Origin of the sequence: Microbacterium sp. ProA8, assembly GCF_039905635.1 — a bacterium.
Lineage (GTDB): Bacteria > Actinomycetota > Actinomycetes > Actinomycetales > Microbacteriaceae > Microbacterium > Microbacterium chionoecetis.
Map to the genome: position 1 here is coordinate 2054793 of NZ_CP157000.1, position 57671 is coordinate 2112463.

The following is a 57671-nucleotide window of genomic DNA, read 5'->3' on the forward strand; positions in this document are numbered from 1 at the left end:
GATGTGCTGGATCTTGGCCAGCTCGTCGTTGTCGATCACCGGGAAGTCGAGCGTCACGACGCGCGTGTGCTCGGCGCCCCATTCGAGCAGGTTGCGCTCCGGACCGAGGCCCAGGCCGAGGGACGTGACGACCTCTTCGCGGATCGAGTCCAGCGGCGGGTTCGTGACCTGCGCGAACTGCTGCGTGAAGTAGTCGAACAGCAGGCGCGGCCGCTCGCTGAGCACAGCGACCGGCGTGTCCGAGCCCATGGCGCCGAGGGGCTCCGCCCCGTTCTGCCCCATCGGGGTGAGGAGGATCTTGACCTCTTCCTCGGTGTAGCCGAAGGTCCGCTGACGACGCGTGATCGAGGCGATGGGGTGCACGATGTGCTCGCGCTCGGGGAGGTCGGCCAGGCGCACGCGGCCCGCGTCGAGCCACTCCTGCCACGGCTCCTGCTCGGCGAGCTGCGCCTTGATCTCGTCGTCCTCGATGATGCGGCGCTGGGCCGTGTCGACGAGGAACATGCGGCCGGGACGCAGGCGCCCGCGGCGCTTGATGCGCTCGGGCGCGAAGTCCAGCACGCCGGTCTCGCTGCCGATGACGATGAGGCCGTCGGTCGTCTCGGTCCAGCGACCGGGGCGCAGGCCGTTGCGGTCGAGCGTCGCGCCGACCAGGGTGCCGTCGGTGAAGATGAGCGCGGCCGGGCCGTCCCACGGCTCCATCTGCATCGAGTGGAACTCGTAGAACGCGCGCAGCTTGGGGTCGATGTCGGCCTGCTTCTCGTACGCCTCCGGCACCATCATCATGATGGCGTGCGGCAGGCTGCGGCCGGTCAGGGTGAGGAGCTCGAGGACCTCGTCGAACGAGGCCGAATCGCTGGCGCCGGCGGTGCAGATGGGCAGCAGCGGGCGGATGTCGCCGAGGAGCTCGGACTCGAGCTGCGACTGCCGTGCCCGCATCCAGTTGCGGTTGCCGTTGACGGTGTTGATCTCGCCGTTGTGGGCGAGCATGCGCAGCGGCTGCGCGAGCGGCCACGACGGGAAGGTGTTGGTCGAGTAGCGCGAGTGGACCACGGCGAGCTCCGAGGCGAAGCGCTCGTCCTGGAGGTCGGGGTAGAACGGCTCGAGCTGCAGCGTCGTGACCATGCCCTTGTAGCCGAGCGTCCGCGCCGACAGCGAGACGAAGTAGGCGTCGAGCTCGGTGCGGGCACGGGCGCGCAGGCGATAGGCGCGTCGGTCGAGCGCGATCCCCGAGAGCGCGGCACGTTCGCCGGAGCCGGGGTCGGACACGAAGAGCTGCTCGAAGACCGGACGGGCCTCGAAGGCCAGCTTGCCCAGGTGCTCCTCGGACGTCGGCACCTCGCGCCAGCCGAGGACGGTGAGGCCCTCGGATGCCGCGATCCGCTCGATTCCCGCCTTCTGCGTGGCGCGCGCCTCGGCGTCGCGCGGCAGGAAGATCATGCCGGCGGCGTACTCGCCCACCGGCGGAAGCTCGAAACCGGCCACCGCACGCAGGAAGGCGTCGGGCATCTGGGTGAGGATGCCTGCACCGTCGCCGGTGCCGGCGTCCGAACCGATCGCGCCGCGGTGCTCCAGGTTGCGGAGCGCCGTCAGGGCGAGATCGATGATGTCGTGGCCGGCCTCGCCGCGAAGGGTCGCGACCATGGCCAGTCCACAGGCGTCCTTCTCGAACGCAGGGTTGTACATCCCCTGCTTCCGGGGGAATCCGGCGCGGCCGGACGAAGCGGGGAAGTCCGCCTCCGAAGAGGCGTCGTGACGGGGGCTCGAAGCCATACCTACCGTCCTCACGTTGATAGTCAAGATGGGACGACGTCGGCCCTGGGCGCACGCTCCTCGGGGAACTGAGCGGCGTTATTTGGTGGCAGGAGTGCTTGTGGCGCTGACCTCTTCGACCTCGGACGTCGGGGGTTCGCTGACGTCGACGAAGTCGTCGGTGTTCTGCGATTGTACAGCCTGTCCGGCGTTCCACTCGCGGCCGGACACATAGGGCGACGGCTCCAGCCCGGGGTGACGGCGCTTCTGCACGAAGAAGATCACCAGACCGAGGACGACACCCAGGATCGCGGCCCAGACGTTCGTGCGCAGGCCCAGGAAGATGTCGCTCGGGTCGATGCGGATGGACTCCCACACGATGCGTCCGGCGCTGTACCACATGAGGTAGGCGGCGAACAGGCGCCCCCACTGCAGGCGGAAGCGGCGGCCGACGAAGACGATCACGAGCACGCCGAGCGCGTTCCAGAGCACTTCGTAGAGGAACGTCGGGTGGTACAGGGTGCCCTCGGGCAGGCCGATCGGCCAGGCGGGGTTCGGGTAGTCGATCTCGAGGCCCCACGGCACGTCCGTCGGCAGGCCGTACAGCTCCTGGTTGAACCAGTTGCCGAAGCGGCCGATCGCCTGTGCGAGCAGCAGCGCGGGCGCGAGGGCATCCGCGAAGGTCCAGAAGCGGATGCCGGTCCACCGGCAGCCGAGCCAGGCACCCACGGCCCCGCCGATGAGGGCGCCGTAGATCGCGATGCCGCCCTCCCAGATGTACAGCGCCGACAGGGGGTTCGCGCCCTCGCCGAAGTAGAAGCTCCAGTGCGTGAGCACGTGGTAGATGCGGGCTGCGATGATCGCGAGCGGCACGGCGAGCAGGGCGATGTCGATGACGACCCATGGCTCGGCGCCGCGCTTGGTCAGGCGGGCGTTGGTCCAGATCACCGCGATGATGATGCCCGTGATGATGCACAGGGCGTAGATGTGGATCCGCAGAGGCCCGATCTCGAAATAGCTGATCGACGGGCTCGGGATGCTGGCGACGACGCTCGCGGCGGCGGTGATCATGGGAGAACCGTGTCCTTGCTGGATCCGTGCGGGAGGGATCGGCGCACGCGCCGACCACAGAAGTCTAGTTCGCGCGGCGCGCGGTGCCGTCGGCGAGGCTCCGCGCGGTCTCGGCGAGGCCGTCGACCCCGCCTTCGCGCAGCGCCCGAACGAGCGCCGTGCCGACGATCGCGCCGTCGGCGTACTCGAGCACGCCCGACACCTGATCGGCGTTCGAGATGCCGATGCCGACGCACGCGTGCTCGACCCCGTGATCGCGCAGCCGGGCGACGAGGGTGCGGGCGGCGGCATCCAACTGGGCCCGCTCGCCCGTGATGCCCATCGTCGAGACGGTGTAGACGAACCCGGTGGAGTTCTTCACGATGAGTTCGAGGCGCTCGTCGGTCGATGTCGGCGCGGCGAGGAAGACGCGGTCGAGTCCGGTGCGCTCGCTCGCGGCGATCCACTCGGGTGCCGCCTCGGGGGTGATGTCGGGCGTGATGAGGCCCGCTCCCCCGGCGGCGAGCAGATCGTCGGCGTAGCGGTCCACGCCGTACTGCAGGACGGGATTCCAGTACGTCATCACGAGCACCGGCACGTCGACGCGGCGCGTGATCTCGCGCACCGCGGTGAACGTGTCCCGCATGCGGAAACCGGCGGCCAGGGCCGCCACGGTCGCTTCCTGGATGACCGTGCCGTCCATCACCGGGTCGGAGTAGGGCGGGCCGAGCTCGAGGACGTCGGCGCCGTTCTCGGCCAGTGCGACCGCGGCGTCGATGCTCGTGCGCAGGTCGGGGAAGCCGATCGGCAGGTAGCCGACGAACGCGCCGCGTCCTGCGGCATGAGCGGCGTCGATCGCCGCGGCGACGCGGGAGCTCATAGCTTGGTGCCCTCTCCCTTGGCGGCATCGTCGGACGGTGGGGTGGCGACCACACCGGCACCCCCGGCTGCCGCGGTCTCGGCCGCAGCGGCGTCGTACAGGTGGAAGTACCGCGCGGCGGTGTCCATGTCCTTGTCGCCGCGCCCGGAGAGGCACACCGCGAGGATCGCGTCGGGGCCGAGCTCGCGGCCGAGACGCATCGCGCCGGCGAGGGCGTGCGCCGACTCGATCGCCGGGATGATGCCCTCGGTCTCGGACAGCAGCCGCAGGGCCTGCATCGCCTCGTCGTCGGTCGCCGGGATGTACTCGGCGCGCCCGATCGAGGCGAGCCATGCGTGCTCGGGTCCGACACCCGGATAGTCGAGGCCCGCCGAGATCGAGTGCGACTCGACGGTCTGGCCGTCGTCGTCCTGCAGGACGAACGTCTTCGCGCCGTGCAGCACACCGGGACGACCGCGCTCGATCGATGCCGCGTGCCGCGGGGTGTCGACGCCGTCACCGGCCGCCTCGACGCCGTACAGCTTGACGTCGTCGTCGAGGAACGCATCGAACATGCCGATGGCGTTGGAGCCGCCGCCGACGCAGGCGATCACGGCATCCGGAAGCCGGCCGGCCTCTTCGAGCAGCTGCGCGCGCGCCTCTTCGGAGATGACCTTCTGGAAGTCGCGCACCATGGCGGGGAACGGGTGGGGGCCGGCCGCCGTGCCGAAGATGTAGTTGGTCGTCTCGACGCTCGCGACCCAGTCGCGGTAGGCGTCGTTGATGGCGTCCTTCAGCGTGCGAGAGCCGGTCTTCACCGGCACGACCTCGGCGCCCAGCAGCCGCATGCGCGCGACGTTGAGCGCCTGGCGCTCGGTGTCGACCTCGCCCATGTAGATCGTGCACTCGAAGCCGAAGAGCGCCGCTGCCGTCGCGGTGGCGACGCCGTGCTGGCCCGCCCCGGTCTCGGCGATCACGCGGGTCTTTCCGAGACGCTGCGTGAGCAGCGCCTGGCCCAGCACGTTGTTGATCTTGTGCGAGCCGGTGTGGTTGAGGTCCTCGCGCTTGAGGAACACGCGGGCGCCGCCGGCGTGCTCGGCGAACCGGGCGACCTCGGTGATCGGCGACGGCCGGCCGGCGTACGAGTGCAGCAGGCGGACGAACTCAGCCTGGAACGCGGGGTCCGCCTTGGCCGCCTCGTACTCGGCCGCCAACTCGTCGATGGCGGCGATCAGGGATTCGGGCATGTAGCGCCCGCCGAACTCGCCGAACAGCGGCCCGGGGGCCTCGCGAAGACTCACGACGTCGCCCTTCCTTCGCTCGTGGCATCGCCCGAGCCCGCCTCGAGGAAGGCGCGCAGAGTCGATACGGGGTCATTGGTGACGAGGGCTTCGCCGACGAGCACGACATCGGCGCCCGCGGCACGGTAGTGGGTCACATCCGCCGGGACGAGCACCGCGGACTCCGCGATGCGGACGACGCCGTCGGGGATGCGCTCCACCAGCCGCCCGAACAGGTCGCGGTCGAGCTCGAAGGTGGACAGGTCGCGCGCGTTGACGCCGACGAGCTGTGCGCCCAGCTCAGCGGCGCGGTCGACCTCCTCGGCGGAGTGCGTCTCGACCAGGGCCGTCATGCCCAGCTCGCGCGTGAGTGCGTGCAGGCGGGCGAGCACATCCTGCTCGAGCGCGGCGACGATGAGGAGCACGAGGTCGGCTCCGGCGGCGCGCGCCTCGAGGACCTGGTATTCGTTGGCGATGAAGTCCTTGCGGAGCACCGGCAGGGAGACCGCGGCCTTCACCGACTCGAGGTCGGCGAGGCTCCCCTTGAAGCGCCGCCCCTCGGTGAGCACGGAGATCGCCGCCGCACCGCCCTCTTCGTACCGGCGCGCCTGCAGAGCCGGATCGGGGATGGCTGCGAGGTCGCCGCGCGACGGGCTCGCGCGCTTGACCTCGGCGATGATCTTGACGCGGTCGGAGGGGGCGAGAGCGGCGAGGGCGTCGATCGCGGGACGCTGGGCCAGTGCTGCGGCCTCGACCGCGGTCAGGGGCCGCTCCGAGGCCCGAGCCTCGGCATCCTCCACCGCGCCGGCCGTCAGGTCGGCGAGCACGATCAGTGCTCTTTCGCCGCGTACTTCGAGCCGTTCACGCCGTAGCCGGCGCGCGACATCGCCCAGCCGACGATGGCGCCGATGACGAGGAGGGCGGCAGAGGCCCAGACGAGAGCGGGCATGTCGAGGAAGTAGAAGAGGGTGCCGAGAGCGACGGCCACGAGCATGATCACGACGGCCGTCCAGGCGGCGGGCGAGTGTCCGTGGCCGGGGTCGCCGATGTTGTTGCTCATGGGTATCTCCTCGTGAAGCCTGGGAAGCGCGGGCTGACGCCAGTCTAGCGGTCAGGCGGTCGGGTCCTCGCCACGCGACAGGTCGTCCCAGTCGTCGATGGCGCGGGATCCGGCGGCGTCGTGGGGGCGCGGGCCCTCGCCGCCACCCGTGCTCGAAGCCGCTCGCGCGACGGGGTTCGCGACCTCGTCCGTGCGGTAGCGCCGCCCGGTCCGCGACCAGCCGTGCGCGGTGACGAGCACGAACACTCCTGCGGCGATCAGCACCGCCCAGACCACGAGGGTCACCGCCGGCCACGCGGTCGCATCGATGGAGGCGACGAGCTTCGCGACGGACGACTCCCCCGCGATCCCCGTGGATTCGGTGACGACGGCGGCGACCGCGGAGACCGGATGCTCGAAGACGACGCGCGCGGTCTGCCAGGCGAGCACGCCCCCGATGACGACAGCCAGGGCGCCGAAGACATAGCGCAGGGCGAGCCCGGCGATCGAGAGGGCGGCGCCCAGCGCGAGGACGGCGAGGCTGAGCGGCGCCAGCACCGGCACGGCGGATGCGCCCGGCACCTCGAGCGCCTGCTGAGCGCCGTCCGAGAGCATGACCGTCAGCCACGTCTGGGTGGACGAGATGACGCCCAGCGCGCCGCACAGCACGGTGGCGGCGACGGCGAGCAGCCGCGCCCTGCGGATCACGCGACAGCCTCGGGACCGCGGACGGCCGCGAGGTCGTCGGCATCGAAGCACGTCCGGGTGCCGGTGTGGCACGCAGGGCCGACCTGCTCGACCTCGACGAGCACGGCGTCGCCGTCGCAGTCCAGCCGCGCCTCGCGCACGAGCTGGATGTGCCCGGACGTGTCGCCCTTGCGCCAGTACTCCTGGCGTGAGCGCGACCAGAAGGTGACGCGACCCTCGGTGAGCGTGCGGCGGAGGGCCTCGGCATCCATCCATCCGAGCATGAGCACCTCACGGGTGTCCCACTGCTGGATGATCGCCGCGACCAGGCCGTCGGCCGTGAACGTCACGCGTGCGATGCGTTCGTCGACTGTCTCGGTCACGACGCCACCTCTCGGACGGCGATGCCCTCGGCGGTCATCGCGGCCTTCACCTCGCCGACGGTCAGCTGGCCGGAATGGAAGACGGATGCCGCGAGCACGGCGTCGGCACCCGCGGCGATGGCCGGGCCGAAATGGGCGGCCGATCCCGCGCCGCCGGAGGCGATCACCGGCACGCTGGCGACCTCGCGCATGAGGGACACGAGTTCGAGGTCGAACCCCTGCTTCGTGCCGTCGGCGTCGATCGAGTTGACGAGCAGCTCCCCCGCGCCCCGCTCGACGGCCTCTCGGGCCCACTCCAGTGCGTCGAGCTCCGTCTCGGTGCGGCCGCCGTGCGTCGTGACGACGAAGCCGGACGGGATCCGGTCACGGAGCTCGCGCGAGGCGCGCTTGACGTCGAGCGAGAGCACGAGCACCTGCGCGCCGAAGCGGTCGGCGATCTCGTCGAGAAGGTCGGGGCGCGCGATCGCCGCGGAGTTCACGCCGATCTTGTCGGCGCCGACCGCGAGCAGTCGCGCGACGTCGTCGGCGGAGCGGACTCCCCCGCCGACGGTGAGGGGGATGAAGACCTCCTCGGCGGTGCGACGGACGACGTCGTAGGTGGTGGATCGCTCATCCACCGTCGCGGTCACATCGAGGAACGTGATCTCGTCGGCGCCCTGGAGGAAGTACGCGCGTGCGAGCTCGACGGGATCGCCCATGTCCCGGAGATTCTGGAAGTTGACGCCCTTGACGACCCGCCCCGCGGCGACGTCGAGGCACGGGATGACGCGGCAGACGAGACTCATCAGAGCCTCGCGTTGTGGATCGCGGTCACGAGGATGGCGCGGGCGCCGATCGCGTACAGCCCGTCCATCACCTGGTTGACGCCCTTGCGGGGCACCATCACCCTCACTGCGACCCACGCCGGGTCGCGCAGCGGCGAAATCGTCGGCGACTCGATGCCGGGCGCGATCTTCACCGCCGCGTCGACGAACTCCGCGGGCAGGTCGTAGTCGACCATGACGTAGCGCTGGGCCACCAGCACGCCGCGCAGCCGCCGCAGGAGTGTCGCGGTGCCGTCCGCCTCCGTCGGCGCGCCGATCAGCACGGCTTCGGATTTCAGGATGACCGGCCCGAAGACCGCGAGGCCCGCCTGACGGAGCGTCGTGCCCGTCTCCACGACGTCGGCGATCGCGTCCGCGACGCCCAGCTCGACGGCCGACTCCACCGCTCCATCGAGGGGCACGAGGTCGGCGGCGACGCCGTGCTCGTCGAGGAAGCTGTCGACCAGTCCCGGATACGAGGTCGCGATGCGCGCGCCCTCGAGGTCCGTCACCTCCGTGAAGCGCCCCGCGGGGGCGGCGAAGCGGAAGGTGGATGCCGCGAACCCGAGCTGCTCGATCTCGCGAGCGCCGGGCATCCGGGCGTCGAGCAGCAGGTCGCGGCCGGTGATCCCGACGTCGAGGGCGCCCGAGCCGACGTACGTGGCGATGTCCTTGGGACGGAGGTAGAAGAACTCGACCTCGTTCTGAGGGTCGATGACGTGGAGATCCTTGGGATCGCGACGCCCGGTGTAGCCCGCCTCGTGGAGCATCTCTGAGGCGGTCTCGGCGAGCGATCCCTTGTTCGGCACGGCGATTCGCAGCATGGCAGCGGGACTTTCGGGTTCGAGGACGGGAAGGGACGCGGGCTCAGAGATGTCGGTAGACATCCTCGAGGCTCAGCCCCTTCGCGAGCATCAGCACCTGCAGGTGGTACAGCAGCTGCGAGATCTCCTCGGCTGCGGCATCCGTCGACTCGTACTCGGCTGCCATCCAGACCTCGGCGGCCTCTTCCACGATCTTCTTGCCGATCGCGTGGACGCCCGCGTCCAGCTGCGCGACGGTGCCCGATCCCTCGGGGCGCTCAGCCGCTTTCGCGGCGAGCTCGGCGTACAGCGTGTCGAACGTCTTCACCATGCCAGGGTATCGAACCGGACGGATGCCGCGGCGCCGCGTGACGCGCCGGCCCTGAGATGCGACCCGTCGCGAGTTCCGCCTACGGGGTGGGGGCACCCATACCGGCCACCGACCGTTGTCGGCTCAGGGTCACCCCGTGGCCTTGGCGAACTCGGCCTCGACAGCATTCCGCAGCCAGCCGGCGGGTGGAAGATCGCCGTCGAGGACAACGTCGAGCGAGACTTTGTAGATGAGGCCGATGGTGTTGATCGGCCATTGCCGTCGCCCGATGTCGAGCATCGTGCTCCCTCGTCGGATATCGCGTTTGGCGCCTGTGAAGATCACCCACTTCGCAGTGGGCCGCTGGGTGAGGAGAACCTCGACGATGTATCCGTGGACCTGATCCATCGACTCCAACTGCGCGCGCGTGAAAGGGCCATCGGAGTCGGTGCCGCTGCCCGCGAGCGGTAGACCGGGGTGGAGCCACACGGGTAGCCAGTCCAACGTGTCCCACGCGGGCTCGGGGTGCTGGAGTTTGTCTACGAGCCACGTGCCGACGGCATCGAGACTCTCCGGCGACTTGTCCAGCGCGATCGACGCGCCGACGGATCGGCGGAACCGCTCCGCGGCGTTCGCGGCTTCCGCAAGGAAGCCCCGCTGATACGCCGCCCACGTGTCGGGGGAATCGAATGTCAATACACGCATGACTCACGGTACCCACCCGAAGTACGGGCCCTGGGGCCCGGATCTTGCCGCACTTCGTGGCGGAAGGTCGTGTGCTCAGTGGCGGTGCTGCGCGGCGGATGCGCGGAGCCCCGCGATCGCGGCATCCGGGTCGCCCGCGCCGAACACGGCTGAGCCGGCGACGAAGGTGTCGGCCCCCGCCTCGGCCGCCTGGGCGATGGTGCTCTCGCCGATGCCGCCGTCGACCTGGAGCCAGATGGACGACCCGCGACGCCGCGCCTCGTCGGCCAGGCGGCGGAGTTTGGGCATGGTCTCGGGCATGAACGACTGGCCGCCGAACCCGGGCTCCACGGTCATCACGAGGATCTGGTCGAAGTCGTCGAGCAGGTCGAAGAGACCGTCGACGGGGGTCGCCGGCTTGACCGCCACTCCGGCCCGCGCGCCGATCTCGCGGAGGCGGCGCGCGAGGGCGACCGGCTCCTTCGCGGCCTCGAGGTGGAAGGTGACCGATGCCGCCCCCAGTTCCGCGTAGCGGGGCGCCCAGCGGTCGGGGTTCGTGATCATGAGGTGCACGTCGAGGGGCACCGGGCTCGTGGCCTGGATGCGCTCGACCATCTGCGGCCCGAACGTCAGGTTGGGCACGAAGTGGTTGTCCATGACGTCGACGTGCACGAAGTCCGCCGTCGCGATGCGCGCGAGCTCCGTCTGCATGTTGACGAAGTCGGCGGCCAGGATGCTGGGATTGATGCGGATGCCGACCTGGCGGCCGTTCTCGTCGATCGGGGGCACGCGTCCATTATGGTCGACCCGTGGATCCCATCACCGCGCTGCTGCACGAGGTTCTCGAAGACATCCGACCGCTCCGCGACGGCGCCCCCGCGGGCTACATCCCCGAACTCGCCGCGGCAGATCCGGAGCGGCTGGCGCTCGCGGTCGTCGGTCCTCGCGGACGCGTGCGGGCGGTCGGCGACGTCACACACGAGTTCACGATCCAGTCGATCTCGAAGCCGTTCGTGCTCGCCCTCGCCCTGGCCGACCGCGGCCGCGAAGAGGTGCTGCGCAAAGTCGGTGCCGAGCCGAGCGGCGAGCCCTTCAACGCCATCAGCCTCGAACCCGACACCGGGCGGCCGGCCAATCCGATGGTCAACGCGGGGGCGATCGCGACCTCGTCCCTGATCCCCGGCGACGTCGTCGACGACCGCACGTCCCGCATCGTCGAGGGTCTTTCGGCCTTCGCGGGACGCTCACTGTGGGTGGACGAGCAGGTCTACGCCTCGGAGTCGGCGACCGGCGACCGCAACCGCGCGCTGGCACACCTCCTGCACTCGTACGGGATCGTCGACGGCTCGGTCGAGATCGCCGTCGAGACCTATTTCCGTCAGTGCTCGCTGCTTGTGACCGTTCGCGATCTCGCCGTGATGTCGGCGACCCTCGCCTTCGGCGGCCTCAATCCGGTCACCGGCGAGCGGGTCGTCGCCGAGGGCGTCGCCCGCGACGTGCTGTCGATCATGACGAGCTGCGGCATGTACGACTATTCCGGCGAATGGCTGCTCCGCGTCGGCCTGCCGGCGAAGAGCGGGGTCAGCGGCGGTCTTCTCGCCGTCGCGCCGTCGCAGTTCGGGGTCGCCGCATTCAGCCCCCGCCTCGACGAGCACGGCAACTCCGTACGCGGCATCGCTCTCCTCGAGACGCTCGGCGAGCGGTTCGGCATGCACATGCTCGAGCCGCACGAGAGCGTCGCGGTTCCGGCCTTCACCGTCGAGGACACGGACACGGGACGCGTGCTCCGCCTGGCGGGCGAGCTGGGTCTGGCGGGCACAGAGCGTGTCGTCGCCGTGCTGCGAGAGATCGCCGAAGCGCTGCCGGAGGGCGCTGAAGTCACGGTCGACGCCCGCGACCTGGGCCGCACGCACAGCGCGGCGCTCATCGCGCTGCGCACGGAGTTCGAGCAGATGCCCCACGGGATCCGCCTGCGCGAGTGAGGGTGTGCTGTGCCGGCTCAGACTCGGCGCAGCAGCGACACCGACATCGCGTCGGTGTTGTGACGGTGGGGCCAGAGCTGGGCGCGCCCGCTGCCGTCGGCCTGCGGCGGAAGCCCGGGGTCGGCATCCGCCAGCGCGGTGATGACGTCCCGCGCAGACAGTTCCTCGACCGCCCCGTCCCATTCGCGCCGGATGTCGGCGACCACGCCCGACGTCTCGGCGAGGTGCGGCGAGCAGGTGATGTATGCGACCACGCCGCCGGGCTTGAGGGCGCTCACGGCTTCGGTGAGCAGCTCGCGCTGCAGCTGGGTGAGCGCCGGCACATCGCTGGGGGCCTTGCGCCAGCGCGCCTCCGGGCGGCGGCGGAGCGCTCCGAGGCCCGTGCAGGGTGCGTCGACCAGGATGCGGTCGTAGGTGTCAGGGGCATCCTGCGCTCGCAGCCGGCCATCCTCCTCCGAGACCGGCACGTCCAGGGGCACACCGGCGAGTGCCTGGCGTACGAGTCCGGCACGTGCCGGTGAGATCTCGTTCGCCTCGAGCGACGCGCCGTGCGTGAGCGCCTCAGCCGCGAGCACGGCGGTCTTGCCTCCGGGGCCGGCGCAGAGGTCGAGCCACCGCTCCCCCGGTGCGATGGGCAGGGCACGGGTCAGCGCGAGCGCCGCGAGCTGCGAGCCCTCGTCCTGGACGCGGATGCGGCCACCGGAACCGCGGACGATCGAGTCGGGATCGCCGCCGCCGAGGCGGAAGCCGATCGGCGAGAAGGGGGTGCGGCGAGCGTCGTCGGGCACGTCGGCGAGGTCGGGCAGCGCCGCCATCGTGACCCGCGGCGAGGCGTTGTCGGCGGTGAGCAGCGCTTCGAGCTCGTCGGCGCGTCCTTCGGCAGCGAGAGCCCGCCGGAAGGCGCGCACGACCCACACGGGGTGGGAGAAGAGCAGGCCGAGCTGCTCGTCGTCGGAGCGCGCGCTCTCGGCGACATGCGTCATCCAGTCTCCCGGCGTGTCCCGCGCGACGCGCCGCAGCACGGCGTTGGCGAAACCCGCGGCGCCCCTCCCCCCGGCGCCGCGCGCGAGCTCGACGGACTCGTTCACCGCGGCGTGGGAGGCGACACGCGTCGAGAGGAGCTGGTGCACGCCGAGCCGGAGCGCGTCGAGCACGGCCGGATCGATGTCGGCGACGGGCCGGTCGGCGGCGATCGCGATGACCGCGTCGTACGTGCCCTGGCGGCGGAGCGTGCCGTAGGTGAGCTCGGTGGCCAGGGCGGCGTCGGGCGTAGCGAGCCCGGCGCGTGAGATCGCGGTCGGCAGCAGGAGGTTGGCGTAGGCGTCGGACTCGTGCACCGCCCGAAGCGTCTCGTACGCCACGCGTCGCGCTGCGATCGTGCGGCTCATGATCCGGCCACCGGGGTCGCGTCACGCAGGCCCCGCCACCAGTCCGCGGCGCGCATCGCGCCCTTGCCGGCCGGCTGAACCGTGTCGAGCACGATCGGCGTGGACGCGGTGCCGGCGACGACCTTGCCGCCGTGCAGCGCGAGGGCACCAGGAGCGAGATGCGGTGCATCCGAGGGGGCCGCTGCGACGGCGAGCACCTTCAGCCGCGCGCCGCCGATCGTCGTGTGGGCGCCGGGCTCGGGCGTGACGCCGCGGATGCGTCCGAGCACGGCCGGTGCGGGTTCGTTCCACCGCACGCGGCCGTCGTCGTCGCCGAGCTTGGCGGCGTACGTCGTCTCTCCCTGCTGGGGATGCGAGACCGCAGAGCCTGCGGCGATCGCGTCCACGACGTCGGTGAGCAGCGCGGCGCCGTCCTCGGCCAGCGCCGAGAGCAGGGAGCCTGCCGTGGCATCGGCCGGCACGTCGATCGCGAGCTCGCCGAAGACATCGCCGGCGTCGAGTTCGGGCACCAGCTGGAACACGCTCGCACCGGTGCGCGCATCGCCGGCGATAAGAGCGTGCTGTACGGGCGCGGCGCCCCGCCACCGCGGCAAAAGCGAGAAGTGCAGGTTGATCCACCCGTGCTTCGGGGTCGACAGGAGCGGCTCGCGGACCAGGCCGCCGTAGGCGACGATCACGCCGAGGTCGGGCTCGAGCGCGGCGATGTCGGCCGTCACGGCGTCACCGAGCCGGTCGGCGCGGATCACGGGCAGTCCCAGTTCCTCGGCGGCAGCCGCGACGGGAGACGGAGTGAGCACGCGCTTTCGCCCGAGTGGGGCATCCTGACGGGTGATGACGGTCAGCACGTCGTGCGCGGACGCGAGCCGGCGCAGTGACGGCACAGCCGGCTCGGGTGTGCCGGCGAAGACGAGGCGCATGACGTTCCTGAACGATCGAGGGTCAGAGGTCGAGGTCGGGCACGTCGACCCGAACCTTCAGTGTATGGGCGGCTCCCGGCGTGCGTCCCTTCGCGGGCCGGCGACCCTTGACCGCCTGGCTCACGACCGACGCCCGCAGACTCTCCGTCACTCGCGGGCCCAGCCCGTAGTCGAACCGCACCAGCGCGCGAACCGACTCGTCGTGCGCGAGTGGTCCGAGTACAGCCTCGGCGTCGAGCTCCGGCACCGCCTGGCGGAGCTCGGCGAGGGCGGCGTCGACGGCGCGCCGCGGTCCCTCCACCGCCGCCACCCGCACCGTGGGCGGCATGCGCAGGGGTGCCCGGTCGGCGAGCTCGGCACGGGCGTACGCGGCCTGCGTCCAGGTCGCGAGTGCGCGGGCGATCTCGCCGCCGACGCCGACGAGGTGCACAGGCGCGCCGGGTGCGGCGAGAGCGGCCGCGTTGGACCACCACCGGAGGCACGATTCGCCGATGCGCAGGTCCTCGGCCATCAGCATCCGATCCCCGTCGAGCAGGATCACCGCACGGTAGCCGCCGACCGCGAGCGGCTCGGCACCGCGCGTGGCGACCACCAGCGCCGGGCGCCCATCGATCTGGGTGACCGGATGGTCGCCGTCGGCGATGATCACGCGCGTCCCCGGAAAGGCTCTCCCGAGCTCGTCAGCGGTGCGCTCGCTGCCCGAGGAGGCCATGCGCAGCAAAGTCGACGAGCACTCCGGGCACGCCCAAGCGTGCGCGGCGCGGCCGCACCAGGCGCACGTCGGCACCGCGCCCTGCCGTGCGGCGTGCAGCGGACCGCCGCAGTGCGGGCACCGAGCGGGGTGGCGGCACTTCGCGCACACCAGGACCGGGGAATACCCCGGGCGTGCGACCTGTACGAGGACGGGTCCCTCGGCGAGAGCCTCGCGCGCGGCGGCGAATGCCGACGACGGGACGCGAGCGCCTCGTGACTCGCCCTCGCGGTTCGCGCTCAGGACCACGCGCGGGCTGAGCCGGCGCGCGGCGGGGAGATCGCGCACCCAGCCCACTGCGACCAGCCGTTCCACATCCGTGGTGCGCGTGTGTCCCGCGAAGACGAGGGCGCCGCCGTGCAGCTCCTGCCGAAGCAGCGCGGCGTCGCGGGCATGGACGCCGGGGCTGAGCGGTTCGGCGAGCAGCGGATCGCCGTCGTCCCAGAGTGCGACCAGCCCCAGGTCGGCGACCGGCGCGTACACCGTGGAGCGGTTGCCGATCACCACGCACGGCGCGTCCGCGAGGGTGCGCAGGAAGGCGGCATACCGCGCCGGACCGCTCTGCTTGGCGTCGTCGCGCACGAAGGCGTCGGCGGGGATGCGGCTCAGCAGGGCCGCCTCGAGCTGCGCGCGGTCGCGATGGTCCGGCACGGCGATGACGGCGCTGCGCCCGGCGGCGAGCACGCGGGTGGCGGCGGCGGCGAGGAGCACGGCCCAGGATCCGACGACGGTGCCGTCGGCCAGCTGAGACGGCACCGGCGGCGCGTCCAGGGCGAGGCGCTCGCCGAGGTCGAGCGCCTCGGCCAGGCCGGGATAGACAGCAAGCACCTCGGCGGCCCACGCGGCATCCTCGTCCTCGACGTGAGGATGGGCGGGCGGGCCGGCGGCCAGCCACGCCTTCTCAGCGCGGACCATGCGCTTGGGGATCGCCAGCCGCAGGATGTCGCCCGCCGACCCGGCCGCGCGATCGGCTGCGCGGCGCGCCAGCGCGTACAGTCCGGGCGTCAGGACCGGCACCGGCGAGACGACCGCCTCGAGCTGCGAGAGCGGCCGGTCGGAGGCATCCGGCTCCCCCAGCTCGACGAGGAGACCGTCCACGACGCGTCCGGCGCTGCGCAGCGGCACACGAACCCGCACGCCGGGCTGCGCGTCGGTGGCGAGCTCCGCAGGGATCTCGTAGTCGAACAGCCGGTCCAGCTGCGGCAACGGCGAATCGAGGAGCACACGCGCCACGCGGCGAAGCGGTCTCGGGCCCCCGGCGGGGTCGTGCGCGTCGTCGGGCACCGCGGTCACGCGGCCGGCGTCAGAGCCCGGCGGCCGCGCGCAGGGCGTCGGCGCGGTCCGTGCGCTCCCACGTGAAGTCGGGCAGCTCGCGGCCGAAGTGGCCGTAGGCGGCCGTCTGCGCGTAGATGGGTCGCAGCAGGTCGAGCTGATCGATGATCGCCTTGGGCCGCAGGTCGAAGACCTCGAGGATGGCGTTGGTGATCACGTCGTCGGACACGCGCCCGGTGCCGAACGTCTCGACGTAGAGCCCGACCGGCTTGGCCTTGCCGATCGCATAGGCGACCTGCACCTCGAGGCGGTCGGCGAGGCCGGCCGCGACCGCGTTCTTGGCGACCCAGCGCATCGCATACGCCGCCGAGCGGTCGACCTTCGACGGGTCCTTGCCGCTGAACGCGCCGCCGCCGTGGCGCGAAGCGCCGCCGTAGGTGTCGATGATGATCTTGCGCCCGGTGAGGCCCGCATCGCCCTTCGGCCCGCCGATGACGAACGGGCCGGCCGGGTTGATGTAGAACTGCACGTCGGGCAGATCGAGGCCGGTGGCCTCGAGCACGGGGTCGATGACCTCGGCGCGGACCGCGGCGCGCAGCGCCTTCTGCGAGATGTCGGGGTGGTGCTGCGTCGAGAGCACCACCGACTCGACCGTCTTCGGCGTGTCGCCGTCGTAGCCGAGCGTGACCTGGGTCTTGCCGTCGGGACGGAGGAAGGGCAGCTCGCCCGAACGACGCACCTCGGCGAGGCGTTCGGCCATGCGGTGCGCGGTCCACGCGGCCATCGGCATGAGCTGCGGCGTCTCGGTGGTCGCGTAGCCGAACATGATGCCCTGGTCGCCTGCGCCCTGCAGGTCGTGCGGGTCCTGCGAGCCGTCCTCGCGGCGCTCGAACGCCTTGTCGACACCGGCGGCGATGTCGGAGGACTGCGCGCCGATCGACACGCTGACGCCGCACGAGTCGCCGTCGAAGCCGGTCTCGCTCGACGTGTAGCCGATGCGGTTGACGACACCGCGCACGATCGCCGGGATCTCGACGTAGGCCGAGGTGGACACCTCGCCGGCGACATGGACGAGTCCGGTGGTGACGAGCGTCTCGACGGCCACGCGACCGTCCGGGTCCGCCTCGAGGATCGCGTCGAGGATCGAGTCGGAGATCTGGTCGCAGATCTTGTCTGGGTGTCCCTCGGTGACGGATTCGGACGTGAACAGACGCAGGTCGGTCATCGGTACTCCAGTTGTCGTGGCGCCGGTCGCCCTGGTGTCCGACGCCGGGGGGCGGACACCAGTATGCCCCCGGAGACGGACATCACCGTCTTCGAGGGCACAAGGGTCGTAACGGGATTACTCCGCGCGGCGCAGCCGCAGCTTGTCCTCGTGGATCTCGTGCATCGCGATCGTGAGAGGCTTGTCCTCGACGGTCGAGTCGACGAGCGGACCCACGTTGTCGAACAGGTTGCCTTCGTGGAGGTCGGAGTAGTAGTCGTTGATCTGACGCGCGCGCTTGGACGCGAAGATCACGAGCTGGTACTTCGAGTCGACCTTCTCGAGCAGGCTGTCGATGGGGGGCTCGATGATGCCCTGGTTCGTTCCGGCCATGGCGAAACCTCCTGGATCGGATGTCGGAATGGGAGTCTGCGGGCCTCGGGGTGCCGAGGCATCCCACCATTCTACGGGACGGATCCCGTCCGGCGGATGTGCGGCCACCGCGGGCGGGTCGGATCCCCGCTCCTCGCTGCGCTCAGTGCGCGAGGCGGGCGACCTCATCGGCTGCACGAGCCACGTCGTCATTCACGACGCGGTAGTCGAACTCGCCCTGGGAGGCCAGCTCGGTCTTCGCGGTGCGCAGGCGCCGCGCGCGCTCGGCGGCGTCCTCGGTGCCGCGGCCGACGAGGCGCTGCACCAGTTCGTCCCAGCTGGGTGGCAGCAGGAACACGAGCGTCGCCGACGGGTCCGCCTCGCGCACCTGGCGGGCGCCCTGGAGGTCGATCTCGAGCAGGACCGTGCGCCCCTCGCCGAGGGCCTTCTCGATCGGCTTGCGCGGCGTGCCATAGCGGTAGGCGTTGTGGACCGTCGCGTGCTCCAGCAGCTCGTCGTCGGCGACCATCCGGTCGAATTCGGCATCGTCCACGAAGAAGTAATGCTCGCCGTCGACCTCGCCCGGACGCGGCGCGCGCGTCGTCGCCGACACCGACAGCAGGATCTCGGGGTGATGCGCCTTGATGTGCGCGGCGACCGTGCCCTTGCCGACCGCGGTGGGGCCGGCGAGCACGACGAGGCGGCTGCGACCGCCCCGAGGCTCGAGCTCGGGCCAGCGGGTGTCGAGGAAGCTCCGAAGGTCCTCGCGCTGGCGCGAACCGAGGCCGCCGAGCCGCTTGACCGGGGAGATCTCGAGATCGTGCAGGATGCGGTCGCGCTTGCCCTCGCCGATCGCGGGGATGGCGGTGAGGAACTCCGGCACGCGCATCGCGCCGGCGGGTGATGCCGGATCGGCGAGTGCGCGACGCAGGAGCTCCTGCGGCGTGATCACCCGCATGGCGACGTCCTTCTTCAGCGCGGCGCGCTCGCGGCGCGCGGCGACGGCGCGCCGGGATGCCGCCACACGGTCGACCTCGGGAGGTCGCGCGTGCGCGCCAGAAGTATGGGGCGAAGCCCCTTCAGAAGGGGTGCGCGAATCGGGCATGTCAATCACCACGGTAGAGAAGGGCGCGCTCTGAGATGCGCGCGGCGAGCCGGTCGGGTCCGGCAGTCAGGATGCTGCGGCTCTCCGACGCTATCACCGCTACCGCCAGGTCGCCGAAGCGCGCGCGAAGGTCGTGCGGTTCGGCACCCTGATGACCGAAGCCCGGACCGAGGATCGGGGCGACCGGGGAGAACGCCCGGAGCCCGGCATCGGTCCAGTCCACGGTCGCGCCCACGACGACGCCGAGGCTCGCCCACTGCCCCTCCGGCGTGACGCGGGCGTTCCGCGCCGACACCTCGCGGACGATCGCGTTCGACACCGTCTCGCCCGATGTCAGCTGCGCGCGCTGGACGGTGAGTGCATCGGGGTTGCTCGTGGCGGCCAGGACGAAGACGCCCTTCGCCGCCCGCTCCGCGAGTTCGAAGGTGCCCTCCAGCGCCCCGGTGCCGAGGAACGGGTTGACCGTCAGCGCATCGGCCTCGAGGGGCGACCCCGGCGTCAGCCACGCCTGGGCATAGGCATCCATCGTCGTGCCGATGTCGCCGCGCTTCGCGTCGGCGATCACGAGCAGCCCTGCCGCGCGTGCCGCCGCCATCACGGTCTCGAGGGCCGCGAAACCGGCGGACCCGTAGCACTCGAAGAACGACACCTGCGGCTTGACGACGCCGACGCGGCCGGCAGCGGCCTCCACGACGCGCAGGCCGAACTCCCGCGCACCGGCGGCGGAGGCATCCATCCCCCACTCGGCGAGAAGGTGCGCGTGCGGATCGATGCCGACGCACAGCTGTCCGTGCGTCGCCGTCGCCGCACGGATGCGCTCGCCGAACGAGGTCATGCCCGCGCCGCCCGATCGGCCGCGTACTCCTGCAGGCTCCTGACGTCGAAGCCCTCGCGCAGCACCGGCAGAGCGCTCACCGCCGCGCCGAGCACGGCCATGGTCGTGAACAGCGCCTTGTCTCCGGCCACGGCCGCGGCGCGGATCTCGTAGCCGTCGGCGCGGGCGCTGCCGCCGCTCGGGGTGTTCACCACGATGTCGATCTCGCCGGCGTTGATGAGGTCGACGATGTTTGTGCCGCCGGACTCCTGGGTCTCGGAGTACTTGCTCACCACCCGCACCGCGATGCCGTTGCGGGCGAGGATCTCGGCGGTGCCCTCGGTCGCGACCAGGTCGAAGCCGAGTTCCTGCAGGCGGTGGGCCGGAAGGATCACCGCGCGCTTGTCGCTGTCGGCGACCGAGATGAACACGGTGCCCGACTGCGGCATGCCGCCGTACGCGGCCTCCTGCGACTTCGCGAACGCGGTCGGGAAGTCGCGGTCGATGCCCATGACCTCGCCCGTGGACCGCATCTCGGGGCCGAGCACAGAGTCGACGGTCTGACCGTCCGCCGTGCGGAACCGCTTGAAGGGCAGCACGGCCTCCTTCACGGCGACGGGGGCGTCGAGGGGCACGCGCGAACCGTCCTGCTCGGGCAGCATCCCCTCGGACTTCAGCTCGGCGATCGTCGAGCCCGCCATGATGCGCGAGGCGGCCTTCGCGAGCGGGATCCCGAGCGCCTTCGACACGAACGGCACGGTGCGGCTGGCGCGGGGGTTCGCCTCGATGACGTAGAGAACGCCCGCCGAGATCGCGAACTGCACGTTGAGGAGACCCCGCACGCCGACGCCCTCGGCGATGGCGTGGGTCGCGATGCGGACGCGGTCGATGTCGGTGCGGCCGAGGCTGACGGGCGGCAGCGTGCAGCTCGAGTCGCCCGAGTGGATACCGGCCTCCTCGAGGTGCTCCATGACGCCGCCGATGTACAGCTCGTCGCCGTCGAACAGCGCGTCGACGTCGATCTCGATCGCGTCGTCGAGGAAGCGGTCCACCAGAAGAGGGAGGCCCGGGCCGATGATGGCGGCGTCGGCGATGCGCACGAAGTAGTCGCGCAGCGCCTCGGTCGAGTAGACGATCTCCATGCCGCGGCCCCCGAGCACGAAGCTCGGGCGAACCAGCACCGGGTAGCCGATCTCCTCGGCCACCGCGACGGCGCCCTCGACGTCGGTCGCGGTGCCGTTGCGCGGTGCCACCAGGCCGGCGTCGTCGAGCAGGCGCGAGAACAGCTCGCGCTCCTCGGCGAGGTCGATCGCGGCGGGCTTGGTGCCGAGGATCGTGTAGCCGGCGTCCTCGATCCCCTTGGCGAGGCCGAGGGGCGTCTGGCCGCCGAGCTGGCAGATGACGCCGAGGATCTCGCCCGACTGGGCCTCGGCGTGCAGCACCTCGAGCACGTCCTCGAGCGTCAGCGGCTCGAAGTACAGGCGGTCGGAGGTGTCGTAGTCGGTCGACACGGTCTCGGGGTTGCAGTTGACCATGACCGTCTCGTAGCCGGCGTCGGCCAGCGCGAACGACGCGTGCACGCACGAGTAGTCGAACTCGACGCCCTGCCCGATGCGGTTGGGTCCCGACCCGATGATGACGACCTTGGTGCGCTCCGACGGCGTCACCTCGGTCTCGAAGTCGTAGCTCGAGTAGTGGTAGGGCGTGAGCGCCGGGAACTCCCCCGCGCAGGTGTCGACGGTCTTGTACACGGGACGGATGCCGAGGGCATGACGGATGCTGCGGACCTGGGCTTCGGCGTCGGCACGCAGTTCGGCGATCTGGGCGTCGCTGAACCCGTGCTCCTTCGCGATGCGCAGGGTGGCGGCATCCAGCTCCCCCGCCTGGCGCACGAACTCGGCGACCTCGTTGATGAGCACGATCTGATCGAGGAACCACGGGTCGATCTTGGTCGCCTCGAACGCCTGCTCGACGGTGGCGCCCTTGCGCAGCGCCTGCTGGAGCACGACGATGCGGCCGTCGGTCGGGGTCTTCGCGATCTCGAGCAGCTCGTCGACCGAGCGCGGCTCGTCGCCCCAGTGGAAGCTCGAGCCGCGCTTCTCGAGGGACCGCAGCGCCTTCTGCAGCGCGGTGGCGTAGTTGCGGCCGATGGCCATCGCCTCGCCCACGGACTTCATCGTGGTGGTCAGCGTGGTGTCGGCGGCGGGGAACTTCTCGAAGTTGAACCTCGGCACCTTCACGACGACGTAGTCCAGCGTCGGCTCGAAGCTCGCCGGCGTGACCTTCGTGATGTCGTTGGGGATCTCGTCGAGGCGGTAGCCGATGGCGAGCTTCGCCGCGATCTTCGCGATCGGGAATCCGGTCGCCTTGGAGGCGAGGGCCGACGACCGCGACACGCGCGGGTTCATCTCGATCACGATGATGCGACCGGTGGCGGGGTCGACGGCGAACTGGATGTTGCAGCCGCCGGTGTCGACGCCCACCGCGCGGATGATGTCGATGCCGATGTCGCGGAGTTTCTGGTACTCGCGGTCGGTGAGGGTGAGCGCCGGGGCGACCGTGATCGAATCGCCCGTGTGCACGCCGACCGGGTCGACGTTCTCGATGGAGCAGACGACGACCGTGTTGTCGGCGGTGTCGCGCATCAGCTCGAGCTCGTACTCCTTCCACCCGAGGATCGACTCCTCGAGCAGCACCTCGGTGGTCGGAGAGTCGCGCAGGCCCGCGCCCGCGATGCGGCGGAGGTCCCTCTCGTCGTACGCGAAGCCCGAACCGAGGCCGCCCATGGTGAACGACGGGCGCACGACCAGCGGGTAGCCCAGCTCGTCGGCGGCGGCGAGCACCTCGTCCATCGTGTGCGCGATCCGGGATGCCGCGACGTCGGCGCCGGCATCCAGCACCAGCTGCTTGAAGATCTGGCGGTCCTCGCCCTTGTTGATCGCCTCGAAGTCGGCGCCGATGAGCTCGACGTCGTACTTCTCGAGGATCCCGTGCTTGTGCAGGTCGATCGCCGCGTTGAGCGCCGTCTGCCCACCCAGGGTCGGCAGGATCGCGTCGGGCTTCTCCTTCGCGATGATCGTCTCGATGACGCGCCAGTTGATCGGCTCGATGTAGGTCGCGTCGGCGAAGTCGGGGTCGGTCATGATGGTGGCCGGGTTCGAGTTCACCAGGATGACGCGCACGCCCTCTTCGCGCAGCACCCGGCAGGCCTGCGTGCCCGAGTAGTCGAACTCGCACGCCTGCCCGATGACGATCGGGCCGGAGCCGATGACCAGGACGGAGTTGATGTCGTCGCGCTTGGGCATTACTTCGCGGCCTTCTTCTCGAGGTTCGCGACGACCAGGTCGCGGAAGCGGTCGAACAGGTAGTTGGCGTCGTGCGGGCCGGCGGCGGCCTCGGGGTGGTACTGCACCGAGAACGCCGGGATGTCGAGGGCGCGGAGGCCCTCGACCACCTGGTCGTTCAGCCCGACGTGGCTGACCTCGATGCGGCCGTAGCCGTTCGGGCTGTCGAATTCGCCGTCGACCGGGGCGTCCACGGCGAAGCCGTGGTTGTGGGCCGTGATCTCGACGCGGCCCGTCGACTTGTCGAGCACCGGCTGGTTGATGCCGCGGTGACCGAAGGGCAGCTTGTACGTGCCGAGGCCGAGCGCACGGCCGAGCAGCTGGTTGCCGAAGCAGATGCCGAAGAAGGGCAGGCCGTCGTCGAGCACGCCGCGCAGCAGGTCGACGTGGTCACCGGAGGCCGCCGGGTCGCCAGGGCCGTTGGAGTAGAACACCGCCACCGGGTCGATCGCGCGGATCTGGTCGATGGTGACGTCCTGCGGCAGCACGTGCACGTCGAAGCCCCGCGCAGCCAGGTTGTCGACGGTCGCCTGCTTGACGCCGAGATCGAGCACGGCGAGGTTGCCGATGCGCTCGCCGGTCGCCATCGTCACCTCGGCGGCGGCCACCGACACCTGCGCGGAGAGGTTCTGACCCGCCATCTGCGGAGCCTCGCGGACGAGACGCAGCTGCTCCTCGGGGTCGATGCCCGCCGCGTCGCCGGAGAAGATCGCGCCGCGCATGCTGCCGGCCGAGCGGATGTGGCGGGTCACGGCGCGCGTGTCGATGCCGCTGATGCCCACCACGCCGTCCCGCGTCAGGGCCTCGTCGAGCGACTCGTCGGCGCGCCAGTTGGAGACGACGCGTGAGGGGTCGCGGACGATGTACCCCGACACCCAGATGCGCCGGGACTCGGGGTCCTCGTCGTTCATGCCGGTGTTGCCGATGTGCGGTGCAGTCTGCAGCACGATCTGGCCCGCGTACGAGGGGTCGGTGAGCGTCTCCTGGTATCCGGTCATGCCGGTGGAGAACACCACCTCGCCGATGGTGGTGCCCTGGGCGCCGTACGCGCGTCCGTTGTGACGGGTCCCGTCCTCGAGCACGAGGACGGCAGGGTCGGTCTGGAAGAGGGAGGTCATGAGTCGGTTCCCGTCTGGTTCGGGGGAAGGATGCCGGCCACCGCGTCCGCGAGAGCGCGGGCCGAGGCGTCCTGGGGTCGGAAGTAGCTGTCGACGGTCGTGCCGGCGTCGGTGCGCCAGGTCAGCCGGGTGAGTCCGCCCGGCTCGACCACCCGGTCGATCGCGACGGTGGACTGGTCGACGTCGACGATGCGGTCGGGCGTCAGCACGAACGGGTCCTGTCCGGTGAGGCCGATCGCCACGCCCTCGTCGGCGACGATGACGGTCGCCTTCGAGCGGAACGCCATGCCGGGCGCCGCGATCCGCTCCAGCGGGGTGTCGCGGGCGGTCGTCGCGACGTACAGGGCGTCGAAGGACGCACGCACGTGGGCGTCGGCGGGCAGCTCACCTGGGTGGACGAGGGGTGCGGCATCCCGTCGCGTCCGCCGCCACCACGCCCACGCGAGCGCGACGAGCAGCACGACGGCCACGGCGATCATGACGGCCAGGGCCCCTTCGCGGGTCACGCGCGCACCCCCGGGGTGTCGAGCAGGGCGCCGTCGGCGACGGTGACCGTTCCCCGGTGGAGCGTCCAGCGCACCTCGCCCGGCAGCTCGCGGCCGAGGTACGGCGAGTTGACGCTCCGACCGCGCAGATCGTCGGTCGTGAAGGTGCGGCGGGGCGCCGGGTCGTAGAAGGCGAGGGATGCCGGCTGGCCCTCGGTGAGCGGCGTGCCGTGCCCCGCGAGGCGGCCGATGCGTGCGGGCTCGCGCGACATGACGCGCGCGACATCGCCCCACGTGAGCAGTCCGGTGTCGACCATCGACTGCTGCACGACCCGCAGCGCGCTCTCGAGGCCCACCATGCCGTTGGCCGCCGCGTGCCACTCGCACGCCTTCGCCTCGGCCGGGTGAGGGGCGTGGTCGGTCGCGACGATGTCGATCGTGCCGTCGGCGAGGCCCTCGCGCACCGCGAGCACGTCCTCCTCGCGGCGCAGCGGGGGGTTGACCTTGAAGCGGGCGTCGTAGTCGCGCACCAGCTCGTCGGTGAGGAGCAGGTGGTGCGGGGTGACCTCGGCCGTCACATCCACGCCGCGGCGCTTGGCCCAGCGGATGATGTCCACCGAGCCCGCCGTCGAGAGGTGGCAGACGTGCAGGCGCGAGCCGACGTGCTCGGCGAGGAGCACGTCACGCGCGATGATCGACTCTTCGGCGACGGCGGGCCAGCCGGCGAGTCCCAGCTCCGCCGACACCGCGCCCTCGTTCATCTGCGCGCCCTCGGTGAGACGCGGGTCCTGGGCGTGCTGGGCGACGACGCCGTCGAACGCTTTCACGTACTCGAGCGCTCGCCGCATGATGAGCGGGTCCCAGACGCAGAAGCCGTCGTCGCTGAAGACGCGCACCCGGGCGCGGGAGTCGGCCATGGCGCCGAGCTCGGCCAGGCGCTCGCCCTTCTGCCCCACGGTCACCGCGCCGATGGGCTGCACCGTGACGAAGCCCGCCGCCTCGCCGAGGGCGAGCTCCTGTTCGACGACACCGGCGGTGTCTGCGACCGGCGAGGTGTTGGGCATCGCGAACACGGCGGTGTAGCCGCCGGCTGCGGCGGCGCGCGATCCGGTCAGGATCGTCTCGGATGCCTCGTACCCGGGTTCGCGCAGGTGCGTGTGCAGATCGACCAGGCCCGGCAGCAGCACAAGCCCGTCGACGTCGACCACGGTCGCACCGGCGCGGCTCAGGCCGGGGCCGATCTCGGCGATGACGCCGTCTGTGACGATCACGTCGGCGAGGGTGGTGGCCTCGACGCGGGCGCCGCGGAAGAGAAGGGTCTCGCTCACGGGGTGTTCTCCTTCTCTGCGCCCACCGGAGAGGGGGCGTTCATCGCGGGTGTGCTGTCGGCTGCGTCGTGCTCCGCTCCCGCCAGCAGCAGGTAGAGCGCGGCCATGCGCACCGAGACGCCGTTCGCCACCTGCTCGAGCACGGTCGAGCGCGGCGAGTCCGCGGCTTCTGCGGAGATCTCCAGACCCCTGTTCATGGGTCCGGGATGCATGACAATGCTATCCGCTCCGAGCGCCTGAAGGCGGCGTGCGTCGAGGCCCCAGCGCCGCGAATACTCCCGTTCAGTGGGGAAATACGCCGCGTTCATGCGCTCCAGCTGGATGCGCAGCATCATGAGCGCGTCCGGTGAGGACGAGATCGCCTCGTCGAGGTCGTAGAGCGTCCGCACCGGCCAGCGCGACATGTCCTGCGGGACCAGCGTGGGGGGCGCGACGAGGGTCACCTGAGCGCCGAGGGTATGCAGCAGCCAGACGTTGGAGCGGGCCACGCGCGAGTGCAGGATGTCGCCGACGATCGCGACCTTCACGCCCGCGAGATCGCGGCCGCGGCTGTCATCGCCGAAACGACGCTTGCGGATCGTGAACGCGTCCAGGAGCGCCTGCGTCGGGTGCTCGTGGGTGCCGTCGCCGGCGTTCACCACGCCGGCGCTGATCCAGCCGCTGGTCGCGAGGGTGCGGGGGGCGCCGGACGCGCCGTGGCGGATGACGACCGCATCCGCTCCCATCGCCTGGAGGGTCTGCGCCGTGTCCTGCAGCGACTCCCCCTTCGAGACACTGGAGCCCTTCGCCGAGAAGTTGATGACGTCGGCCGACAGGCGCTTCGCGGCCGCTTCGAACGAGATGCGCGTGCGTGTCGAGTCCTCGAAGAACAGGTTGACGACGGTCTTGCCCCGCAGGGTGGGGAGCTTCTTGACCTCGCGCCGCTGCGTGTCGGCCATGTCCTCGGCCACGTCGAGGATCCGCAGCGCGTCCTGGCGGGCGAGCGTCCGGGTGTCGAGCAGGTGCCTCATGCTCCCGTCACCGTCCTTCGATGGTGACGGACTCGGCGCCGTCGGTCTCGTGGAGGCGCACGTTCACACGTTCCTCGCGGGAGCTCGGCAGGTTCTTGCCGACGAAGTCGGGGCGGATCGGCAGCTCTCGGTGTCCTCGGTCGACGAGGGTCGCCAGCCGCACCGCAGCCGGACGGCCGATGTCCTGCAGGGCATCGAGCGCGGCACGGATGCTGCGTCCTGAGAAGAGGACGTCGTCCACGAGCACGACCACCTTGCCGTCGATGCCGCCCGGCGGGATCTGCGTGCGCTGGGGAGCACGCGTGGGATTGCGATGGAGGTCGTCGCGGTACATCGTGACGTCGAGCGCGCCGATCGGGACGGTGACACCGCCGAACTGCTCGACGAGCGCGCCGATCCGGTGGGCGAGGGTGACGCCGCGGGTGGGGATGCCGAGGAGGACCAGGCCTTCGGGACCCTTGTTGGACTCCAGGATCTCGTGGGAGATCCGAGTCAGGGCCCGGGCGATGTCGGCCTCGTGCAGCACGGTGCGCGTGCTCATCCGCCGCTCCCTTCTCCGCCTCACGGGACGGGGTTAAAGGTTGCTGTGATCGGCGCCCAGTCTACGTCACCGCGAAGGCCGGCCCCAATCGGGACCGGCCTTCGCGGTGAGCCTCGTGATCGTCAGGCGCGCGTGGCGCGCCCACGCAGCACCTGCGAGGCGACGACGAGGGCGGCGGCGATCAGCACGACGTTCTTGAAGATGTACTGTCCGGTCAGCGTCGGGCCCGCGGTGCCGAAGACCTCGGCCGGCAGCAGCACGAGCGGCGAGAGGATTCCGACGAATGCGAGCGCGAGCACCACCAGGCCGATGCGGGCGAAGGCGCCGCCGGCGATGAGGAGGGCTCCCGCCGCGACCTCGATCAGCGCGGTGGCGACGAGCGCCGCCTGGCCGCTGACCAGCCCGAACGTCAGCTTCTCCCACGTCTGGCTCACCAGGGCCTCGACGGGACTGACTCCGGGGAAGAACTTCATCGCGCCGAAGACGACGAACACACCGCCGAGGGCGATGCGCAGCGCCGGGATGCTCCAGCGCTGCAGCGCGGTCTTGGTCGCAGCCTCGGCGCGGGCCTCCCACGACAGCAGGGTGCGGATCGTGCTCGGACGGCCGGTGGGTGCGGGGACGACGACGCCGGCGGCGCCGCGGACGGGAACGGTGGTCATGGCGTGACTCCTTCGGGTTCTGATCGCCCGCGATCGCGGGCACGGTGATCAGGATCCCCGCGGCTGCGCGGTGATACCGATGACCAAGGATTGGCGCCCGGAGTACACACCTCTGCGCACAGAAGCGCCGTCTGGTTGTAGAGGATCTACAACCAGACGGCGCTGTGGTCCGCTCAGGCGGCGGGGGTCGTCACCTCGCGCTGCGCGTCATCCTCGACCAGCGACGCGCGGATCGGGTGCCCTTGGCTGGTGAGGCACCTGCCGCTGGCCAGATCCCACTTCCAGTCGTGGAGGGAGCAGGTGAGCACGCCGTCCTCGATCTTGCCCGTCTTGGTGAGGTCTGCACGCAGGTGCGGGCAGCGGCGCTGCACCTGCCACTCGCCCAGCTGCGCGTCTTCGGTCTGATCGGTCTGCTCGGCGTACCAGTTCTCGACGTACTCGATGCGGTCACGGGACAGGCATTTGAGGAACGTCGTCAGGAACTCGTTGAACTTGCCGCTGCGACCGACCTCGAACTGCATAGACAGGAAGATCGAGTTCGACCAGTCGATCTCGTGGTCGGCGATGTTGGTCGAGACCAGGTCAGCAGGGATCGTGTACCAGTAGATGCACTCGTCGTCCTGGTACTCGCGGACCTTCGCCTTCGGGAAGTCCACGACCATGTCGAGGTCGCCGATGCGGAAGCGCACGACGCCGCCGACACCGTTGCGGATGGTGCGGGCGCGGCGCAGCAGCGGCTCCCACCACTCCTTGATCGCGGCGAGCATCTCATGCGGCGGCAGCACCGCTGCCCGGGTGGCCTCCTCGGCGCGGATCTCGTCCTGGCGGCTGCCCTGCTGTTCGGCGAGATACGACCACTTGTCGTCGAAGATCCGGTCGATCTCGGCATCCGTGTAGAGCGTCTGCGTGACCGAGAGGGCGCCGCCGTTCAGCTCGACCACGGTGCCGGGCACGAACTCGTAGCCCTTCTGGTCGGGGCGCAGCTCCTTCATGTGCTGCAGGAACTGCCGCTGATCCGTGAAGATGGCGTCGCCGTCGAGACCGTAGCCGTTGTACTTGAACAGCTCTTCGCGCAGGAACATCGGCGGCCCGGCCATCGGGAAGACGTGTTCGGCGTCGACCTTCTCGATGTAGTACATCGCCCGCTTGTTCTGCGCGTCGCGCTTGAGCTTCGCGAAGTTCTGCTTCGCGTCCTGCGGCAGGTCGTAGACCATCGGCCACCAGATCGCGCCCGACACCTGCGTGAAGTACGCCTCGGGCTTCGAGAAAGACATCAGCTTCTCGAGGTCGAGCGGATGCGAGTCGTTCTGGTTCAGGATGCTGGCGGTCCCGTCGTCGACGCTCAGCGAGGAGTCGCCGATCGGGCCGTCGCTGGGCGCGCGCAGGGGCGTCACCATGAGCTTGAGCGCGCCGAACTCGAGCGGCACCCCGGCCTGCGTGTAGACGATGTTGTCGTAGCCGAGCCGCCGCAGGTCCTGCTCGAGATCGTCGGTCGGGTAGTCCGGCAGCAGGACCTTGATGTCCTTCGGCACGTGGCGCTGCATGAGCGCCGGGTCGAAGTGGTCGCGGTGGCGGTGCGAGATGTAGAGGAAGTCGGCGTTGCCGTACTTCGCCCAATCGAGCCCGCGGTTGTCGGGGAACGGGAACCACGACCCGAAGAAGGTCGGGCCGATCACCGGGTCGCAGAGAATGCTTCCTCCGGCCGTCTCGATGAACATTCCGGCGTGGCCGAGGCCCGTGATGCGCATGGGACTCCTCCCCTATCCAGCAGTCGTACCGTCGAACCAGACGAGTCTAGGCGAGGCGGGCCGACCCCACCGTGCGCCCCGGCCGTGCAAAAGCGATCCCGCTCTCTGGGCGCGCTCCGGCCGGCGACGGCCGGATCATCCCTCGAAGAGTCCGCGGATGTCGTCGGAGGTGAGCGCCTGGCCGAACAGGGCGTCGTCGTCCATCACCGAGCGGAACAGCCGTGATTTGCGCTGCTGCAGGGCCATGACCTTCTCCTCGATGGTGCCGTTCGCGATGAGCCGGTACACCATCACGCTGCGGTGCTGACCGATGCGGTGGGCGCGATCGACCGCCTGCGCCTCGGCCGCGGGGTTCCACCACGGGTCGAGCAGGAACACGTAGTCGGCTTCCGTCAGCGTGAGGCCGAAACCGCCCGCCTTGAGGCTGATGAGGAACACCGGCGCCTCTCCCCCGCGGAAGGCGTCGACGGCGGCATCGCGATCGCGCGTCGAGCCGTCGAGGTACGCATACGGGATGCCGCGCTCTTCGAGCCGGGCGGAGACGAGGCCGAGGAACGACGTGAACTGGCTGAACACGAGGGCGCGGTGCCCCTCGGCGAGGGCTTCGTCGAGCTGCTCGAAGAGCGCGCCGAGCTTGCTCGGCGCGATGTGGGAGTACGCCGGGTCGACGAGCTCGGGGGCGAGACTCAGCATGCGCAGCAGCGTCAGGGAGCGGAACACGATGAACCGGTTGCGGTCGAGGTCTTCCAACAGCCCCAGCACCTTCTGGCGCTCGCGCTGCAGCACGGTGTCGTACAGGGCGCGGTGTGCCGCCCCGAGCTCGATCCGCACCTCCTGCTCCTGCTTGGCGGGCAGGTCGGCGGCGACGAGCTCCTTCGTGCGCCGCAGCACCAGTGGACGGATGCGGCGCCGAAGGCGCGCGAGGCGTCCGGCGCGATACGCGCCGCCCTCCTGGTTCTCGGGCACCTTGCCCTTCTCGATGGGGCCGACGTACTCCTCCCGGAACCGCCGCGCGGAGGCGAACAGCCCGGGAGCAGCCAGCGAGAGCAGGGCCCACAGCTCGGTGAGGCTGTTCTCGAGCGGGGTGCCGGTGACGGCGAAGACGACGTCCGCCGGCAGATCGCGCGCCGCCCGGTAGGCCTTGGTCTGGCTGTTCTTGACGAACTGCGCCTCGTCGAGGATCAGGCCGGCCCACGTGACGCGTGCGAACTCCGCCTCGTCCAATCGCAGGAGCGTGTACGACGTGACGACGATGTCGGCGTCGGCTGCGGCATCCGTCACCGTCGTGCCGCGTTTCGCGCGGGTCGCGTCGATGACGGCGACGCGCAGGTCCGGCACGAAGCGCGCCGCCTCGCTCCGCCACGTCGAGAGCACCGATGTCGGCGCCACCACCAGGAAGGGGCGCTTCTCGCCGGTTTCGCGCGCGTGCGCGATGAGGGCGAGCAGCTGCAGCGTCTTGCCGAGGCCCATGTCGTCGGCCAGGATGCCGCCGAGCCGGTGCTGCCACAGGAAGGCCAGCCAGTCGAAGCCGACCCGTTGGTATGGGCGGAGGTCCGCCTGCAGCGCGGCAGGGAGCGGTGTGGAAGGAACTCCCTCGGCGTCGCGCAGCGCCTCCACGGTGGCCCGCCACGAGACCGCGGGCTGCGCCTCGTCCGCGAGATCCTCGAAATCCGCCCACAGGGCCGTCTGATACCGGCTGATCCGCGGTCCGGTCTCCCATTCGTCGAGCTCGCCCGCCTCGTCGATGAGGTCGCGCAGGCGCGCGAGCGAGGGATGCGACAGCGAGAAGTACGCCCCGTCGCTCAGCAGGATCTTCTTGCGGCCGCGCGAGAGCGCGGTGAACAGCGTGCCGAACGGGATGCTGCGGCCGTCGATCGTCACGACGACGCCCAGGTCGAACCAGTCGGCGTCGGTCGTCTCGACGGACGTGATGTCGATACGCGGATCGCCGGCGAGCTCACGGTAGTGGGGACGTTCGCCCGAGATCTCCACACGGACGTCGTCGTCGGCCTCGAGCAGCGGCAGCAGCTGTGACGCGAACTCCGCCGCCACGATCCCCGACAGCGTGTCGGCGCCGGCGAAGTCGACCGGCGCGTGATCGCGCCAGAGCGACTCGACGCGGTCGCGGATCTCGCGTTCCAGCGCCGGGTCGCCGTCGTCGCCGGTCGCATCGAGGCCGAGCAGCTCGCCGTCGCCATAGCGCCACGAGAGCGCGTAGACGAGCCGATGGCTCGGTTCGAATCGCACCAGCACCACGAGCTTGGGCCGGGGCGGCGGGGCGACGTCGATGCCGGGCGCCTCAAGATCGACGCGGCGGGCGATGCGCGGCAGGTGCTCGCGCACGAACTCCGCGGCCTCGTCCGCCGGCACGGTCACGGCTTCGCGCGCGCGGAGCAGCGCCGGCACCGGGTCGGGCAGCGCGACGGCCGCCAGCACCAGCTCGATGCGCTCGCGCTGCACCGTGAACCGGTAGACGCCCGTGCGGCCGACCGGACGCAGCGTCGCGGGTGGACTCACGCGCCCCGAAGCTCCGGAGGAAGCGGGGACGGCGTCCGGGGAGGGAGTGCCGACGGTCTGCTCGCCGTCGATCGTGACGACCGGGACGATCTCGAGGCCGCGCGCGCTGCGCTGCGCCTGCACCGAGACGGTCGCCGCGGACGCCAGTGCGACCGTCGTGTTGCGCTTCGTCGGAACGAACGGGATGCCGTGGCCCGCGGCGGACGCCAGATGCGGCCAGAGCAGGCTCGACTCGATGTCGTCGAGGGTGAGCCAGTCCGACACGTCGGAGAACGCGCCGAACGAGCGGACGTCGCGGCCGATGCTGTGCAGCTCGGCGAACCACCGCGCCTGGGCGGGGTCGTACACCGTGCTCGGCCGCCGCAGGGCGTCCCACGAGACGCCGCCCTTGATCCACGCGTCGGACCGGGCGGAGCGCTCCATCGGGCGGAGCCCCACCAGCACGTCGGCGCCGTGCTGGTGCAGTCCGCGCGGCGTGGCGGACTCGACGCGTGCCGGTGCCCACGCCGACGCGCCGCGACGGATCCGCTGGCGCAGTTCGATGCCCAGCGCGAGGGGCGTGTGCGCCCGGGGTGCGGGGGCCGGCGCCGCGAACACCGCGCGCCACGACGATTCGCCGGGCGACGCCGGGGCCGCCGCGGCCAGCCGGTTCGCTGCGAGCAGCGTCGCGACCGTGTGCTTGCAGTCGAACTGCACCGGGCACGTGCACGACGTCGCGGCGATGGGGTGGTCCACGCGCTGCGGGTCGAGCCGGACCCGGCAGCGGTACGTGCGGCCGGCGCTGCCGGCGACGACCGCCTCGATCACGCACGTGACCGGGTCCCAGTCGAGCCGCTGCACGGCGCCATCGGCGAAGTACGCCGCGCCTCGTTCGTAGGAGCCGCTGTCGGTGTGCCGGCGGATGTGCCCGGGGTCGACGAACGGCGGGGGTCCGGCGGACGGCGGGGTCACGGCATCCATCCTGCCAAGGCCCGCCGACACCGCGGCGGACGCATCGCGGTCAGCCTGTGCGCGCGATCCGGGCGAGCACGCCGTGCACGAAGGGTCCCGAATCGTCGGTCGAGAACTCCTTGACGAGCTCGACCGCCTCGTCGATGGCGACCGCGGTCGGGACCTCGTCGTTGTACAGGATCTCCCAGACGCCGATGCGCAGCACGGCGCGGTCGACCGCCGGCATGCGGGCGAGCGTCCAGTCCTTGGCGAACGTGGTGATCTGCTCGTCGATGGCGTCCTGGTTGTCGATCACCCCGTCGACGATCTCACGGGCGTACAGCCAAGAAGCCTCGCGGGCGGGCTCGTTCGCGGCCCGCTTGGCCTCGGCGGCGAGGACGGTCGCCGGCGTATCGCCGCGGACGTCGGCCTGGAACAGGATGTCGAGCGCGCGTTTGCGCGCCTTCGTACGGGCACTCATCAGTCAGCGGCCGCCGACCTCAGTTGACGCGGCCGAGGTAGTCGCCGGTGCGGGTGTCGACCTTGACCTTGGTGCCGGTCTCGACGAACAGCGGGACCTGGATCTCGTAGCCGGTCTCGACGGTGGCCGCCTTGGTGCCGGCCGACGAGCGGTCGCCCTGCAGGCCGGGCTCGGTGTAGGTGATCTCGAGGATGACCGACGCCGGGAGCTCGACGTAGAGCGGGTTGCCGTTGTTGAGCGCGATCTGCACCTGCTGGTTCTCGAGCAGGAAGTTGGCGGCGTCGCCCACCGTGGCGGCTGCCACGTTGATCTGGTCGTAGTCGGCGACGTCCATGAAGACGAAGTTGTCGCCGTCGTTGTACAGGTAGGTGAAGTCGCGGCGGTCGACGTTCTCGATGTCGATCTTCGCGCCCGCGTTGTACGTGCGGTCGACGACCTTGCCCGAGACGACGTTCTTGAGCTTCGTGCGCACGAATGCGCCACCCTTGCCCGGCTTGACATGCTGGAACTCGATGACGTTCCAGAGCTGACCGTCGATGCTGAGGACGACGCCGTTCTTGATGTCTGCGGTGGATGCCATGAGGGTGCGAATCCGTTTCGTTGTGGTGTGAGCGGCGTGAAGCGAGAGGCGGTCGCTGCCCGTCGACATGCTCGGGGACCGGCAGCGCCGACGTTCGATTCTACGGGATGCCTGGTCCCGGGCGATTCCTCAGCCCTCGGCCTGCCCGGTGAGGATGTCCACGAGCCGTTCGACGGCCGTCGCGTAGCCGGCGACGCCTTCGCCGATCACGTGCACGATGGCGACGTCGGCGACGTAGGAATGGTGGCGGAACGCCTCACGTGCCTTCACATCCGAGATGTGCACCTCGGCGACCGGAAGGCCGACGCCCGACAGCGCGTCGCGCAGGATCACCGAGGTGTGGGTGAGTCCGCCGGGGTTGATCACGATGCCGGCGCAGTCCTCGCGGGCCGCGTGGATCGCATCGAGAAGCACGCCTTCATGGTTGCTCTGCACGGCCCGCACCTCGAAGCCTCGCTGTGCCGCGGCATCCCTCGTCACGCGCTCGACGTCGGCCAGCGTCGCCGTGCCGTAGATCCCGGGTTCACGTGCGCCCAGCAGGTTGAGGTTGGGCCCGTTGACGAGGAGCAGACGGCGGGGGTGGGTCATGATCGCACGATATCAGCGCACCCGGATCGCCTGCCGGTCACGGCAGCGGGCGGGTCATGACGACCTGCGGGCCGATCGCACTCGAGTACGTCTCACCGGTCGGGGCGAAGCCGGCACGTCGATATGCGCCCGCGGCGCGGGCGTTGTCGCGGTGGACGTCGAGCGAGATCCGGTCGAGCCCGAGGCTCGCCGCCCATGCGGCGGCCGCGGCGAGCAGGGCGTCGACCGCACCCGTCCCGCGGTGGCCGGGGTTCACGTACACGCCGACGACATCGGCTCGGCGATCGTCGACGTACCGGCCCAGCGCGTCCTTCTGTCCGGTGGCGCGGATCAGCACCGACAGGCTCCCGATCCACACGTCGTCGACGACCGCGACGAACTGCGCGGCCGTCTCGCTCGTCGCCGCCTGGCCGGCGCGCTCGCGCCAGAACTCATCGGGGCGCTCGGAAACCTGCTCGGGCGTCTCGAGGAACGCCATCCCCGCGTCGGGGTCGCTCGTCGACTCCAGTCGGAGTGCCCGCACGGCGGCCCACTCGTCCGAGCGGATGCGGCGCACCGTCAGGCGCGGATCAGGCGATGCCGTCATCCGAGCACCCTAGCGCGCCGCCGGGCGGTCATCAGCCCGCGACCTCCTGGTAGGCGGCGAAGAGCAGCGACTCGTCCGGCGCTTGGAGCACGGTGGGCTTGGCGATGTCGTCGAGCACGATGAAGCGCAGCATGCCCCCTCGGCTCTTCTTGTCGCGCTGCATGGTCGCGAGCAGCGTCGGCCAGCGCCCGGCGCCGTACGTCGTCGGCAGGCCCAGTGAGCCGAGGATGTCGCGGTGGCGCTGAGCGGCGGCATCCGGAAGCCGGCCGGCGAGCCGCGACAGCTCGGCGGCGAAGACCATGCCGACCGAGATCGCGGCGCCGTGACGCCAGCGGTAGCGCTCGGCGTGCTCGATGGCGTGGCCGAGGGTGTGGCCGTAGTTCAGGATCTCGCGCAGGCCCGCCTCGCGCAGGTCCTCCCCCACGACGCGCGCCTTCATCTCGATCGCGAGCTCGATGGTGCGACGGAAGGCGGCGCTCTGCGGGTCGACGGCCGCTTCGGGATCGGCCTCGACGAGGTCGAGGATCTCGGGCGCCCAGATGAATCCGGCCTTCACCACCTCGGCGTAGCCCGCGACGCGCTCGTTGCGCGACAACGAGCCGAGCAGGTCGAGGTCGCAGATCACGGCGCGCGGCGCCCAGAACGCGCCGACGAGGTTCTTGCCCTCGGCGGTGTTGACGCCGGTCTTGCCGCCGACGGCCGCGTCGACCATGCCGAGCACGGTGGTGGGAACCTGCACGACCTCGACGCCGCGCAGCCAGGTGGCGGCGACGAAGCCGGCGAGATCGGTGACCGCTCCCCCGCCGAACCCCACGACGACGTCGGTCCGCGTGAAATCGGCCTTGCCCATCACCTGCCAGCAGAAGGCGGCGACCTCGATGCGCTTTCCCGCCTCGGCGTCGGGGATCTCGGCGAGCAGCACCTCACGGTCGCCGACGAGCTGCGCGCGCAGGTTCTCGGCCTGTGCCGCGAGCGTCGGCGGGTGGATCACGAGCACCTTGCGGGCAGCGGCCGGCAGTGCTTCGCCGAGCGACGAGAGGATGCCGTGGCCCACGGTGATGTCATAGCTCGCGTCGCCGCTCACGGTGATGGTCGTGGCGTCGGTCACTTCGACTCGCTCCGCTCGCTCAGTACTCGCATGGCGTCTGCTCCTTCTCGAGGGGGCCGCTGTCGTGTGGGCTGATCTCACTCGGTCCGGCCGAGCCGGCGGCCGCGTCATCGGACTGCGGGAGGCTGTCGCCGCGCACCCACGCGACGAGGGCGTCGACGACGTCCTGCAGCGGACCGGTCGACGTGTCGAACGTGACGTCGGCGAGTTCTTCGTACACGGGCCGGCGCTCTTCGAAGATCGCGGTCCAGCGCTCGATGGCGTCGTCGCCGCCCTGTAGCAGCGGCCGGTTCGAGTCGCGCACGCGGCCGGCCACGACGCGCGGCGACACGGTGAGGAGCACGACGCGGAGCTGTGAGAGCTCCGCGCGGGTGTCGGGGTCCATGATCGCCCCGCCGCCGAGCGAGACGATGCCGCCGGTGGCCAGGCCTTCGCGGACGGCGGCGCGCTCGGCCGCACGGAACCGCGCCTCGCCATGCTCGATGAAGAGCTGCTCGATCGGTCCGTGGTCGCGCACGACTGCGGCGTCGGTGTCGAAGAAGGGCAGGCCGAGCGCACGCGCGGCCTTCTTGCCGATGCTGGTCTTTCCGGCCCCCATCGGGCCGATCAGCACGACGGCGTCAGAGTGCGAGGTCATGCTCGGCGAGACCGGCGTCGCTCTCGGCGGCGCTGCGCAGCGCGTCGGGGATCGCCGCGAGGTAGCCCTCGAGGTTGCGGCGCGTCTCGGCGACGCTGTCGCCGCCGAACTTCTCCAGCACGACCTCGGCCAGGACCACGGCGACCATCGCCTCGGCGACGACGCCCGCCGCCGGCACGGCGCACACGTCCGAGCGCTGGTGGTGCGCCGACGCGGCGTCGCCCGTCGCTACGTCCACGGTGCGCAGTGCCCGCGGCACGGTCGCGATCGGCTTCATGCCCGCGCGCACGCGCAGGACGGTGCCGGTCGACATGCCGCCCTCGGTGCCGCCCGCCTTGTCGCTCGAGCGCGTGATGCCTTCGCCCGCCACGAACAGCTCGTCGTGGGCGGCGGAGCCGCGACGGCGCGTGGTCTCGAACCCGTCGCCGACCTCCACGCCCTTGATGGCCTGGATGCTCATGAGCGCCTGTGCGAGCTTGGCATCGAGGCGGCGGTCCCAGTGCACGTGCGAGCCGAGTCCCGGCGGCAGCCCGTACGCCAGCACCTCGACGATGCCGCCGAGCGTGTCGCCCTCTTTGCGCGCGTCGTCGACCTCGGCCACCATGGCGGCGCTCGTGGCGGCGTCGAAGCAGCGGAGCGGATCGGCGTCGAGCACCTCGACGTCGTCCGGCGTGGGCAGGGCCGCGCCGGCGGGAACCTGCACCGGACCGATCGAGAGCGTGTGGCTGACGAGACGGATGCCGAGCTCGGCGAGGAAAGCGCGTGCGAGTGCGCCGAGGGCGACGCGTGCTGCCGTCTCGCGGGCGCTCGCGCGCTCGAGGATCGGCCGGGCCTCGTCGAAGCCGTACTTCTGCATGCCGACGAGGTCGGCGTGGCCGGGACGGGGCCGCGTGAGCGCGGCGCCGCGACCGCGCGACTTCTCGGTGAGCTCGACGGGCTCGGGGCTCATGACCTCGACCCACTTGGGCCATTCGGTGTTGCCGATGCGCAGGGCGATGGGGCTGCCGAGGCTGGTGCCGTGCACCACGCCGGACGAGATGGTCAGCTCGTCCTCTTCGAACTTCATCCGCGAGCCGCGGCCGTAGCCGAGCTTGCGGCGCGCGAGATCCGCCTGGATCGCGGCGCGGGAGATGGGGACGCCCGCGGGCAGGCCCTCCATGACGGCGACGAGTTCGGGGCCGTGCGATTCGCCGGCCGTGAGCACGCGGAGCATTGGTCCAGTCTCCCACGCCCCGGACCGCGGTTACGCCGTCGGGGGCTCCTCGAGCACGCGGCGCATCGCCTGCAGCGATTCGTCCTCGCGCGCGAGAGGCGCGTCCGGATCGCCGTTGCGGAAGATCCGCACCTGCAGCAGTGCCTGGTGCAGCAGCATCCCGAGTCCTGACCGCGCCGGGTTCCCGGCACGCTCCCACGCGGCCGACAGTGCCGTCGGCCAGTGCCCGTACACCACGTCGAGGAGCAGGCCCCCGGCGGATGCCAGCGCGTCGGCCGCGGCATCCGCGATCGGCGCATCACCCGGCAGCGCCGCGATCGTGAGGGGCACGGCGGAGTGGTCGCCTGCTGTGAACGAGGCCGTCCGCACCGCGATCCCGAGGCGGCGCCCGAGTTCGGTCAGCGCTGTCACCGCCTCGGGCCGGCGCGCGACGACGTCGACTTCTTCGACGCCCAGCTCGGACAGCGCGACGAGGGCAGAGGTCGCGGTGGCGCCGGCGCCGACGATGCGGGCGCGTGCCACGTCGCTTATGCCGTCATCGGCCAGGGCCCGCACGATGCCGCCGACATCCGTGTTGAAGCCGCGCGTGCCGGCGGGATCCAGCAGCAGCGTGTTGACGGCGCCGGTCAGCTCCGCCCGGCGGTCGCGGGTGGACGCCGTCGCGAAGGCGACGCCCTTGAGCGGCATGGTGAGCGAGAGGCCGCGCCAGCTGTCATCGAGGTCGGCGAACTCCGCCGCGAACGACGACTCGTCGACCCGGCGCAGCCCGTACGACCAGTCCAGGCCGAGGACTTCGTAGGCGGCGGCGTGCAGCTGCGGCGAGCGGCTGTGCGCGATGGGATCGCCCCACACCTCCAGACGCGTCGCGTCGGCGCTCAGCACCCCGAGTCCGGGTGTTCGCTGCACCACGCCAGCATCTGGTCGACGTACTCCAAGTGCTCGCTGTAGCTGCTCGTGAAGATGGTCTCGCCGGTGTCCATGTTCACCGTGACGAAGTACAGCCACGGCCCGTCCGCCGGGTGCATCGCCGCGTCGATCGCCACATCGCCGGGATTCGCGATCGGACCGATCGGCAGCCCCGCGTGCACGTAGGTGTTCCACGGGTTCGGGTCGAACTGCGCCTCTTCGGACGTGCTCGCCGATCCCTCGTGCAGTTCGCCGTAGCCGTACTGCGCCGTCGAGTCCATCTGCAGGAGTCCGAAGGTCTCCTGGTTGGCCGGATCCATACGGTTGAGGATGACCCGTGAGACCTTCTGCATGTCGACCTCGAAGCGCGCCTCGCGCTGGATGATCGACGCGGTCGTGAGGATCTCCTGGCGCCTCTCAACGGGAACGCCGGCGGCATCGAGCGACTGCACCGTGCGGTCGACGAGCGTCTGGATCGCCGACTGCGCCGTCACGCTGGGATCGAACGTGTAGGTCGCGGGGAACAACCACCCCTCGAGCGGCTGGCCCCCTGCCGCGACGAGCGCCGGATCGACGGGGACGCCGTACGCAGACGCGTCGGCGGCGGCGGCCTGCAGATCGGCGAGCGGGATGCCGGTGCCCTCGGAGATCCGCTCGAGGGTGCCGTCGACGGTGTAGCCCTCGGGGATCTGCGCGGTGAACTCCTGCTTGTTCGCCGGGTCGAGGAGCGCCGCCAGCGCCGCCTCGCTCGTCATCTGCTTCTGGAGCTTGTACACGCCCGGCTGGAACATCGGGTTCTGCTCGCTCGTGATCAGGTAGTCGTAGAAGGCGTCCGGGGTCTTCGTCACACCCGCGTCGTACAGGGACTGCGAGATGGGCGATCCCGTGTCGCCCTGGTCGATCGTCACGAATGTCTCGCCGTTCGCGAGGCCCGCCTCGTAGTCCTTGGGCTCTTCCCAGCCCATGACTTCGCGGATCTGGTCTTCGTACGTCGTCCACACGTAGTACGCGCCGCCGGCGATGCCGCCGAGGATCAGCAGCACGACGCCGAGGGCGATCCAGCCGCCGATGCGCCGGCGCCTCTTGTTCTTCGGTGGTGGCACGTTCCCGATGTCCTCCGTCGAGGTGGAACCGCTGAACAGATCGTCGAGCGTCGCGACGGGGGCCTGGCGAGCCTGCTCGCGCCGGCCGTCTCGAGGTGCCGCCGAGGGAGCCGACGCAGCCGGGGCCGTCGGCGATGCGGCCGACGCCGGCGCGGTCGATGCCGCACCGGAACGGCTGTACGGCATGGCGGGACCCACGCCGGCATTGGCGAAGATCCACGAATCGTCCGCGCTGGACGGGTCGACGATGTCGACCGGCTCTGTCGTCGGCCGGGGCGCGCGCAGGGGGACGGGCTGGAACCCGCTGCCCGGCGCAGGGTCCGCGGGCGACGCGGGAACCCCGGCAGCGGCGGACGTCGGAGCCGCGCCGGCGGCGGGCGCAGGCGCGCTGGGACCGCTCCCGACGATGGGAGTGGCGCCCGTGATGAGCGATTCCCAGGTGGCTGCTGCCGCGGGTGCGGAAGCCGCGGGTGCGGGAGTCGGTGCCTGCCCAGTCTGGGTCGGCGTCTCGCCCGTCGCCGCGCGCTTCGCCGCTTCGCGGGCAGCGCGGCGCGACGGGGGAACTGCTTCGCCGTCTGGCGATGAGTCGGGCATCAGGCGGGCTCCTGGGGGACGGGGGTTCCGGGGGGTCGTCCGGTGCTCTTCTCGACGTCGAGCGCTTGCTGGAGCAGGACGACCGCGGCGACCTGGTCAACGATGCTACGCGAAGAACGCTGGGATCTGCCCGAACTGCGCAGTGCCGCGTGTGCCGAGACGGTCGAGAGCCGCTCGTCGACGAGTCGCACCGGAAGAGCGGATGCCGCCGCCAGGGCAGCGGCGAAGTCCCGGGCGTCCTGGGTCGACGCGGTGTCTTCACCGCGCAGATTCATCGGCAGGCCCACCAGCAGTTCGACCGCGGAGTACTCATCGGCGAGGGCCGTGATCCGCGCCACCGAGGCGTCGTCACGCGGCACGGTCTCGACCGGCGTGGCGAGCAGACCGTCCGGATCGCACGTCGCGACACCCACGCGGGCCTTGCCCACGTCGATGCCGAGCCGCCGGCCCCGCCTGAAATCGCTCATCGACGCGGCCCGTTCACGCGCCGAGTGCGTCCTTCACTGCGGCCAGCGCCGAAGGCAGGGCCGCGGCATCCGTCCCACCGCCCTGGGCGACGTCGTCGCGTCCGCCTCCGCCGCCGCCGAGCACTCCGGCCGCGCCCTTCGCGAGCGCGCCGGCCTTGGCCCCGGCCGTCCGCGCGGCGTCGTTCGTCGCGACGATCACGACCGGACGCTCGTTCACGACAGCTCCGAGTGCCACCACGGCGGCCTCGGAGCCCAGGCGTTCACGCACCTGCAGCGCCAGCGAGCGGACGTCGTCGGCGGACGCCGCGGTGCCCAGCGTCTCGGCGACGACGAGCGTGTCGCCCACGCGCGTCGCGCCGGCGGCGAGGGCGGGAAGGCGATCGCCGAGCGCCTTGGACTCGAACGCCGCGATCTTCTTCTCGGCCACCTTGAGGCTCGCCTGAAGCTCGGCGATGCGGGCGGGCAGTTGCTCGCGCGGCGCCTTCAGCGACGACGTGAGCTGCGACACGAGGGCGCGCTCAGCGGCCAGCGAGCGGAACGCGTCGAGACCCACGAGTGCCTCGACCCGCCGGTTGGACGCGCCCACCGACGATTCTCCGACGAGGCTGATGATGCCGATCTCGGCGCTCGTCGACACATGCGTGCCGGCGCAGAGCTCGCGCGACCAGGGGCCGCCGATGTCGACCATGCGCACCGTGTCGCCGTACTTCTCGCCGAACAGCGCCATCGCGCCGAGCGACTTGGCCTCGTCGAGGGCGAGGACCCGCGTGGTCACCTCGAGGTTGTCGCGCACCGCGTTGTTGGCGATCTCCTCGATCTCGGTCTTGGTGTCGTCCGAGAGGGCCTGACCCCACGAGAAGTCGAAGCGCATGTAGCCGGCGCGGTTGAGCGAACCGGCCTGCGTCGCGGTCTTGCCCAGCGTGTCGCGGAGCGCGGCATGCACCAGGTGGGTCGCGGAGTGCGCCTGGCGGGCGGCGCGGCGGTTCGCGGCATCCACCACCGTCGTCGCGGGCTGACCCACGCCGACCTCGCCGATGGAGACCTCGACGGTGTGGCTGATGAGCCCGGGAACCGGCTTCTGCACGTCGAGGACCTCGAGCTCGTAGCCCGGGCCGACGATGACGCCCTTGTCGGCGACCTGGCCGCCGGACTCGGCGTACAGCGCGGTCTCGGCCAGGATCACCTCGGCGATCTGGCCGACGCTCGCGCGGTCGACCGAGACGCCGTCGACGAGGACGCCCAGCACCTGCGACTCCGCCTCAAGGTCGGTGTAGCCGGTGAAGACGGTCTCGCCCTGGGCGCGCAGGTCGCGGTACACGCTCGTGTCGGCGAGCTGGCGCTTGCGCGCCCGGGCGTCGGCCTTGGCACGCGCGCGCTGCTCCTGCATGAGTGCGTCGAACGCCGCACGGTCGACGCTGAGCCCCGCCTCCTCGGCGATCTCGAGCGTCAGGTCGATCGGGAAGCCGTAGGTGTCGTGCAGCAGGAACGCCTCCGAGCCGGTCAGCGTGCTGCCGCCCGTGGCCTTCGTCTCGGCGAGCGACTCGTCGAGGAGCGACTCCCCCGCCGCGAGCGTGCGGAGGAACGTCGCCTCCTCGGCCAGGGCGTACTGCGAGATGCGCGCCCAGTCGGCCTCGACGACCGGGTAGGCGTCCTTCATGGCGTCGCGGGACGCCTCGAACAGCACGCCGAACGTCGGTCCGTCCACGCCGAGCAGGCGCATCGAGCGGATCGCACGGCGCATGAGGCGGCGCAGGATGTAGCCCCGGCCGTCGTTCGCAGGCGTGACGCCGTCCGACATGAGCATCAGCGACGAGCGGATGTGGTCGGCGATGACGCGGAACCGCACATCATCTTCGTGGTTCGCGCCGTACGTGCGGCCCGACAGCTCGACCGCCTTGTCGAGCACCGGACGCACCTGGTCGGTCTCGTACATGTTGTCGACGCCCTGCTTGATGAACGCGATGCGCTCCAGGCCCATGCCGGTGTCGATGTTCTTGTTCGGGAGTTCGCCGACGATGTCGAAGTCGTACTTGCTGCGCACGTTCGTGATCTCGTACTGCATGAACACGAGGTTCCAGATCTCGACGTAGCGGTCGTCGTCGGTGGCGGGGCCGCCGTCGATCCCGTACTCGGGACCACGGTCGAAGAAGATCTCCGAACACGGACCGGCGGGCCCCGGGAGGCCGGTGCTCCAGTAGTTGGTGTCCTTGCCGAGGCGCTGGATGCGCTCCGCAGGCAGGTCGGTGAGCTTCAGCCAGAGATCGTGCGCCTCGTCGTCCTCTTCGTAGACGGTGACCCACAGGTCCTTCTGATCGAAGCCGAGTCCGCCATCGGCCTCAGAGCTCGTCAGCAGATCCCAGGCGTAGCGGATGGCGCCTTCCTTGAAGTAGTCGCCGAACGACCAGTTGCCGAGCATCTGGAAGAAGGTGCCGTGACGCGGCGTCTTTCCGACCTCTTCGATGTCGTTGGTGCGGATGCACTTCTGGTTGTCGGCGGCACGCGCGTACGGCGCGGGGACGTCGCCGGAGAGGTACGGGATGAACGGCACCATGCCGGCCACCGTGAACAGCAGCGCCGGGTCGTCGGTCACCAGCGATGCCGAGGGGACGATGGTGTGGCCGTTCTTCTCGAAGTAATCGAGGAAGCGCTGTGCGATCTCGGCGGTCTTCATTCGGGTCCTTGCGTGTGCGTGCGAATGCGTGCGTGTTCTGGGTATCCGGCGACCGGTGCCGGGGCGTGGGCGCGGAGAGGCGGGCGGCGGGTCAGTCGGTGAGCTTGTCGGCCGCGTCGTCGGCCGCGTCGGCGACCTTCTCGACGACATCGGATGCCACAGCCCGGGCTGATCCGACGGCGTCTGCGGCGGCATCCCGCACGTCGTCGACCAGGCCGGCGAACCGCGCTTCCTGCTCGCGGTAGGCGTCGCCCATGCGGTCGGTGAACTCCGTGATGCGGGCGTCGACGTCGGCCAGGATCTCGTGGCCGCGCGGGTCCTTGTCCATCAGGTGCGCGAGCACGAACCCGCCGGCGATGCCGAACAGGAACCACAGGAGGTTCTTCATGTCACCACTTCCTCGCGGGCCGCCGGGGCGCGGCATCCCCCCATCGTAAGCGGAAACGCTCACGGCCATGCCGATGGGCGCGCGCGGGTGGAACGACGAAGGGCGCCGGGGTGAAACCCCGACGCCCTTCTGCTTCGGTCGTTGAGCGAGCGAAGCGAGACGAAACGCTTAGCGCGCCGCGTAGTACTCGACGACGAGCTGGACTTCGCAGACCACGGGGACCTCGGCGCGCTTCGGGCGACGCACGAGACGGGCCTGGAGCTTGTCGAGCTCGACCTCGAGGTAACCGGGAACGGGCGGCAGGACCTCGGCGTGACCGCCGAGCGCTGCGACCTGGAAGGGCTCGATGCCCTCGCTCTTGGCCTTGACGTGGATGAGCTGACCCGGCTTCACGCGGAAGGACGGGCGGTCGACGAGCTGGCCGTCGACGAGGATGTGGCGGTGCACGACGAGCTGGCGAGCCTGCGCGGTGGTGCGGGCGAAGCCGGCACGCAGCACGAGCGCGTCCAGACGCATCTCGAGGAGCTCGACGAGGTTCTCACCCGTCAGGCCCTGGGTGCGGCGGGCCTCGTTGAACGTGTTGCGCATCTGCTTCTCGCGGATGCCGTACTGCTCGCGCAGACGCTGCTTCTCGCGGAGGCGGACGGCGTAGTCGCTGTCCTGCTTGCGCTTGGTGCGGCCGTGCTCACCCGGCGCATAGGGGCGCTTCTCGAGGTACTTGGCTGCCTTGGGGGTCAGCGCGACGCCGAGGGCGCGGGAGAGGCGGACCTTGCGGCGGTCCTGGGACTTCGTTGCCACGAAGTGTTCCTTTCGATGACGCTGCCGTGTCTTTCACGGCTCGCGGACGTATCGCCCTGTCTTCGCCCTGTCCGGAATGCACGCCGGGGCATGCCGGAAGGTCGTTCAAGAAGAGAGGGGATGCCCGAAAACTGCGTTTCGAGCCCCTCAACCTTACCAGATCCGCTGCGCCGCCTTTCTGAGGACGCCAGGGGCGCCACGGCGGGGCCGACGCGAGGCGCCGCGCGACGACCGGCGGTCAGCGTTCGCCGTCGAGGATGCGCCGGATCTTCTCGAGGCGGGCCTGCACATCGCGCTCCGCCCCGAGTGCTTTCGGCTCGTAGTACCGGCGCCCCTGAAGCTCGTCGGGCAGGTACTGCTGCGCGGCGATGCCGATCTCGGCATCGTGCGGGTAGACGTAGCCCTTGCCGTGGCCGAGGCGCTTCGCTCCCGGGTAGTGCGCATCGCGGAGGTGCACGGGTACGCGGCCGAAGCCGCCGGCGCGCACGTCGGCGATCGCGGAGTTGATCGCGAGGTAGGCGGCGTTGGACTTGGCCGTCGTCGCGAGATAGGCCGTCGCCTCCGCCAGCGGGATGCGGCCCTCGGGCATGCCGATGAACTGCACCGCCTCGGCGGCGGCCACCGCCATCGGCAGCGCATGCGGGTCGGCGAGCCCGATGTCCTCTGCGGCCGAGATGATCAGGCGGCGCGCGATGAAGCGGGGGTCCTCCCCTGCCTCGATCATCCGCGCCAGATAGTGGATCGCGGCGTCGACGTCCGAGCCGCGGATCGACTTGATGAAGGCGCTGATCACGTCGTAGTGCTCGTCGCCCTGGCGGTCGTAGCGCAGCAGCGCGCGGTCGACAGCCTGCGCGACGTGGTCGGCGGAGATCTCGGGGACGCCGTCGGCGGCATCCTCGTCGTCGTCCCGGTCTTCGTCGCTCTCGTCCTCCTCCGGCACCGCCAGCGACGCCGCCGCTTCGAGCGCCGTCAGCGCCCGCCGTGCGTCGCCCGAGGCCAGGCGCACCAGCGCGTCGCGGGCTTCGTCGCCGAGCGCGACCGCTCCGGCGAGCCCGCGGGGATCCGCGACCGCACGGTCGAGGAGCATGCGGAGGTCATCGTCGGTCAGCGGCTTCAGGGTGAGCAGCAGCGAGCGCGACAGCAGCGGCGAGATGATCGAGAACGACGGGTTCTCGGTGGTCGCCGCGATGAGGACCACCCAGCCGTTCTCGACGCCCGGCAGCAGCGCGTCCTGCTGGGCCTTCGTGAACCGGTGGATCTCGTCGAGGAACAGGATCGTGGACTGTCCGTACAGGTCGCGCTGGGTGAGCGCCTCCTGCATGACCTCGCGTACGTCCTTCACCCCGGCCGTGACCGCCGACAGTTCGACGAAGCGCCGGCCCGACGAACGGGCGATGGCCTGCGCGAGCGTGGTCTTGCCGGTGCCGGGCGGGCCCCACAGGATCACCGAGGTCGCGGCGCGGGCCGCGGCATCCGGATTCGCGAGCGTCACGAGAGGCGAGCCTGCCCGGAGCAGGTGCGACTGCCCCGCGACCTCGTCGAGCGACGTGGGACGCATCCGCACCGCGAGCGGCGTCAGCCCCTGGAAGAGGGCTGTCGGTGCGCCACTGCTCCCCGAGGCCCCGCGCGACGTGCCGCCGGCGCGTGGAGAGGAGGCAGGGACGGTCATCTCATCAGGCTATCCCGCGGCCACGACACCGGATCCGCCGCGGTTTGGTCGCCGCCGGACGGCCCCGTAGGATCATCCCGCCTGGGGCGCGGACCCGCGTGCACGCGCGACCGGCATGGACACAGCGACTGCTCGCTTCGTCCCGCCGTCCTGCCGCGCATGAGGTGACGAGCGTGAGACAGGGCGAGCGAGCCTGACGCAAGACCGAACGAGCCTGACGCAAACCGAATGAGGAGGTCACGTGGCGACCGGTGGCAAGAACCGTGATGCGCGGGCTGCGCGCGACCGCACCCGACTGTACGAGGCGCGACGTCAGTTCCACGAGGGGCAGGCGCGACGCCGTACGCGTGACAACCTGATCGCCGGCATCGTCGGCGGTGTCCTGGTCCTCGGTCTCATCGGCGCCCAGACGGTCTACTTCGTGGCCGGCCCCGGTGCCCCCGAGCCTGCGCCCTCGTCCACGCCGACGCCCACAGCGACCACGCCGGCGCCGACTCCCTCGCCGACGACGCCCGAGCCGAGCGCGACGCCCGCGCCGACGCCCTGACTTCTCGGGCTCGGGGCCGCTGCACCATCGGAGACGAGGCATCCGCCGTACTAGGCTGTGAGCCGTCCTACTCCCTACAGACGGCGTGAGCCGCGATGAGGTGCATCCCGTGACTGCCGCAGCAGATTCCCAGCCCGAAACCGACGCCCCCGAGGCACCGGACAGCGACGCCGCTGTCACCGCGAACGAAGCGGGGACGTCGGAAGACGCCGCAGCCGCGGCACCCGCCGACACCGCCGCGGAAGGGGTCGAGGACCCCGCACCCGCGGAGGAATCCCCCGCCGCCGAGATCGAGTCCGAGGATTCGAGCTCTGCCGAGGAACCCGCCGACGCCGAGACCGCGGCCGAGGCTGAGCCCGCGGTTGACGCCGTCGAGCCTGCGGCTGAGGCCGAGGGGCCTGCGGCTGAGGCGGACGAGCCTGCGGCTGAGGCGGACGAGCCTGCGGCTGAGGCGGACGAGCCTTCGGCTGAGGCGGACGAGCCTTCGGCTGAGGCCGAGGAGCCCGCGGCTGAGACAGACGAGCCCGCGGCTGAGACAGACGAGCCCGCGGCTGAGACAGACGAGCCCGCTGCCGAGTCGGCGGGTGAGACTGAGCCCGCGGTTGACGCCGAGCCCGCAACCGACGCCGACGAGCCCGCGGCTGAGCCCGAGGACGAGGCTGAGCCTGCCGCGGCTGACGTGCCTGCTGCGGCGCCCAAGCCGATGGCGCCCAAGAACGTCACGACCGCGCCCGCCGCGCCGGCTTCGGACGAGCCGTGGGGCCGCGTCGACGAGGACGGCACCGTCTCGGTCCGAGAGACCGATGGCTGGCGCGTCGTCGGGCAGTACCCCGACGGGTCTGCCGAAGAGGCGCTCGGGTACTTCGAGCGCAAGTACAACGATCTGGCCAGCGAAGTGACGCTCCTCGAGGTGCGGCACCGTCGCGGCGGGGCATCCGTCTCGGATCTGCGTTCGACCGCACGCACGATCAACGGCAAGCTGCGGGATGCCGCGGCCGTCGGCGATCTCGCGAGCCTCGTCGCGCGTGTCGCCGCACTCACCCAGACGCTCGCCGCCGAGTCCGAGACCGAAGCCGTGGCCGCGCGCGAGGCCGTCGACGACGCCGTGAAGGCGCGCACCGAACTCGTCGAGAAGGCGGAGGCTCTGGCGGCGCGCGATCCGCGCACCGTGCAGTGGAAGCAGGCCACGTCCGAGCTCAATTCGCTCTTCGATCAGTGGCAGTCGCAGCAGCAGAACGGCCCGAGGCTGCCGAAGTCGACCGCCCAGCAGCTCTGGAAGCGATTCCGCGACGCTCGTGCGACGGTGGACAAGCACCGCCGGGCGTTCTACGCCGAGCTGGACGAGGCGCACAAGGGCGTTCGCGACCGCAAGACACGCCTGGTCGAGCGGGCCGAGGCCCTCTCGACGAAGGGCGAGGACGGCATCCCCGCCTACCGCGACCTGCTCGACGAATGGAAGACGGCAGGTCGGGCCGGCAAGAAGGTCGACGACGCGCTCTGGGCGCGGTTCAAGGCCGCCGGTGACGCCCTGTACGGCGCCCGGATCGAGCGCGAGACGGCCGATCTCGAAGCCTCGCGCGAGAAGATCGAGCTCAAGCGCGCGCTGCTCGAAGAGGCGAAGGTCGTCGCCGACGAGCGCGACATCGCGAAGGCCCGTGCCACCCTGACGGGCGTGCAGCGCCGCTGGGACGAGGTCGGCCGGATCTTCCCGCGCGACACGGAGCGCTCGCTCGACGACGAGCTTCGTCGTATCGAGAACGCGCTGCGCTCGCGCGAAGAGGCGGACTGGAAGCGCAACGATCCCGAGCAGAAGGCACGCGCGAACGACATGACGCGCCAGCTGACGGACTCGATCCGCAAGCTCGAGGACGAACTCGAGGTGGCGAAGAAGTCCGGCGACAAGCGGGCCATCGCCAACGCCACCGACGCACTCGAGGCACGCAGGACCTGGCTCAAGGCGCTGGGCGGCTGATTCCTCGTCACTGAGTTGCACGGCTCAGCCGTCTCCAGCGGATGGACGTACCCGGGTGTGGCTTTCGCCATGCCCGGGTTGTCCACAGGCGCCGAGGTGCGGCATCCGTGCTCCGTGCACGGTGCGGCAGACTTCGGACGTGGGATCCCCCTTCCTGTACTTCGCGGATGACCGGCTCTCGAGCGCCGAGCTGACAGCCGCCTGCCTCGACGGACACCTCGTGTCGCTGGGCGACGCGTACATGCCCGCGGATGCGGTGGAGACACGGGCGCTGCGCGCCGGCTCGCTGACGCCCACGCTCGGCGACACACTCGCCGCCACGCATCTGACCGCCGCCTGGATCCACGGCGCGCTGCCGGCGCCGCCCGCGCGCCACACCGTGCAGCGCGCAGTGCCGCGCCGCCTCCACGTCGTCCCGCACCGGCAGTTGGTCTATCGCGACCTCGCGGTCGCGACCGCGGACCTGCAGCTGATCGGCGGTGTGCTCGTCACCAGCCCGGAGCGGACCCTCGCCGACCTCGCCCGGGTCGGCGACGCGGAGCACACGCGAGCCGCGCGCCTGCTCGCAGGTGCAGATCTGGATGCCGCCTCCCGCGCGATCATCAGGCTCGAGGCGGGGGCGCTCCCCCACAAGCGGGCGGCGCTCACGTGCCTGCGGCAGATCGTCGCCGGGCTTCAGGAGGACGTCACGCGGTACACGTCGTAGACGGCGTCGATGCGCCGCACGGCGTTGAGCACACGATCGAGGTGGACGATGTCGCCCATCTCGAACACGAAGCGGCTGAGCGCGAGGCGATCGTTCGAGGTCGAGACCGTCGCCGAGAGGATGTTGACGTGGTGCTCGCTGAGCACGCGCGTGACGTCGCTCAAGAGACCCGAGCGGTCGAGCGCCTCGACCTGGATCTGGACGAGGAACACGCTCTTCGTCGTCGGCGCCCACTCGACCTCGATCATGCGCTCCGGGTCGTCCATCAGCGACTTGACGTTCGTGCAGTCGGTCCGGTGCACCGAGACGCCGCTGCCGCGGGTCACGAAGCCGACGACTTCGTCGCCCGGCACGGGGGTGCAGCACTTCGCCAGCTTGACGAGGATGTCGGGGGCGCCGCGCACCAGGACCCCCGAGTCGCCGCCGCGCGGTGCGCGGGTGCGTCCGACGATCGGCAGATCGATCGGACCGGTCGTGGTGTCGTTCGCGGCGACGAGCGCGGTGACCTTCTCGATGACGGACTGGGTCGAGACATGGCCCTCGCCGACCGCGGCATACAGCGCTGATACGTCCTCATAGCGCAGCAGATGGGCGACCTCGGTGAACGAGTCCTGGCTCATCAGCCGCTGCAACGGCAGGTTCTGGCGCCGCATCGCCCGCGCGATGGACTCCTTGCCCTGCTCGATCGCCTCCTCGCGGCGCTCCTTCGTGAACCAGCCGCGGATCTTGTTGCGCGCGCGGGTGCTCCGCACGAAGCCGAGCCAGTCCTGGCTGGGGCCGGCATCCGGGTTCTTCGAGGTGAACACCTCGACGACGTCGCCGCTCTTCAGCTCGGACTCGAGCGGGACCAGCCGCCCGTTGACCTTCGCGCCCATCGTGCGGTGGCCGACCTCGGTGTGCACGGCGTACGCGAAGTCGACGGGAGTCGCGCCGGCGGGCAGCCCGATCACGCGTCCCTTCGGCGTGAAGACGTAGACCTCTTTGGCGCCGATCTCGAAGCGGAGCGAGTCGAGGAACTCGCCGGGGTCGGCCGTCTCAGCCTGCCAATCCGAGATATGGGCGAGCCAGGCCATGTCGGTGTCGAGAGACTTGGAGTCCGGCTTGGCGCCGTTCATCTGCTCTTTGTACTTCCAGTGCGCCGCGACGCCGTACTCCGCCTGCTGGTGCATCTCGTGCGTGCGGATCTGGATCTCGACGGTGCGGCCGCCCGGGCCGATGACCGTGGTGTGCAGCGACTGGTAGAGGTTGAACTTGGGCGTGGCGATGTAGTCCTTGAAGCGCCCCGGGAGCGGCGTCCACCGTGCGTGGATGGCGCCCAGCACCGCGTAGCAGTCGCGGACGCTGCCGACGAGCACGCGGATGCCGATGAGATCGTAGATGTCGTCGAACTCGCGGCCGCGGACGACCATCTTCTGGTACACGGAGTACAGCTGCTTCGGCCGGCCCATCACGCGACCACGGATGCGCAGCTCGCGGAGGTCGCTGTCGACGGCGCCGATGACGTTCTGCACGTACTGCTCGCGCTGCGGGGTGCGCTGCTTCACCAGACTCTCGATCTCGGCGTAGAGCTTCGGGTGCAGCACCGCGAAAGAGAGGTCCTCGAGCTCGGACTTGATCGCCTGGATGCCGAGCCGGTGCGCGAGCGGCGCGTAGATCTCGAGGGTCTCGGTCGCCTTCTTGCGCGCCTTCTCGGGCGGGACGAAGCCCCAGGTCCGGGCGTTGTGGAGGCGGTCGGCCAGCTTGATGAGGAGAACGCGGATGTCGCGGGACATCGCCACGATCATCTTGCGGACCGTCTCGGCCTGTGCGCTCTCGCCGTACTTGACCTTGTCGAGCTTGGTCACCCCGTCGACGAGCATGGCGACCTCGTCGCCGAACTCGGCGGTGAGCGTCTCGAGGGAGTACTCGGTGTCCTCGACCGTGTCGTGCAGCAGAGCCGCGGCGATGGCGCGAGGCCCGAGCCCGAGATCCGCGAGGATCTGCGCGACGGCGAGCGGATGCGTGATGTACGGCTCGCCGCTCTGGCGTGCCTGGCCGGAGTGCGCCTTCTCGGCCACGGAGTACGCGCGCTCGACGATCGACAGATCGCCCTTCGGATGGTGCGTGCGCACCGTCCTCAGCAGCTGCTCTACGTCATCCCGACGTGCGGAGCGCGAGAAGATCCGCGGCACCAGGCGCCGCAGGGACGAGGACTGGGCGGGGGGAACGGTCTCGGTCATGCGATCCCCTCCCCTCCGCCGGACCTCCCAATCCTACGCCCGAGCGGCGAGGCCTCAGGCCGGGGTGCCCGCCAGCTCGCGCGCCGCCACGACGCGCGTGTCGCGCGTCTTTATGGGCTGCTCGTTCTCACGCAGCAGCGAGTACAGCGGCGCCGCGACGAAGATCGTCGAGTACGCGGCCACGATCGTTCCCACGAAGATCGACAGCGACAGGTCGGTCAGCGTCTGCGCGCCGGCCCAGATGAGTCCGATGAACAGGATCGCACCGGTCGGCAGGATCGCCACGATCGTCGTGTTGATCGAGCGCACGAGGGTCTGGTTCACCGCGAGGTTCACGGACTCGCCGAACGTGCGCCCGGAGACCTCGCCGTCTTCGCTCGTGTTCTCCCTGATCTTGTCGAACACGACCGTCGTGTCGTACAGGGCGTACGAGAGGATCGTCAGGAAGCCGATGACGGCCGCAGGCGAGATCTCGAAGCCGAACAGCGCGTACACGCCGATCGTGATGATGAGCACATCGACCAGGCCGATGATGGCCGAGACCGACATCTTCCAGGTGCGGAAGTACAGCGCCAGGATGATGAAGGTCAGCGCGAGGAAGATCGCGAGGCCCCAGAGGGACGTCCGCGTGACGTCGGCGCCCCAGCTGGGACCGATGAACGCGTAGCTGACCTCGCTCTCGGGCACGTCGTATGCCTCGGCGAGGGCCGCGGAGATCTCGCGGCTCTCGGCATCCGTCACCTGATCGGTCTGCACGCGCACCGCGTCGTCGCCGATCGTGACGACCTTCGTCGTCGCCTCCGGCACCACGGACAGCACGGCGTCGGTGGCGAGCGACTGGTCGACGGGCGACGCCACACCGCTGACGGTGAACTGGGATCCGCCGGTGAACTCGATCGAGAACTGGATCGGACGGAACAGCGGCACCAGCGCCGAGCCGATCACGAGGAGGGCGGCGATGAGGAACCACAGGCGTCGGCGCCCGACGAAGGGGAACGAGGTCTTGCCCGTGTAGAGGTCGTTGCCGAGCTGGCTCATGGAGCGCATCAGTCGTCTCCCTCCTTGACGGTCTTGCCGGGTTTCGCGCTGTCGGCGGCGGCCAGTTCGGACTGCTTGCGTTCCGCGATGGTCTGGCGGCGGGCGGCTTCGCCGCGCGCCTTGACGTTGCGGCGTCCGGCGGCACCGGTCGCGAGCACCGGCTCGCGGAACTGCGCACGGCCTCGGTAGACCGCTCCCAGAGCCGTCGGGTCGAGTCCGGACAGCGGATGCCCCGACCCGAAGAACCGCGTGCGCGCCAGCAGCTGGAGCACCGGGTGCGTGAACAGGATGAAGATGAGGACGTCGATCGCCGTCGTCAGGCCGAGTGTGAACGCGAAGCCCTTGACCGTCGAATCGGCCAGGATGTACAGCACCACGGCGGCCAGGATGTTGATCGACTTCGAGATGTAGATCGTGCGCTTCGCGCGACCCCAGCCGTCTTCGACGGCCGACGTGATCGACTTGCCGTCGCGCAGCTCGTCGCGGATGCGTTCGAAGTAGACGATGAACGAGTCCGCCGTGAAGCCGATCGTCACGATGAGGCCGGCGACACCGGCGAGCGAGAGGCGGAAGCCCATGCGCCAGGCGAGGATGCAGAGCGTGACGTAGGTCAGCACCGCCATCACCGCCAGCGAGGCGATGATGATGAAGCCCAGCGCGCGGTAGACGATGAGCGAGTAGATCGCGACGAGCACCAGACCGATGAGGCCGGCGATGAGTCCGATCTGCAGCTGCTGCGAACCGAGCGTCGCCGAGATCGAGTTCGAGCTCTCGACCGTGAAGCTCAGCGGCAGCGCGCCGTACTTCAGCTGGTCGGCCAGCACCTTCGCGGTCTCCTGCGTGAAGCTGCCCGTGATGCTCGGCTTGCCGTCGAGGATCACACCGTTCATCGAGGGTGCCGACAGGACGTAGCCGTCGAGCACGAACGCGAACTGGTTGAGCGGCGCCTGCGCGCCGTACAGCCGCTGGCTGATCTCGCCGAACGTCGTCGTGCCCTCACCGTCGAACGAGAGGTTGACCGCCCACTGGTTGTTGGTCTGCTGGAGGCCGAACGTCGCGTCGTCGATCGACGAGCCGTCGAGTTCGACGGGGCCGAGGATGTACTTGACGCTGCCGTCGGCGTCGCACGTGATCAGCGGCTCGTCGGCCGGCGCATTAGCGGGATCGTTGGCCGGATCGGCGCAGTCGTAGGCGAGGAACTCCGCCTGAAGGGCCGGAGTGATCCACGCGGTGTCGCTGCCGTCGGTCGGCGCCGTCGTCGGCGTCGCCTGAAGCGACGGGTCGGGGGTCGGGTACGGCGTGGCGGTGCCGTCCTCGCCGACGAACGTGTTCGCCGGCTCGCCCGCATAGAGCACGGCGCGCAGCTGGAGCTGCGCGGACGCCTCGATGCGGTTGCGGGTCTCTTCGTCGGCCTGACCAGGGATCTGCACGACGATCTGGTTGCCGGCCTGGGTGGTGACCTCGGCCTCGCCGACGCCCGAGGCGTCGACGCGCTGGCGGATGATGGTGACCGCCTGCTCCATCTGCTCAGCAGAGGGATCGGCGCCGTCCTCGGTCTGCGCCTCGAGCACGATCTGCGTGCCGCCCTGCAGGTCGAGGGCAAGCGCAGGAGTCCAGGAGCTCTGTCCGAACACGTACACGCCCATGGCGTTGATGCCGAACAGGATCGCGGTGATCGCGAGGAGTCCGGTCAGCGCGCGCCATGCATGCCGGACGGGAGTGGATGTCGCCACGTCTTTGCTTTCTTGAGAGCCCGAACGGGCGAACGGACGGGCTTCAGCCCTGCGACTTCGTGCCGGGCTCGGCGTCGGGCTCGGTCTTGTCCTTGCCCGTGGCGTGCTGGTCGTCGCTGATCGAGCTGATGTCGCCGTTCGCGACGCCTTCGGCGTACTCGGCGTGGCTCTCCTCGGCGGCGAGGTACTCGTCCTCGGTGACCGCGCCGGCCTCGGGGGTCACGACGCGGAGGATGGCCTGGCTGTGGACCTTGATCTGGACGCCGGGGGCGAGCTCGACGATCGCGGGCTGGTCGAGGTTCTCGGCGTCGTACGAGACGATCGTGCCGTAGAGACCGCCCTGCAGCAGCACCTCGGAGCCGGGCACCGTCTGGCGGGCCTTCTCCTCCTGCTCGGCCTTCTGCTTCTGCATGCGGCGGCGCGAGCTCCAGAACATGAAGACGAGGAGCACGACCAACAGGATGATGAGGCCGTAGTTGCTCAGGAACGTAGCGAAGTCCATGGGAGCTGGAAGCACCTTTCGGAGGAGGCAGTCGCCGTGGGCGGCGTTGCCTTGCAGGCGGGGGTGGGCGTGAGCCTCCAGCGATTATAGGTCATCGAATCCGAGCACCGAGTCGGCCGCCGGCACGCCCAGGTGCGCGTAGGCCTCGGGCATGGCGATGCGCCCCCGCGGCGTACGTCCCATGAAGCCGATGCGCACGAGGTACGGCTCGACGACGGACTCGATCGTGTCGGCCTCTTCGCCGACGGCGACAGAGAGCGTCCCGAGTCCCACCGGTCCGCCGCGGAAGCGGCGCACCAGCGCGTCGAGCACCGCGCGGTCAAGGCGATCGAGTCCGATCCTGTCGACGTCGTAGAGGTCGAGCGCGGCGTCGACGGCGGCGATGTCGGCCCCCGTGCGGCCGTGCACCACGAGGTAGTCGCGCACGCGCCGCAGCAGGCGGTTCGCGATGCGGGGCGTGCCGCGCGAGCGCCGCGCGATCTCGGCGCGGGCGGCGGGCGGCAGGGTGACTCCGAGCATGGCGGCGGAGCGTTCGATGACACGCTCGAGCTCTTCGGGCTCGTAGTACTCGAGGTGGGCTGTGAAGCCGAAGCGGTCGCGCAGCGGATTGGGCAGGAGCCCCGACCGCGTCGTCGCGCCGACGAGAGTGAACGGCGCGAGGTCGAGCGGGATGCTCGTCGCTCCTGCCCCCTTGCCGACCATGATGTCGATGCGGAAGTCCTCCATCGCGAGGTAGAGCATCTCCTCCGCGGCGCGCGCCATGCGGTGCACCTCGTCGATGAAGAGCACCTCGCCGGGCGTGAGGCTGGACAGCAGCGCGGCCAGGTCGCCGGCGTGCTGGATCGCCGGACCGCTCGAGAGGCGCAGGGGGCGACCGCTCTCGTACGCCACGATCATCGCGAGCGTCGTCTTGCCCAGTCCGGGAGGACCGGACAGCAGGATGTGGTCGGCGGGCCGCTGCTGGATGCGCGCGGCATCGAGCAGCAGCTGCATCTGGCCGCGCACCTTCTGCTGGCCGACGAACTCCGCCAGCGAGGAAGGGCGCAGCGCGCCCTCGATCGCGAGCTCCGTCTCGTCGACGGGCTCTTCGGCCTCGCGCACGTCAACCACTCACCGGCTCCTTCCGTGCGGGGCCGAGGGCGGAGAGGGTGCGGCGCAGCAGCGCCGGCACCGATGCGCGATCGGCGTCCGGCGCATCGGCGGACACGGTGTCCACGGCATCGATCGCGACCCGCTCGGACCAGCCGAGCCCGACCAGCGCCTGCACGACCTGTGCCGGGATCGCAGCTGCGGTCGCGGCATCCGTCCCGCCGGTCGCCGCGGGCCGGGTCACGGCGATCTTGCCCGCAAGCTGCAGCACGATGAGCTTGGCGGTCTTCGGACCGATGCCCGAGACGCGGCGGAACGGGGCGTCGTCGTCGGCCGCCACCGCGTCGGCGATCTGCGGCACGGTGAGTGTCGCGAGCACGCCGAGCGCGGACTTCGGACCCACGCCGGTCACTCCCAGCAGCTGCCCGAACACGGCCAGCTCTTCGCGCGACTCGAAGCCGAACAACGACAGGGCGTCCTCGCGGACGATGAGCGACGTGTGGAGCGTGACGGCGTCGCCGAGATGGGTGCTGCGCGCCACCTGGGGCGTCACCGCCACGTGGAGGCCGACTCCCCCGACCTCGACGACGACCGCATCCGCATCGACGTGCACGGCGGTGCCGCGGACTGAGGAGATCATGGCTCGAGCCTACGATGCGGTTCGGACGTTTGTTCGAGCGACACGCGCCCGGCGCCGGGGATCGCGCGTCACGGACTCAGCGGCGTGAGAGACGCTCCGCGTCGGCCCACGCCCGCTGGGCCGGAGTGAGCGGACCGGATGCCGCCCCCGCCGCCGCCGGCGCCCCACGCCACGCGTGGCAGAGAGCGAGGGCCAGCGCGTCCGCGGCGTCTGCGGGCTTGGGGAGTTCGTCCAGCCGCAGCACGCGCGCGACCATGGTCTGCACCTGCCGCTTGTCGGCGTTCCCGTAGCCGGTGAT

Annotated in this window: 54 protein-coding genes (2 of these 54 cut by a window edge); 4 read left to right on the forward strand and 50 right to left on the reverse strand. The window is 70.7% G+C overall.

From position 1 onward, the window contains the following. From gltB to rpe, 13 genes are all read right to left on the reverse strand, one after another. On the reverse strand, positions 1-1686 hold the 5' end (the start) of the coding sequence (gltB, locus tag ABG085_RS08985; protein WP_347979157.1) for a glutamate synthase large subunit. It extends 2835 nt beyond the left edge of the window; only the first 1686 of its 4521 coding nucleotides appear in the window; its start codon is at positions 1684-1686; its stop codon lies off the left edge, out of view. Between the two features lie 165 nt (positions 1687-1851). Further along, a complete protein-coding gene (gene lgt / locus ABG085_RS08990; protein ID WP_347979034.1) occupies positions 1852-2823 on the reverse strand; it encodes a prolipoprotein diacylglyceryl transferase in 972 nt (323 codons plus the stop codon). Positions 2824-2887: 64 nt separating this feature from the next. Continuing rightward, on the reverse strand, positions 2888-3682 hold the full coding sequence (gene trpA, locus ABG085_RS08995) for a tryptophan synthase subunit alpha (RefSeq protein WP_347979035.1): 795 nt from the start codon (positions 3680-3682) through the stop codon (positions 2888-2890). Beyond that, positions 3679-4962 carry a tryptophan synthase subunit beta gene (gene trpB / locus ABG085_RS09000; protein ID WP_347979036.1) on the reverse strand — a complete coding sequence of 428 codons (1284 nt, stop codon included), beginning with the start codon at positions 4960-4962 and terminating at the stop codon, positions 3679-3681. The genes trpA and trpB overlap by 4 nt, the downstream gene beginning before the upstream one ends. Then, a complete protein-coding gene (gene trpC / locus ABG085_RS09005; protein WP_347979037.1) occupies positions 4959-5768 on the reverse strand; it encodes an indole-3-glycerol phosphate synthase TrpC in 810 nt (269 codons plus the stop codon). Before trpC ends, trpB begins: the two co-directional genes overlap by 4 nt. Before the next feature lie 2 nt (positions 5769-5770). Continuing rightward, positions 5771-6001, reverse strand: a complete 231-nt coding sequence (locus ABG085_RS09010) for a DUF6704 family protein (protein ID WP_347979038.1) — start codon at positions 5999-6001, stop codon at positions 5771-5773. Between the two features lie 51 nt (positions 6002-6052). Then, positions 6053-6688 carry a Trp biosynthesis-associated membrane protein gene (locus ABG085_RS09015; RefSeq protein ID WP_347979039.1) on the reverse strand — a complete coding sequence of 212 codons (636 nt, stop codon included), beginning with the start codon at positions 6686-6688 and terminating at the stop codon, positions 6053-6055. Then, positions 6685-7050 carry a phosphoribosyl-AMP cyclohydrolase gene (hisI, locus tag ABG085_RS09020; RefSeq protein WP_347979040.1) on the reverse strand — a complete coding sequence of 122 codons (366 nt, stop codon included), beginning with the start codon at positions 7048-7050 and terminating at the stop codon, positions 6685-6687. The genes ABG085_RS09015 and hisI overlap by 4 nt, the downstream gene beginning before the upstream one ends. Beyond that, entirely contained in the window at positions 7047-7835 is a 789-nt protein-coding gene (hisF, locus tag ABG085_RS09025; protein ID WP_347979041.1) for an imidazole glycerol phosphate synthase subunit HisF, read from the reverse strand. Before hisF ends, hisI begins: the two co-directional genes overlap by 4 nt. After that, the gene (gene hisG / locus ABG085_RS09030; RefSeq protein WP_347979042.1) at positions 7835-8677 is read right to left on the reverse strand and encodes an ATP phosphoribosyltransferase; all 843 of its coding nucleotides are present in this window, start codon (positions 8675-8677) and stop codon (positions 7835-7837) included. The genes hisF and hisG overlap by 1 nt, the downstream gene beginning before the upstream one ends. A gap of 43 nt (positions 8678-8720) precedes the next feature. Next, the gene (locus tag ABG085_RS09035) at positions 8721-8984 is read right to left on the reverse strand and encodes a phosphoribosyl-ATP diphosphatase (protein WP_045302883.1); all 264 of its coding nucleotides are present in this window, start codon (positions 8982-8984) and stop codon (positions 8721-8723) included. A gap of 132 nt (positions 8985-9116) precedes the next feature. Further along, a complete protein-coding gene (locus tag ABG085_RS09040; protein ID WP_347979043.1) occupies positions 9117-9671 on the reverse strand; it encodes a hypothetical protein in 555 nt (184 codons plus the stop codon). A gap of 75 nt (positions 9672-9746) precedes the next feature. Continuing rightward, entirely contained in the window at positions 9747-10439 is a 693-nt protein-coding gene (gene rpe, locus ABG085_RS09045; RefSeq protein WP_347979044.1) for a ribulose-phosphate 3-epimerase, read from the reverse strand. A gap of 20 nt (positions 10440-10459) precedes the next feature. Here rpe and glsA point away from each other — a divergent pair, with 20 nt between their 5' ends. After that, complete coding sequence (glsA, locus tag ABG085_RS09050) at positions 10460-11632, forward strand: glutaminase A (protein WP_347979045.1); 1173 nt, start codon at positions 10460-10462, stop codon at positions 11630-11632. A gap of 17 nt (positions 11633-11649) precedes the next feature. Here the strand turns inward: glsA and ABG085_RS09055 are convergent, their stop codons facing one another. From ABG085_RS09055 to ABG085_RS09200, 30 genes are all read right to left on the reverse strand, one after another. Then, positions 11650-13020: a transcription antitermination factor NusB gene (locus tag ABG085_RS09055; RefSeq protein ID WP_347979046.1), complete on the reverse strand. Its 1371-nt coding sequence runs from the start codon at positions 13018-13020 to the stop codon at positions 11650-11652. Beyond that, complete coding sequence (fmt, locus tag ABG085_RS09060) at positions 13017-13937, reverse strand: methionyl-tRNA formyltransferase (protein ID WP_347979047.1); 921 nt, start codon at positions 13935-13937, stop codon at positions 13017-13019. Before fmt ends, ABG085_RS09055 begins: the two co-directional genes overlap by 4 nt. 22 nt (positions 13938-13959) lie before the next feature. After that, positions 13960-15981, reverse strand: a complete 2022-nt coding sequence (locus ABG085_RS09065; RefSeq protein WP_347979048.1) for a primosomal protein N' — start codon at positions 15979-15981, stop codon at positions 13960-13962. 10 nt (positions 15982-15991) lie between these two features. Continuing rightward, positions 15992-17185 carry a methionine adenosyltransferase gene (gene metK / locus ABG085_RS09070; RefSeq protein WP_347979049.1) on the reverse strand — a complete coding sequence of 398 codons (1194 nt, stop codon included), beginning with the start codon at positions 17183-17185 and terminating at the stop codon, positions 15992-15994. Positions 17186-17302: 117 nt separating this feature from the next. Then, the gene (gene rpoZ, locus ABG085_RS09075) at positions 17303-17557 is read right to left on the reverse strand and encodes a DNA-directed RNA polymerase subunit omega (RefSeq protein WP_018170775.1); all 255 of its coding nucleotides are present in this window, start codon (positions 17555-17557) and stop codon (positions 17303-17305) included. 142 nt (positions 17558-17699) lie between these two features. Next, positions 17700-18641: a guanylate kinase gene (gene gmk, locus ABG085_RS09080; protein WP_347979050.1), complete on the reverse strand. Its 942-nt coding sequence runs from the start codon at positions 18639-18641 to the stop codon at positions 17700-17702. 1 nt (position 18642) lies between these two features. After that, positions 18643-19476, reverse strand: coding sequence for an orotidine-5'-phosphate decarboxylase (gene pyrF, locus ABG085_RS09085; RefSeq protein WP_347979051.1), 834 nt, complete (start codon positions 19474-19476; stop codon positions 18643-18645). Continuing rightward, positions 19473-22760, reverse strand: a complete 3288-nt coding sequence (gene carB, locus ABG085_RS09090) for a carbamoyl-phosphate synthase large subunit (protein WP_347979052.1) — start codon at positions 22758-22760, stop codon at positions 19473-19475. The genes pyrF and carB overlap by 4 nt, the downstream gene beginning before the upstream one ends. After that, on the reverse strand, positions 22760-23917 hold the full coding sequence (carA, locus tag ABG085_RS09095) for a glutamine-hydrolyzing carbamoyl-phosphate synthase small subunit (protein ID WP_347979053.1): 1158 nt from the start codon (positions 23915-23917) through the stop codon (positions 22760-22762). Before carA ends, carB begins: the two co-directional genes overlap by 1 nt. Next, positions 23914-24423: a hypothetical protein gene (locus ABG085_RS09100; RefSeq protein ID WP_347979054.1), complete on the reverse strand. Its 510-nt coding sequence runs from the start codon at positions 24421-24423 to the stop codon at positions 23914-23916. The genes carA and ABG085_RS09100 overlap by 4 nt, the downstream gene beginning before the upstream one ends. Next, the gene (locus ABG085_RS09105; protein ID WP_347979055.1) at positions 24420-25730 is read right to left on the reverse strand and encodes a dihydroorotase; all 1311 of its coding nucleotides are present in this window, start codon (positions 25728-25730) and stop codon (positions 24420-24422) included. Before ABG085_RS09105 ends, ABG085_RS09100 begins: the two co-directional genes overlap by 4 nt. Continuing rightward, positions 25727-26740: an aspartate carbamoyltransferase catalytic subunit gene (locus ABG085_RS09110; protein ID WP_347979056.1), complete on the reverse strand. Its 1014-nt coding sequence runs from the start codon at positions 26738-26740 to the stop codon at positions 25727-25729. The genes ABG085_RS09105 and ABG085_RS09110 overlap by 4 nt, the downstream gene beginning before the upstream one ends. Positions 26741-26747: 7 nt before the next feature. Then, complete coding sequence (gene pyrR / locus ABG085_RS09115; protein WP_163617127.1) at positions 26748-27281, reverse strand: bifunctional pyr operon transcriptional regulator/uracil phosphoribosyltransferase PyrR; 534 nt, start codon at positions 27279-27281, stop codon at positions 26748-26750. Positions 27282-27403: 122 nt separating this feature from the next. Then, positions 27404-27943: a DoxX family membrane protein gene (locus tag ABG085_RS09120; protein WP_347979057.1), complete on the reverse strand. Its 540-nt coding sequence runs from the start codon at positions 27941-27943 to the stop codon at positions 27404-27406. A gap of 173 nt (positions 27944-28116) precedes the next feature. Next, on the reverse strand, positions 28117-29691 hold the full coding sequence (locus ABG085_RS09125) for a Rieske 2Fe-2S domain-containing protein (RefSeq protein WP_347979058.1): 1575 nt from the start codon (positions 29689-29691) through the stop codon (positions 28117-28119). Between the two features lie 135 nt (positions 29692-29826). Next, a complete protein-coding gene (locus ABG085_RS09130) occupies positions 29827-33159 on the reverse strand; it encodes a DEAD/DEAH box helicase (RefSeq protein ID WP_347979059.1) in 3333 nt (1110 codons plus the stop codon). A 49-nt stretch (positions 33160-33208) separates the two neighbouring features. Then, positions 33209-33619 (reverse strand): transcription antitermination factor NusB, encoded by a 411-nt coding sequence (nusB, locus tag ABG085_RS09135; RefSeq protein ID WP_347979060.1) that lies wholly within the window; start codon positions 33617-33619, stop codon positions 33209-33211. Between the two features lie 19 nt (positions 33620-33638). After that, positions 33639-34199 (reverse strand): elongation factor P, encoded by a 561-nt coding sequence (gene efp, locus ABG085_RS09140; RefSeq protein WP_194415430.1) that lies wholly within the window; start codon positions 34197-34199, stop codon positions 33639-33641. A gap of 129 nt (positions 34200-34328) precedes the next feature. Beyond that, positions 34329-34787: a type II 3-dehydroquinate dehydratase gene (gene aroQ, locus ABG085_RS09145; RefSeq protein WP_347979061.1), complete on the reverse strand. Its 459-nt coding sequence runs from the start codon at positions 34785-34787 to the stop codon at positions 34329-34331. 37 nt (positions 34788-34824) lie between these two features. Continuing rightward, positions 34825-35373, reverse strand: a complete 549-nt coding sequence (locus ABG085_RS09150; protein ID WP_347979062.1) for a GNAT family N-acetyltransferase — start codon at positions 35371-35373, stop codon at positions 34825-34827. 31 nt (positions 35374-35404) lie between these two features. Continuing rightward, positions 35405-36481, reverse strand: coding sequence for a 3-dehydroquinate synthase (gene aroB / locus ABG085_RS09155; protein ID WP_347979063.1), 1077 nt, complete (start codon positions 36479-36481; stop codon positions 35405-35407). A 19-nt stretch (positions 36482-36500) separates the two neighbouring features. Next, positions 36501-37118, reverse strand: a complete 618-nt coding sequence (locus ABG085_RS09160; protein ID WP_347979064.1) for a shikimate kinase — start codon at positions 37116-37118, stop codon at positions 36501-36503. Beyond that, on the reverse strand, positions 37102-38331 hold the full coding sequence (aroC, locus tag ABG085_RS09165; RefSeq protein WP_347979065.1) for a chorismate synthase: 1230 nt from the start codon (positions 38329-38331) through the stop codon (positions 37102-37104). Before aroC ends, ABG085_RS09160 begins: the two co-directional genes overlap by 17 nt. Positions 38332-38361: 30 nt before the next feature. Beyond that, positions 38362-39237 carry a shikimate dehydrogenase gene (locus ABG085_RS09170; protein WP_347979066.1) on the reverse strand — a complete coding sequence of 292 codons (876 nt, stop codon included), beginning with the start codon at positions 39235-39237 and terminating at the stop codon, positions 38362-38364. After that, the gene (gene mltG, locus ABG085_RS09175) at positions 39207-40934 is read right to left on the reverse strand and encodes an endolytic transglycosylase MltG (RefSeq protein WP_347979067.1); all 1728 of its coding nucleotides are present in this window, start codon (positions 40932-40934) and stop codon (positions 39207-39209) included. Before mltG ends, ABG085_RS09170 begins: the two co-directional genes overlap by 31 nt. Beyond that, positions 40934-41401 (reverse strand): Holliday junction resolvase RuvX, encoded by a 468-nt coding sequence (ruvX, locus tag ABG085_RS09180; protein ID WP_347979068.1) that lies wholly within the window; start codon positions 41399-41401, stop codon positions 40934-40936. The genes mltG and ruvX overlap by 1 nt, the downstream gene beginning before the upstream one ends. A 13-nt stretch (positions 41402-41414) precedes the next feature. Then, positions 41415-44072: an alanine--tRNA ligase gene (gene alaS, locus ABG085_RS09185; protein ID WP_347979069.1), complete on the reverse strand. Its 2658-nt coding sequence runs from the start codon at positions 44070-44072 to the stop codon at positions 41415-41417. 91 nt (positions 44073-44163) lie between these two features. Next, positions 44164-44460, reverse strand: coding sequence for an ATPase (locus ABG085_RS09190; protein WP_347979070.1), 297 nt, complete (start codon positions 44458-44460; stop codon positions 44164-44166). 168 nt (positions 44461-44628) lie between these two features. Next, on the reverse strand, positions 44629-45258 hold the full coding sequence (gene rpsD / locus ABG085_RS09195) for a 30S ribosomal protein S4 (protein ID WP_194415420.1): 630 nt from the start codon (positions 45256-45258) through the stop codon (positions 44629-44631). A gap of 238 nt (positions 45259-45496) precedes the next feature. Next, the gene (locus ABG085_RS09200) at positions 45497-46816 is read right to left on the reverse strand and encodes a replication-associated recombination protein A (protein ID WP_347979158.1); all 1320 of its coding nucleotides are present in this window, start codon (positions 46814-46816) and stop codon (positions 45497-45499) included. Between the two features lie 352 nt (positions 46817-47168). Between ABG085_RS09200 and ABG085_RS09205 the strand changes: the two genes are divergently transcribed. The 3 genes from ABG085_RS09205 (at position 47169) to ABG085_RS09215 (ending at position 50152) form a co-directional block, all read left to right on the forward strand. Next, on the forward strand, positions 47169-47474 hold the full coding sequence (locus ABG085_RS09205; protein ID WP_347979071.1) for a dioxygenase: 306 nt from the start codon (positions 47169-47171) through the stop codon (positions 47472-47474). A 109-nt stretch (positions 47475-47583) separates the two neighbouring features. Then, a complete protein-coding gene (locus ABG085_RS09210; protein WP_347979072.1) occupies positions 47584-49446 on the forward strand; it encodes a DUF349 domain-containing protein in 1863 nt (620 codons plus the stop codon). A gap of 139 nt (positions 49447-49585) precedes the next feature. Then, positions 49586-50152 carry a hypothetical protein gene (locus ABG085_RS09215; protein WP_347979073.1) on the forward strand — a complete coding sequence of 189 codons (567 nt, stop codon included), beginning with the start codon at positions 49586-49588 and terminating at the stop codon, positions 50150-50152. Here the strand turns inward: ABG085_RS09215 and ABG085_RS09220 are convergent. From ABG085_RS09220 to ruvC, 7 genes are all read right to left on the reverse strand, one after another. Next, positions 50122-52371, reverse strand: a complete 2250-nt coding sequence (locus ABG085_RS09220; RefSeq protein ID WP_347979074.1) for a bifunctional (p)ppGpp synthetase/guanosine-3',5'-bis(diphosphate) 3'-pyrophosphohydrolase — start codon at positions 52369-52371, stop codon at positions 50122-50124. The two genes, ABG085_RS09215 and ABG085_RS09220, sit on opposite strands and share 31 nt — an antisense overlap. A 54-nt stretch (positions 52372-52425) precedes the next feature. Beyond that, positions 52426-53418, reverse strand: coding sequence for a protein translocase subunit SecF (secF, locus tag ABG085_RS09225; RefSeq protein WP_347979075.1), 993 nt, complete (start codon positions 53416-53418; stop codon positions 52426-52428). Then, positions 53418-55142: a protein translocase subunit SecD gene (secD, locus tag ABG085_RS09230; protein WP_347979076.1), complete on the reverse strand. Its 1725-nt coding sequence runs from the start codon at positions 55140-55142 to the stop codon at positions 53418-53420. Before secD ends, secF begins: the two co-directional genes overlap by 1 nt. A 43-nt stretch (positions 55143-55185) precedes the next feature. Continuing rightward, positions 55186-55644 carry a preprotein translocase subunit YajC gene (locus ABG085_RS09235; RefSeq protein ID WP_347979077.1) on the reverse strand — a complete coding sequence of 153 codons (459 nt, stop codon included), beginning with the start codon at positions 55642-55644 and terminating at the stop codon, positions 55186-55188. Between the two features lie 84 nt (positions 55645-55728). Beyond that, positions 55729-56754, reverse strand: a complete 1026-nt coding sequence (ruvB, locus tag ABG085_RS09240) for a Holliday junction branch migration DNA helicase RuvB (protein ID WP_347979078.1) — start codon at positions 56752-56754, stop codon at positions 55729-55731. Continuing rightward, positions 56747-57373 carry a Holliday junction branch migration protein RuvA gene (ruvA, locus tag ABG085_RS09245; RefSeq protein WP_347979079.1) on the reverse strand — a complete coding sequence of 209 codons (627 nt, stop codon included), beginning with the start codon at positions 57371-57373 and terminating at the stop codon, positions 56747-56749. The genes ruvB and ruvA overlap by 8 nt, the downstream gene beginning before the upstream one ends. A gap of 76 nt (positions 57374-57449) precedes the next feature. Then, positions 57450-57671 carry the end of a crossover junction endodeoxyribonuclease RuvC gene (gene ruvC, locus ABG085_RS09250; RefSeq protein WP_347979080.1) on the reverse strand. The gene runs 360 nt beyond the window's last position, so the window shows 222 of its 582 coding nt (coding positions 361-582); the start codon falls outside the window, past its right edge — the gene reads right to left on this strand; its stop codon occupies positions 57450-57452.

What these genes read in the sequence shown, in the direction of transcription:
- ABG085_RS09200 (WP_347979158.1), bottom strand. Translation starts at nt 46,816, where the DNA reads ATGCGTCCCACGTCGCTCGACGAGGTCGCGGGGCAGTCGCACCTGCTC.
- lgt (WP_347979034.1), bottom strand. Translation starts at nt 2,823, where the DNA reads ATGATCACCGCCGCCGCGAGCGTCGTCGCCAGCATCCCGAGCCCGTCG.
- mltG (WP_347979067.1), bottom strand. Translation starts at nt 40,934, where the DNA reads ATGCCCGACTCATCGCCAGACGGCGAAGCAGTTCCCCCGTCGCGCCGC.
- hisF (WP_347979041.1), bottom strand. Translation starts at nt 7,835, where the DNA reads ATGAGTCTCGTCTGCCGCGTCATCCCGTGCCTCGACGTCGCCGCGGGG.
- rpoZ (WP_018170775.1), bottom strand. Translation starts at nt 17,557, where the DNA reads ATGGCCGGAACGAACCAGGGCATCATCGAGCCCCCCATCGACAGCCTG.
- ABG085_RS09125 (WP_347979058.1), bottom strand. Translation starts at nt 29,691, where the DNA reads ATGCGCATCACGGGCCTCGGCCACGCCGGAATGTTCATCGAGACGGCC.
- ABG085_RS09190 (WP_347979070.1), bottom strand. Translation starts at nt 44,460, where the DNA reads ATGAAGAACCTCCTGTGGTTCCTGTTCGGCATCGCCGGCGGGTTCGTG.
- ABG085_RS09010 (WP_347979038.1), bottom strand. Translation starts at nt 6,001, where the DNA reads ATGAGCAACAACATCGGCGACCCCGGCCACGGACACTCGCCCGCCGCC.
- gmk (WP_347979050.1), bottom strand. Translation starts at nt 18,641, where the DNA reads ATGCCCGATTCGCGCACCCCTTCTGAAGGGGCTTCGCCCCATACTTCT.
- pyrR (WP_163617127.1), bottom strand. Translation starts at nt 27,281, where the DNA reads ATGAGCACGCGCACCGTGCTGCACGAGGCCGACATCGCCCGGGCCCTG.
- efp (WP_194415430.1), bottom strand. Translation starts at nt 34,199, where the DNA reads ATGGCATCCACCGCAGACATCAAGAACGGCGTCGTCCTCAGCATCGAC.
- nusB (WP_347979060.1), bottom strand. Translation starts at nt 33,619, where the DNA reads ATGAGTGCCCGTACGAAGGCGCGCAAACGCGCGCTCGACATCCTGTTC.
- ABG085_RS09235 (WP_347979077.1), bottom strand. Translation starts at nt 55,644, where the DNA reads ATGGACTTCGCTACGTTCCTGAGCAACTACGGCCTCATCATCCTGTTG.
- aroQ (WP_347979061.1), bottom strand. Translation starts at nt 34,787, where the DNA reads ATGACCCACCCCCGCCGTCTGCTCCTCGTCAACGGGCCCAACCTCAAC.
- alaS (WP_347979069.1), bottom strand. Translation starts at nt 44,072, where the DNA reads ATGAAGACCGCCGAGATCGCACAGCGCTTCCTCGATTACTTCGAGAAG.
- fmt (WP_347979047.1), bottom strand. Translation starts at nt 13,937, where the DNA reads ATGCGCCTCGTCTTCGCCGGCACACCCGAGCCGGCTGTGCCGTCACTG.
- carB (WP_347979052.1), bottom strand. Translation starts at nt 22,760, where the DNA reads ATGCCCAAGCGCGACGACATCAACTCCGTCCTGGTCATCGGCTCCGGC.
- carA (WP_347979053.1), bottom strand. Translation starts at nt 23,917, where the DNA reads ATGACCTCCCTCTTCCAGACCGACCCTGCCGTCCTCGTGCTCGAGGAC.
- ABG085_RS09110 (WP_347979056.1), bottom strand. Translation starts at nt 26,740, where the DNA reads ATGAGGCACCTGCTCGACACCCGGACGCTCGCCCGCCAGGACGCGCTG.
- ruvA (WP_347979079.1), bottom strand. Translation starts at nt 57,373, where the DNA reads ATGATCTCCTCAGTCCGCGGCACCGCCGTGCACGTCGATGCGGATGCG.
- ABG085_RS09055 (WP_347979046.1), bottom strand. Translation starts at nt 13,020, where the DNA reads ATGAGCCGCACGATCGCAGCGCGACGCGTGGCGTACGAGACGCTTCGG.
- aroC (WP_347979065.1), bottom strand. Translation starts at nt 38,331, where the DNA reads ATGCTCCGCGTGCTCACGGCCGGCGAATCGCACGGCCCCGAACTCGTC.
- pyrF (WP_347979051.1), bottom strand. Translation starts at nt 19,476, where the DNA reads ATGACCTCGTTCGGCGAGCGCATCCGTGCGGCGACGGCGACGCACGGA.
- ABG085_RS09040 (WP_347979043.1), bottom strand. Translation starts at nt 9,671, where the DNA reads ATGCGTGTATTGACATTCGATTCCCCCGACACGTGGGCGGCGTATCAG.
- secF (WP_347979075.1), bottom strand. Translation starts at nt 53,418, where the DNA reads ATGCGCTCCATGAGCCAGCTCGGCAACGACCTCTACACGGGCAAGACC.
- ABG085_RS09220 (WP_347979074.1), bottom strand. Translation starts at nt 52,371, where the DNA reads ATGACCGAGACCGTTCCCCCCGCCCAGTCCTCGTCCCTGCGGCGCCTG.
- metK (WP_347979049.1), bottom strand. Translation starts at nt 17,185, where the DNA reads ATGACCGACCTGCGTCTGTTCACGTCCGAATCCGTCACCGAGGGACAC.
- hisG (WP_347979042.1), bottom strand. Translation starts at nt 8,677, where the DNA reads ATGCTGCGAATCGCCGTGCCGAACAAGGGATCGCTCGCCGAGACCGCC.
- ruvX (WP_347979068.1), bottom strand. Translation starts at nt 41,401, where the DNA reads ATGAGCGATTTCAGGCGGGGCCGGCGGCTCGGCATCGACGTGGGCAAG.
- ABG085_RS09150 (WP_347979062.1), bottom strand. Translation starts at nt 35,373, where the DNA reads ATGACGGCATCGCCTGATCCGCGCCTGACGGTGCGCCGCATCCGCTCG.
- ABG085_RS09120 (WP_347979057.1), bottom strand. Translation starts at nt 27,943, where the DNA reads ATGACCACCGTTCCCGTCCGCGGCGCCGCCGGCGTCGTCGTCCCCGCA.
- trpA (WP_347979035.1), bottom strand. Translation starts at nt 3,682, where the DNA reads ATGAGCTCCCGCGTCGCCGCGGCGATCGACGCCGCTCATGCCGCAGGA.
- ABG085_RS09160 (WP_347979064.1), bottom strand. Translation starts at nt 37,118, where the DNA reads ATGACCTCGCACTCTGACGCCGTCGTGCTGATCGGCCCGATGGGGGCC.